This window comes from Brachybacterium endophyticum (assembly GCF_003130585.1).
Taxonomy (GTDB): Bacteria; Actinomycetota; Actinomycetes; order Actinomycetales; family Dermabacteraceae; genus Brachybacterium; species Brachybacterium endophyticum.
Genome location: NZ_QFKX01000002.1, coordinates 115343 through 172332, shown reverse-complemented (window position 1 = coordinate 172332; position 56990 = coordinate 115343). Strand labels below are relative to the sequence as shown.

Sequence of the window (56990 nt, the reverse complement as noted above, 5' to 3'; positions counted from 1 at the left end):
AGGACGAGCAATTGAGCACCGTCAGCACCGAGGAGGTCGGCGTCCGGCCGCTCCCTCCCGTGACCACCCCACCCGCCATCGCCGTCGACCGGCTCAGCATCGGATATGCGGGCCGAGGGCGCGTGGCCCGCACGATCGACGACGTCTCGTTCACCGCGCCGGCCGGCCGAACGACCGCCCTGGTGGGCGAATCGGGGTCGGGGAAGACCACCATCGCCTCGGCCATCAGCGGACTGCTGGCCGAGAACGCCCGCTGGCTCGGTGGCAGCGCCGCGTTGCACGGAACCGACGTCTCAGGGCTGAGCGCGCGGGCCTGGCAGGCCTTGCACGGTCGGATCCTGGGCTACGTCCCGCAGGATCCGCTCGGCTCTCTCGACCCGCTCCAGACCGTGGGCGCGCACATCACGGAGTCCGTTCGTCAGGCGCAGGCCCTCTCCACCCAGGACGCCCGCCGCCGTGCGCGGGACCTGCTGGAGACGGTGCACGTGGCCGACGTGGACCGCAAGCTCCGCTCCCACCCTCACGAGCTCTCCGGCGGCCAGCTGCAGCGGGTGCTGATCGCGGGCGCCCTGGCCGGGAACCCGAGCGTGCTGATCGCGGACGAGCCCACCTCGGCTCTCGATGCGACCGTGCAGAAGCGGGTTCTCGACCTCCTCGAGGAGCTGCGGGAGGAGCTCGACCTGTCGGTCCTGCTCATCACCCACGACCTGTCCCTCGCCGCCGAGCGCAGCGACCATGTCGTGGTGCTGCGCGGAGGTGTCGTGGTCGAGCAGGGTGAGTCCGATCGGGTGATCGCGGCCCCGTCCTCGCCCTACACGCGGGAGCTGTTCCGCGACGTCCCGTCGCTCACGCCCGAGAGGTACGCGGCGAGCCGTGAGCAGCTGCGCGCCCACCGCGATGCCGTCGAGGACCGCTCTCCCGCGATCGCGGTCTCGGGACTCACGAAGTCCTTCGGCGGTCCCTCCCCCGCGCTGGAGGGCGTGGATCTGAGCGTCCGTCGCGGGGAGATCCACGCACTAGTCGGCGAATCCGGGTCGGGCAAGACCACGTTGGCGAGGATCATCGCCGGACTCACCTCCTTCGACGCCGGCACCGTCCGGGTCGGCGACGCCGAGCGTCCGCGGACGCCTCACGTCGTGAACCCCGATCCCGGCGCCCTGCAGCTGGTGTACCAGAACCCCCTGGCGGCGCTCGACCCGCGACTGAGACTCGTCGATCTGGTCGCCGAGCCGCTGCGGATCCGGGGGACGGCGAAGGCCGCGGCGCGTGCGAGCGCGACCGACGTGCTGCAGCGCGTGCGGATCCCGGAGAGCCTGTCCTCGCGCCGCATCGGCAGACTCTCCGGCGGTCAGCGCCAGCGGGTCGCGATCGCGCGCGCCCTGGTGCTCTCCCCCGGCGTGCTCGTGCTGGACGAGCCGACCTCGGCGCTCGATGTGACGGTCCAGGCCCAGATCGTCGATCTCCTCTTCGAGCTGCGCGCGGAGAACCCGGACCTCACGCTCGTGGTCATCTCACACGACCTCGGACTGGTCCGGCAGATCGCCGACTCGGCCACCGTCCTGCAGCGCGGTCAGGTGGTCGATCACGGCCGGATCGAGGACATCTTCGGGGACGCGACGTCGGAGTACACGAAGCGCCTGATCGCGGCGATCCCGTCACCTCCGCAGGTGCTGGTCTGAGCACCTGCACCGCCGCCGTCACAGCACGGAGGCGAGGAATCCCTGCAGACGCTCGGACGTCGGGTGGTCGATGACCTGGTCCGGGGTGCCCTGCTCGAGGATCTGCCCGTCGTCCATGAAGACGACCTTGTCGGCGACCTCGCGCGCGAAGCCCATCTCGTGGGTGACCACGACCATCGTCATGCCGCCCTCGGCGAGCTCCTTGAGCACCGTGAGCACCTCGGCGACCAGCTCGGGGTCCAGCGCCGAGGTGGGCTCGTCGAACAGCATCAGCTCGGGCTCCATGGCCAGGGCGCGGGCGATCGCCACCCGCTGCTGCTGGCCGCCGGAGAGCTCGGAGGGGTAGTGCTCGGCGCGGTCGCCCAGACCCACCCGTTGGAGCAGCGCGAGGGCCTCCTCCCGTGCCTGCTCCTTGGAGCGACCCAGCACGTGCACGGGCGCCTCCATGACGTTCTGCAGAGCCGTCATGTGCGGGAACAGGTCGAAGCGCTGGAAGACCATGCCGATCCGCGCCCGCTGACGGGCGATCCGCTTCGGGGAGAGCTTCTGCCAGCGCCCGTCGGGCAGTGGCTCCTCCTCGTACCCCTGGGTGACACCGGCGATGCGCACCCGGCCGGCCGTGGGCTCCTCGAGCTGGTTGATGCAGCGCAGCAGCGTGGACTTGCCGGAGCCCGAGGGGCCGATCAGCACGGCGACCTCCCCCGCTTCGACCGTCAGGTCGCAGTCCTTGAGGACGTGCAGGTCGCCGAAGGCCTTGTGGACGCCCTGCAGCTCGATGAGGGCGGGGGCGTCGGCCCGGTGGGTGTTGGTCCCGGAGCTGCTCCGGTCCGCCGTCCGATCCACCGTCTCGTCCTGGGGGCTCTGGCTCATCACTGCTCCACCTCCGGCAGGGAGTTCTTGGGGGTCGTCGCGGAGCGGTTCACGGCCGCCTGGCGGGCGCGGCGCCCGCGCTTGGCGGGGCCGGCGCCGCCGGGGCGGTCGTCGAAGCCGCGGCCGAAGTAGCGCTCGAGGTAGTACTGGCCCACCATCAGCACGCTGGTGATCGCGAGGTACCACAGGGCCGCGACGATCAGCAGCGGGATCGGCGCGTACAGCTTGTTGGCGATCGCGTTGGTCGCGAAGGTGAGGTCCAGGGTGAAGGGCACCGCGAGGACCAGCGAGGTGGTCTTGAGCATCCCGATGGTCTCGTTGCCCAGCGGCGGCACGATTACGCGCATGGCCTGCGGGATGATGATCCGCCGCAGGATCTGGCCATTGCCCATGCCCAGCGCCTTCGAGGCCTCGCTCTGCCCCTTGTCCACGGAGTTCAGTCCCGAGCGGATGATCTCGGCGAGGTAGGCGCCCTCGTTCAGGGCGAGGCCGACAACGGCCGCCCAGAACGCCGGGAAGTAGTCACGGGTGGAGAAGGAGAACCACTCCGGGCCGAACGGGATGCCGAGCGCGATCTTCGGGACGATCACCGTGAACAGCCCCCAGAACACCAGCTGGGTGTACACCGGGGTGCCGCGGAAGACGAAGATGTAGGCCCAGGAGACGCCGCGCAGCACGGGGTTCTCGCTGCGGCGCATGATCGCCGCGGTCAGGGCGATGACAGTGCCGAGAATCATCGCCAGCACGGTGATCAGCAGCGTCCACCCCACGCCCTGGACGACCTTGACGTCGAGGATGTACTCGGCGACCGTCGGCCAGTCGAAGACGGGGTTGGTGACCAGGAAGTTCGCGAGCGCCAGCACGAGCAGCACCACGATGACGGCGCTGATCCAGGTGCCCGGCCGCGGGCTGCGCTTGGCGCGGATGCGACCGGGGATCGGGTCGGCGCCGCGACGGGCGGGCGCGAGGGCGGGGTCGCTGCTGGCTGTGCTCACTGCGGGTCCACTTCCGAGGTCTTGATCATGCCGGAGGCGTTGCCCCAGGCATCGAGGATGTCGTGGAGGTCGCCGGAATCGATGAGGTGCTGGACGGCGCCCTGGAGGGCCCGGGCCAGCTCGGGCTGGTCCTTGGAGACCACGATGCCGTTGAGCGCGGAGTCCTCGATGGCCCCGATCTGCTCGAGGGTGCCGTGGGACTTCTCCACGGCGTAGGCGACCACCGGGGAATCGCCGATCAGCACGTCGGCCTTGCCGCCCGCGGCGGCGGTCGCGGCGTCGGCGTTGCCCACGTAGGGCTGGTCGATGACGCCCTTGCCTCCGTCCTTGCGGCAGGCCGCATCGCGCTCGGCCACGACGTCGTCCATGTAGGTGCCGACCTGGTGGGCCACGCGGGTGCCGCACAGGTCGGGCGGGGTGATGCCGTAGGGGTTGCCCTTCTTGACGGCGTAGGCCATGCCGGCGGAGAAGTAGGAGACCATCGAGACCTGCTTCAGACGGTCCGGATCGATGGTGAAGCTCGAGATCCCGACGTCGTACTTGGAGCCGATCGAGGGGATGATCTGCGCGAACACGGCGGATTCGGTGTGGGTGTCCAGTCCCAGCACCTTGCCGACGGCCGCCAGGATGTCCATGTCGTAGCCGACGGCCTCGCCGCCGGATCCCACGAACTCCCCCGGCGCGTAGTTCAGGGCCGCGCCGTTGACGAGCGTGCCCCGCTCGCGGATCTCCGCCGGCACCAGGTCCGCGAGATCGTCCTGCTTCCGGATGCCCGAGAGGTCGATCGTGGGGATCGCGTTGCTCTGCGCATCCAACCTCTCCGAGGCGTGGGTGCAGCCGCCCAGCGCGGGCGCCGCGAGGGCGGCACCGAGGGCGACCGGCAGCGAGCGCAGCACGGTGCGCCGACGGGGGCGGGACGGGATCACGGATGGAAGTTTATGCACGGCTATGCATGACAACAAATCGGTGTGGTGCGGGTCCCACGACCGCCGCACGGCCCCTCACATCCCCGGAACGATGCCGCCGGTGGAGGTGGACACGGGCTCACCCTGCTCCTCCTCGGCATCGGGATCCGCCACCGCCCCCTCGAACTGGGAGCGGTAGAGGCGGGCGTAGGCACCGCCCTGCTCGAGGAGCTGATCATGGGTGCCCTGCTCGACGATGTCCCCGGCTTCCATCACCAGGATCAGATCCGCGTCGCGGATGGTGGAGAGGCGGTGGGCGATCACGAAGGAGGTGCGACCCGAGCGCAGACGGTTCATCGCGTTCTGCACGAGCACCTCGGTGCGGGTGTCCACGCTCGAGGTGGCCTCGTCCAGGATCAGCAGGCTGGGCCGCGCCAGGAACGCGCGGGCGATGGTCAGCAGCTGCTTCTCCCCCGCGCTCACGTTCGAGGCGTCGGAGTCCAGCACCGTCTCGTACCCCTCGGGCAGGTGGCCCACGAAGTCGTCGACGTGGGTGGCCTTCGCGGCCTCGATGACCTCCTCGTCGCTCGCGTCCAGCCGGCCGTAGCGGATGTTCTCCATGATCGTGCCGTTGAACAGCCAGGTGTCCTGCAGGACCATGCCGGTGCGTTCGCGCAGCTGGGTGCGGGTGAGGTCGCGGATGTCGACGCCGTCGATCGTGATCCGGCCGCCGTCGATCTCGTAGAAGCGCATCACCAGGTTCACCAGCGTGGTCTTGCCCGCGCCCGTCGGCCCGACGATCGCGACCGTGTGCCCGGGCTCGGCGACCAGGGAGAGGTCGCGGATGAGCTCGCGCTCGGGCGTGTAGGAGAAGCGCACGTGATCGAACTCGACGCGTCCCTCCCGGATCCGCGAGGCGGCGTCCAGGGAGGTCGGATCGGGCCGACCCTCGGCGTCGCGGGCGGAGTCGGGCTCCTGCTCCTCGGCGTCCAGCAGCTCGAAGACCCGCTCGGCGCTGGCCACGCCGGACTGCAGCATGGTGGCCATCGAGGCCACCTGGCTGAGCGGCTGGGTGAACTGGCGGGAGTACTGGATGAACGCCTGCACGCTGCCCAGCGACATGTCCCCGCCGATCACCTTCAGGCCGCCGACGATCGCGATCGCGACGTAGGTGAGGTTCCCGGCGAACATCATCAGCGGGCCGATCAGCGAGGAGACGAACTGGGCGCCGAAGGACGCCTTGTACATCTCGTCGTTGCGCGCCTCGAAGCTGCGCGAGACCTCGCGGCGACGTCCGAAGACGTTCACCAGCTCGTGGCCGCTGAAGGCCTCCTCGACCTCGGCGTTGACCTTGCCGGTGGCATCCCACTGCTGCTGGAACAGCTTCTGGGAGCGCTTGCCCACCAGCCCCGTGATGAGCGCGGCGAGCGGGATCACGCACAGCGCGATGAGGGTGAGCTGCCAGGACAACGTCAGCATCATGACGATCACGCCGAGGACCATCAGCAGCGCGTTGACCAGCCCGGTCAGCGTGTTGATGAGGGTGTTCTGGATGTTGTCGATGTCGTTGGTGACCCGCGAGAGGATCTCGCCGCGGCGCTGACGGTCGAAGTAGGCCAGCGGCAGCCGGTGCAGCTTCTCCTCGACCTCCCGGCGCAGGCGGTAGACCATCCGGAAGATGATGCGGTTCAGCATCACGCCCTGCAGCCACTGGAACAGGCTGGAGACGACGTAGATGCCGACGACGAACCACAGCACCTCGTGCAGGGCGGAGAAGTCGATGCCCTGGCCGGGGGTGAGGTCCATGCCCGAGAGCAGATCGGCGTAGGTGTCCTCGCCGCGGGCGCGCAATCCCTCGATGATCTGGGCCTTGCTGGCGCCGGCCGGCAGCTGCTTGGAGATCGCGCCGGAGAACACGATGTCGGTGGCCCGCCCCAGGATCTTCGGGCCGACGACGGCGAGGCCGACGCCGATCACGCCGAGCAGGATCCCGAGGATCGCGTAGATCTTCTCGGGGCCGATGGTGCGGATCAGGCGCAGCGCCGAGGGCCAGAAGTTCTTGGCGCTCTGGCCGGGGCGCAGGCCGCGCTCGGCATCCTTCTCCGCGCTGATCTCGGCGGCCTCGCCGGCCTCGTCGCCCACTGCGGCAGCGGGGGTCTTCGCACGCGTCGTCGAGTCCGGCTCCGTCGAATCGGGCTCCGTCGAGCCCGGCTCCGTCGAGCCCGGCTCCGTCGAGTCCGGCTTCGTCATGTCGTCGGCGTTCATGCGACCACCTCCTCTGCGCCCTGGGAGCGGACAATCTCCTGATAGGTCTCGTTGCTCTCGAGCAGCTCGGCGTGGGTTCCGGAGCCGACGACCTTCCCGTGCTCGAGCACGAGGATCAGGTCGGCCGAGGTGATGGTGGTGACGCGCTGAGCGACGATCAGCACGAGCGCATCGCGGGTCTCGGGGGCCAGCGCCGCACGCAGTCGCGCGTCGGTGGTGAGGTCGAGGGCGCTGAACGAGTCGTCGAACAGATAGATCTCCGGCCGGGCCACGAGCGCGCGGGCAATGCACAGGCGCTGGCGCTGGCCGCCGGAGACGTTCGTGCCGCCCTGGGCGATCGGTGAGTCCAGCCCCTCGGGCATGGCGGCGACGAAGTCGCGGCCCTGGGCGACGGTGAGGGCGTGCCAGAGCTCCTCGTCGGTCGCGTCGGGCCGCCCGAACCGCAGGTTCGTCGCGACGGTGCCGGAGAACAGGTAGGGCCGCTGGGGCACCAGGCCGATGCGGTCCCACAGCACCTGCGGATCCAGCTCGCGCACGTCGACCCCGTCGACCCGGACGCTGCCCGAGCTCGCGTCCATCAGGCGCGGGACGAGGCTGAGCAGGGTGGTCTTGCCCGAGCCGGTGCCGCCGATGATCGCGACGGTCTGCCCGGCGCGGGCGGTGAAGTCGATGTCGGAGAGCACCGGGGTCTCGGCGCCGGGGTAGGTGAAGGAGACGTGCTCGACGCTGAGGTCGCCGCGTCCCGTGACCTCGGTGATGCCGTGCTCGGGGACGGTCACGGAGGTCTGGGTGGTCAGGACGGCGTCGATGCGTTCGGCCGAGACCATGGCGCGCGGGATCATCATCGTCATGAAGGTCGCCATCATCACCGCGATCAGGATCTGGATCAGGTAGGCGATGAACGCGGTGATCGAGCCGACCTGCATGGTCCCGGACTCCACGCGCGGGGCGGCGAACCACAGCACCAGCACGCTCGAGACCTGCAGCAGGAACATGATGATCGGGTTGATCAGGATCATCAGCAGGCCCACGCGGCGGTTGGTGTCCGTCAGCAGAGCGTTGGCGTCCTCGTAGCGCTCGCGCTCGAAGTCCTCGCGGGTGAAGGCGCGCAGCACGCGGATGCCGGTGATCTGCTCGCGTAGCACCTGGTTGATGGTGTCGATGCGCTCCTGCATGACCCGGAACAGGGGCGCGGCGCGGGCGATCAGGAGGCCCACGGAGACCAGCATCAGCGGCACCATCACCGCGATCAGCCAGGCCAGGCCCGCCTCCTCGCGCAGCGCGAGGACGATGCCGCCGATGCCCGTGATCGGCGCCTGCACGAGGAACTGCAGCGAGAAGAACGTGAGCATCTGGACCTGCTGCACGTCGTTCGTGGAGCGGGTGATCAGGGAGGCCGGCCCGAACTCGTTGACCTCATGGGCCGAGTAGGTCGCGACCTGGTCGAACACGCGGCTGCGCAGATCGCGGCCGACGCTCATGGAGGCGCGCGCGGCCTGATGGTTCGCGATCACCACCGCGAGGATGTTCCCGAAGGTCACGACCAGCATCCAGGCGCCCAGACGCCAGATGGTCGGGATGTCACCCTGGGCGACGCCGTCGTCGATGATGTCGGCGTTCAGGGTGGGGAGGTAGAGGTTGGCCAGCACTCCGAGCAGCTGGAAGATCACCACGACGATGATCGAGATCCAGTACCGGCGGGCGGCCGAGAGGACGAGGCGCAGCAGAGTCACAGGGGTCCTTCGGCGGGATCGAGGCGATCCGGTGCGCGGACTGCCCCGGACTGCGCCCAGTAGCCTACGGAGGAAAGACCGCGGGGTCCATCGAATTGGGCGGATTCGTCCGACGTCCGACCGGTTCTGCGCCGACCACGCACCGGCCGCGCATCGGCCGCACTCGGTCGAGCCCAGGCACGTTGTCGCGCGTCCAGGCGGCCCCTCTACGCTGGCACGGTGAAGCGACGTACCCAGCAGATCATCATCGCCGTGGTGGCACTCGCCCTGGTGATCCCCTTCGGCGCCGTGGGCCTCTCGCAGGTGTTCGGCAAGAGCAACGGCAAGGACGCCCCCTCGGCCTCGGCGAGCCCGACCGCCGAGCAGGACACGCGACCGGCCGTGGACCCGTCCTCGCAGCCCGACCCCTCCCCCACCTCCGGGCCGAAGCTCCCGAAGGACGCGCTGACGGACCAGTCGGAGGACGGGGCCACGAAGGTCGGCACGTACCTGCTGGACTCCTACGGCTACATGATGGCCACGGGCGACGTGAAGGGCTGGGGCGAGGTCGTCGACTCCAACTGCGAGGTGTGCACGACGTTCCTCAGCAATGCCACGCAGCTGCACGAGCAGGGCGGATACCAGTCCGGCGGGGAGTTCACCGTGAAGTCGGCGTCCTTCGACGGCGCCGGTGACCCGCCCACCAGCGGCACGCTGAGCGTGGAGGTCACGCAGAAGGACGCCCAGATCGTCGACGACCCCAAGAAGCAGGCGCAGGAGGTCGACGGCTTCAGCGGCGAGATGCAGATGAAGCTGAACTGGGACGGCTCGCAGTGGAAGGTCGGCGACATGTCGATCACCGGGGCCGACGGCGCGAGCGGCGGCGGGACCGGCGGCACCGGCGGCTGAGTCGGCGGCCGCGCCGGCGGCAGGTGGACGAGCTTCCGGAGAGAGGAAGCCTCAGCGGAAGCCGGGCAGCTGCCGGGCAGCGTCCTCACGCTTGCCGGTGAGCTCGCGGACCGTGACCGAGCCGGTCGCACGGGCGAGCTCGGTCGCACCAGAGCCCTTCACGGCGCGCGCGATCTGCTCGGTGACCTGGTCCGGAGCCGTGGATCCCGTCCCCGCGAACCAGACCCAACGTCCATCGATCGAGCGCGGCGGGGGGTCCTGGAGAGGGGCGAGGACGGCGCGGTGTCGGCGTGCCTCCTTCGGGGAGGGCCCCACGAAGTGGATCCCTCGCCGGGTCCACGCCGAGCGTCGGACCGTCGACTGCGGGAAGCCTCCCGTCGCGGTCTCGGCGGCGTAGCGCCGGACCCCTCGAGCGGGGCGATGCTGCCCGGGACGATCTGGTCGTAGCGCACCACGTAGGGACGCACGCCGGGGGCGACGCTGCCGACCAGGAGGCCCCGTTCGCACACCACGAGCCGCTCCCCGCTGATGTACAGCAGGATCAGCGCGAAGATGATCGCGAACGCTGCGGCCGGGGCGAGTGCGAGCACCGCGGTTTCCGCCGGGTTGATCAGGGTGAGGCCCGTGAACACCGCCCACACCAGGACGAACCGGCCGATCACGAGCGGTCCCGGCCGATCGGAGTGCACGGCGACGATGCCGCCGACCTCGTCGCGGTGGCGGCGTGCGGCCGAGCGGGCGCTCATGCCTCGGGCCCGGAGGGCTCGGGGGCCTCGACGTTCGGCGCAGTCGCGGCGACGAACAGGTCGGTGCGATAGGGCAATGGGACGATGCTCCCGCGCTCGTGCTCGAGGTGCTCGTGGAGGTACCAGTCGAGATTCGAGAGCACCTTCTCGCGCCGTTCGGGCGCTGCGGTGATCACGTAGCTGCGGGTGCGCGCGAGATCGATGAGCTCCTGGGTGGTGCGAGGGTCCTCCCAGCGATGGACGACGCGTTCGCGCTGATGGAAGAGACCGCCGAGCGGTGGCGTGAAGTCGTCACGGTAGACGTCGCCCGCGTGCATGATCCGTGAGTAGCGGTGCACCCAGGGGATCTGCACGTCCAAGGAGTTCCAGATCAGCGCGAGCAGACCTCCGGGGCGCAGGATTCGCGCGATCTCGTGGCAGGCCGCTTCGGTGTCGAACCAGTGCCAGGCCTGCGCGACGGTGACCAGGTCGGCGGAGTCGTCGGGCAGGCCGGTGTCCTCTGCCGAGGCGACGCGGGTGTGGAAGGAGCCGCTCGACGACGTCGCTGTCCCTTCCGCTGCCGCTCGCGCCGCGTCGAGCATCGAGGAGCTCGGGTCGACCGCGGTCACGCCGAGCCCGCGCGCCACCAGCTCCACCGAGAGCTTGCCCGTGCCTGCGCCGAGGTCCACGACATCGCGCGCGCCATCGGGCAGCTGCTCGACCAGGCCGTCGATCACGGGCGCGGGGTACCCGGGGCGCAGCCTGTCGTAGTCGGCCCCCTGCCCCTGGAACGCCGCGGCGAGCGCGCGCTGCTGATCGACCGAGCGGAAGCGCGGGGTGTCGCGTGAGGAGACCGGTGGAATGGCTCCGGGTGACGAGGCAGCAGGATCGGGCATGGACTCATGATCCCAGAGGCCGCGGGGACGGGAGGGCCGGTTCCCCGTGGAGACGGCGGAGGGCGGCGTGCGTGACCGACGCGGGTGAGCAGGCCAGCGCCATCGCCTCCTGACCGGTAGCGACCCGGCGCACTCGGCGACTCAGCGCTGCACGAAGTGCACCGTGGTCGCGATCGCGAAGATCAGCGTGGAGGCGAAGCCGCACACCAGCTCGAGCATGACACCGATGCCGAAGGCCTTGATCGCCACCCAGCTGGACTGCCAGGCGAGCTTGAGATCGCGGCGGCGGTACCACTCGGAGCCGTAGAGGCCGATGACGAAGCCGATCGGCAGCCCCAGGAACGGGATCACGAAGATGCCGACGATGCCCGCGAGCACGCCCACCACGATCGGCCAGGTGGGGACCTCGTGCTGTTTGAGCCGCCGGCCCGTCATCACGTAGCTGCAGATCATCCCCACGATGCAGAGCACGGCGATGAGAGCGAAGGCGAGCCAGGTCCATCCGCCCAGCACGATCGCCCACACCAGCGAGGCGATCAGGATCGTGATCGAACCGGGCAGGATCGGCAGCACGATGCCCGTGAGCCCCGCGGCGTAGGCGATGGCCACCACCACCGTGACGATGATCTGCACTGTCAGGGAATCCACGGGACCTCCGGGGCGTGAGCGGTGGGACGGGCGGATCGCCGGGGCGGGCAGCGCCCGGGCAGCGACGTCAGGGCAGGCGAGCTCAGGGCAGGCGGACGACCTGCCCGGCCCAGGAGAAGCCGCCGCCGAAGCCGACCAGCAGAGCGGTCGCGCCGGCGGGGATGCGCCCGGCCTCGCGCAGGCGGGAGATCGCGAGCGGGATCGTCGCGGCCGAGGTGTTGCCCGAGGTGATGATGTCGTCGGCCACGACCGCGTCCTCGCGCAGGTCCAGGGAGGCAGCGAGCGGCTCGATCATCCGCAGGTTCGCCTGGTGGGGCACGAACACGTCGATGTCGGCCATGGTGAGACCGGCGGCCTCGACGGTGCGAGCGCACAGCTTGGGTGCCTCGCGCAGCGCCCAGCCGAGGACCTGTCGACCCTGCTGGGAGAAGCAGCCGCTGGGCGGGCCGATGGTGACGGCGTCGGCGAGGTCGGTGACGGTCCCCCACTGCACGGGCGAGATCGTCGGCTCGTCGTTCGGCACCAGCACCATCGCTCCGGCGCCGTCGGCGGTCAGGACGCAGGTCGTGCGGTCGCTGTAGTCGGTGACGGCGGAGAGCTTCTCGGCGCCGATCACGAGCGTGGTGGCGGAGGCGCCGGCGCAGATCGACATGTCGGCGACCGCGAGCGCGTGCTCGAAGCCCGAGCACGCGGCGGAGACGTCGAAGGCCGCAGGATTGTTCAGCCCCAGCAGCTGCGCGGTGCGCCCCGCGGCGCTCGGCGAGCGCTCCTCGTTCGAGCAGGTCGCGACGATCACCTGGGTGATCTCGGAGGCGTCGACGCCGGCGTCGGCGATCGCGGCGCGACCGGCCTCGGCGGCGAGGTCCGCGACGTCCTGGTCCTCGGCGGCGATGTGGCGCTCCTCGATGCCCGTGCGCTGTCGGATCCACTCGTCACTGGTCTCGACCAACTGCTCGAGGTCGTGGTTCGTCATGATCCGCTCGGGCCGGTAATGACCGGTGCCGATGATCCGGGAACCTGCCGGGGGCGTGCTGGGCATGGGAGTCCTTCCTGCGGTGGCGCGTATCGGGAATCCGCGCGTCCGAGGAGTCTAGAACTCCGGGCCGGGCGGAGGCGGGCCGAAGCGTGCACGCGCCGGACACGTCACGCCGGAGGGGCACGGCGGGCGGGGCGGCGCAGGGCGGGGCAGGGCCGGGCGGGGCCGGGCCGGGCCGGGCCGGGCCGGGCGAGCCAAGACGCGCTCTATAGGAGCGTTCCGAGCCAAAACCGGTCGGATTTGGCTCGGAACTCTCCTATAGACGGCTGTGGGTGCCAGCCCACCTGGCCGACGGCCACCCGGCCGAGGCCTACCCGGACGACCGACGCCCGCTCACCCGTCACCCCCGCACGCGGGAGATGCCGAGCGACTGGCCCTCGTCGGCCACGGAGGCGCTGCCGCTGTAGTCGGCGGCGTCGGTGGTCGCCGAGGTGACGTTCGCACCGAGGTCCAGGACGAGGCCGCTGTAACGGTTGACCAGGTGGTAGCTGCCGGTGCGATCGCCGGTGGCAGCATCGGTGTCGCGCACGACCCACCACTGCTGGCCGACGGATGCATCGTGGCGCTTGCCGTGCCTCTCCCCCGCCGCCTCGGTGGCGCGGACCTTCGTGCCCCAGGCGCGCTGGGCGGTCTTGGTGGAGTCGACGCCCAGCAGCTTCCCGCTGCGGGTGTTGGTCACCGTGTAGGCGCCGTCGCCGGTGGACGCGATCTTCCACGACGCTCCGGCATCCGTGCGCTCCGCGGTGCCCACGACCTTGGCCTTGCCCTTCTTGGGCTGACCCAGCGCCGTGTGCCGACCGGTGGAGATCGTGTACGAGGCCTTGGTCGAGAACAGGTTCTGCGCCTCGGTCGCTGCCTCGTTCTCACTGTCGATGCTGACGTCGAAGTACTGGCCGTCGGAGTCGTCGGCGCACGCGATCGAGCAGTAGGAGCGGAAGTCCTTGCCGACGATGTTCCCGCTGGTCAGGGAATTCGAGTCGACGAGCCAGCGGTACCACGACTCCCAGTCCTGCTCGTCGCCGGTGCCGATCAGGTGCCACTTCTGGCTGCTGAGGTCATCGGTGGCGTAGTACTCCTGCGGGCCGGGCCGGGTCGCTCCCTCGGGCTGGCCGATGTACTGGCCGAGCTGCGCGTCGTAACTGATGTTCATGACGAACACCGGCGAGGTGCCGGGCAGGTCACCGGCCTTCACCTGCTCGTCGGTGTTGCCCGGGGTGGCCGGGTCGTAGTCGTCCTCGGGTGCGGTGTATCCGGAGGAGTCCTTCTCGGTGACGGGGGTCAGGTTCGACTCCTTCCCACCCAGGCCCTTCTGGGAGAACGAGCCGTCGTAGAACTTGGTCCACGATCCCGGTTCCATCTTCTTCGAGATGGGGGCCCGGGCGACGTGGGAGAGGTTCACGTTCGACCCTCCCTTGCCCTGCTTCCCGATCACGCGGGAACCGTAGTAGACGTAGAAGTACCCGGACGCGGTGTCGACGAACAGGCGCGGGTCGCCGTCGCCGTAGTTGTAGGTGTCCTCGGGGAACTGCTCGTCGTCACCGCGCTCGGTGGAGTACGGCGAGGTGATGATGTGGTCCTTGATGTCCCAGGTGTGCCCGGAATCGGTCGAGACCGCGTAGTCCAGCGAGTCGTAGTGCAGGCCGTCACCGAAGGGACGACCGGTGAACTCGTTGTGCACGATGCCGATCCAGTTCCCGGAATCGGGATCGACCCACACACCCACCAGGTCGCAGAAGTTCTTCTGGCTGTAGCTGCCCGTGGGGTCCTCACTGGCCTCGGCGCCTGTCGGGCTCTCGTCGCAACGCACGGTGGTGTCGTCGTTGCGATGATCCGGGTTCTCGGGGTCCGCCGCGACGTTCAATTCCTTGTCGGCCGTCATGTCGCTGATGTCGGTGCCCTGGAAGAAGGACCATTTGCGGGGGTCGTCCTTCGCATACAGCGCGTGGGCGGACTGGGCGTGGAAGTTCCCGTCGGGGTCCAGGAACATCGCTGCCGGGGTGTCGTCGGGGTAGGGGTAGTCGTGCACGTCGCCGACGTCGATGCTGACGTCCGACGAGTCGGTGGCCACGGGCTTCCCGGCCGGCAGGACGCTCGGAGCCTGCGCTGCCGTGGCGAGGGCGGGCGAGGCGATCACGAGTCCGGCAACCGTGGCGGACAGGATCGACCTCGCAAGAGATCTGCTGATCATGGGGCTGTTCCTGGGGATCGGGAGGTCACCGGAGCACAGAGCCGTGACCCCGGTCACCGAAGGACGCTACCGCGCACACGCTCATTCGTGAATGGTTTTGCAGCAATCGGGCACGAACGCGCACCCGATGCTCCGATGCTCCGATGCTCCGATGCTCCGATGCTCCGATGCTCCGATGCTCGACCATCGGGCGCTCCGAGGCGCCGCTGACCCTCGACGCCGTGCCGGGCCCCGTCAGGCGGTCACGGTCGCGTGGGAGCGACCGTCGGACCCGCGGCGCACGTGGATCTGCTCGGAGACCTGCGACTTCAGGTCGCCGACGTGGCTGACGATGCCGATCGTGCGTCCGTGCTGGGCGAGGTGCCCGATCTCGGAGACCACGGCCTCGAGGGTCTCGGGGTCCAGGGACCCGAAGCCCTCGTCGATGAACAGCGTCTCCATGCGCACTCCCCCGGCCTCGCCGGTGACGATGTCGGCCAGTCCCAGCGCCAGCGCGAGGGAGACGAAGAAGGTCTCCCCACCCGACAGCGTCTCCGGCACGCGCGCCTGGTCGGTGCGACGGTCCAGCACCAGCAGGTCCAGTCCGGTCTTGCGGGCGCCGCGGGCACCGGAGTCGCGCAGCAGCTCGAGGTCGGTGCCGGAGAAGCGGGCCAGACGGGCGTTCGCGGCAGCGACGACGTCCTCGAAGCGGCGCATCAGGACGTAGGTCGACAGCGGCACGCGGCGTCCGTCGGCGGAGTTCGCGGTCGCGAGGTCGGCGACGCGCACCACGACGCCGGCGCGCTCGCTCACGCCGCGGACCTCACGCATCGCACCCTGCAGGGCGGTGCGCGCCTGGCCCACCCGCTCGGCGACGGCCGAGGCGCGCGCGGCGAGGGTCGCAGCCTCGCGCGCGCTCTGCTGGGCGGCGGTGAGCTGCTCCCGGGCGGCGCGGGCTGCGGCCTCGGCGCTCTCGCGGGCCTCGTCGCTCTCCTCCGCATCGGCGATGCCCTCCTCGGCGAGGCCGTCGGCCAGGCGGGACTCCTCGATCGCCCGCTGCTCGAGGGTGCGGGAGAGCGCACGGCGACGCTCGTCGGGCAGGACGCTCTCGCGCACGGCCACGTCGGTGGCGAGTCCTTCGAGGTCGCCGTCAGGTCCGGCGGCATCAGCGGCGGTCCCGACGGCAACGCTGTCGCCCCCGACGGCGCCGGTCACGGAGCCGTCCTGCCCGTGAGCCGTCGATTCCCGCAGCTGAGCGTCCGCCCGTCGGCGCGCCTGCTCGGTCTCCTCGGCGAGCTCGCTCGCGCGCGCCGCCTGGTCGGTGGCGCTGCGCAGGGCTTCCCGCAGCGCGGTCGCGGCGCGGGCGCGGGTGACGTGGTGCTGCCGGCGTTCGGCGATGGACGCGGACTCGCCCCGGGCCTCGGCGACGCGTGCGCGGTCGGTATCGAGGGCGGCCGACGCCTCCTTCGCGGTGGTGCGCTCGCGTTCGAGCGCGAGGGCGTCCGCGGCCCGGCGTTCGGTGAGAGCGGCGGTGTCCTCGTCGTGGCGGGCGATCGCCTGCTCGAGCCGCTGGACCTCGTCCTGGGCCTCGGCGGCGCTCCGGGTCGCCGTCCTCGCCTCCTCGACGGCGGTGGTCGCCGCGGGGACCTCGAGGTCGCCCGCCTGCTCCCGCAGCGTCTGCAGCTCGCTCTCGTGCAGGGCTCGCTTCTGCGCGGCGTCGGAGTGGGCGGATTCGGCGGTCTTCCGGTCCTTCTCGGCGGCCTCGACCTGCTCGGCGTCCACGGCGTCCTTCGTGGCGGTGGCACGGTGCGGGTGGTCGGTCGATCCGCACACCGGGCAGGGATCGCCGGCCGGCAGATCGTGGGCGAGCTCGGCGGCGATCCCGGCGAACCGGCGTCGACGCAGGTCGCTCTCGGTCTCGGCGGCGAGCTGGGCGGCCGTGAGCGTCTGCGTCTCGGTGGTCCTCGCCGTCTCCAGCGCGCTCTGCTGGGCCTCGACCTTGCGAGCGGCCTGGAGGCGCTGCTCGGCGGCGCGCTCGGCGAGGCGGGCGTCGGCGAGCGCTGCGGCACGGGTGCGGGCGTCGTCGCGGGAGGCGGTGAGCTCCTGCTTCGCGCCGGGCCGGGTGTCAATCTGCTCGTCGAGCCGGGCGAGGGCCTGCGCCGCCTCGGTGATCCGCCGCTCGCGGGAGGCGAGCTCCTCGCTGCGTGCGCCGAGCGCTCCCTCGAGGGTCAAGAGGTCCTCGAGGGAGCCCGCGGCGCCCGTGGCTTCGTCGGAGGCCGCGGCGAGCGCACCGGGAGCATCCTCGGTGCCCAGCAGGTCGGCGATCTCGGGATGGTCGCGACGGGTCTCGGTGGTGCGCTCGGTCAGCGCGTTCTCGAGGGAGTGGGAGCGAGTGGCGGCCTCGTCGCGTCGCCGCAGCAGGTCGGCGACGGGTCGTGCGGCCTCGTCCCGTGCGAGCTGCCGACGGGCAGCACCGATCTCCCGGGAGCCGGCGTCGAGGCGGGCGCGCAGGGTGTCGAGCTCGCGACGGCGATCGATGCGCCGCAGAGTCGCGGTGGCCTCCTCGGCCTGCGCCTGCGCGGCGGCCTCGGACGCGGTGGCGGCCTCGCGGTCCTGAGCCGCCCGCTCGGAAGCCTCGGCGGCACTGGCGTGATGCTGGCCAGCAGCCTCGTCGAGGTCCTCGAGTCGCAGGGCATCCGCATGCCCCTCGAGCGTGGCGAGGTCCTCGCCCTCGATGACCCTGGCCTCCACGAGCCGGGCCAGGGAGCGGTTCAGGGTGCCGCGGGCCGCCTCGACCTCGCGCCGGGCCTGCTTGCGCATCTCCTCGAGCTGCTTCTCGACGTCCTGGAAGACCTCGGTGCCGAACACGCGCTGGAGGACCTGCTGGCGTTCACCGGACCCGGCGCGCAGGAACCGCGCGAACTCGTTCTGGGGCAGCAGCACCGTCTGCGTGAACTGCTCGCGGGTCAGCCCCACGGCCTGCTGGATCTCGCGACCCACCTCGTCGAGACGGGTCGCGATCGGCTCGGCGGCGCCGGCGGCGGCCGTGCCCTCGTTCGTCGCCCCGCTCGCGCCCTCGGCCATCTCGGCGATCACGACGGGCAGCAGCTCGGGCGAACCGATCCGCCACAGCAGCGCCTTGGCCTGCTGCTTCGTGGTGCCGCTGCCGCGTTTCTTGGCCCGCGCGTACTCGGGTTCGCGGCGCACCCGGTAGATGCCCGATCCGGTCTCGAAGGCCAGGTCGATGACGCTCGCGGTGGTCGGCGAGGCGAACTGGGAGCGGATCCGCTCGCCGCTCGCGCTGCTGCCGGCCACGTTCCCATAGAGCGCGAAGACGATCGCGTCGAGGATGGTGGACTTGCCCGAGCCCGTCGGCCCTTCGAGCAGGAACATCCCGCTCGCGCCGAGCGCGGTGAAGTCGATGTCGACATCGCCGCCGAAGGGCCCGATCCCGCGCAGGTGCAGGTGGTGGAGCTTCACGAGGCCTCCTGCCGGCGGGTGCGCACGCTCGTGTAGGCCTCGTCCATGACCTCGTGCTCGGCGGTCGTGGGGTCGCCGCCGGTGACATAGCCCAGGAAGTCGTCCATGACCTCGAGGGGGTCTGCCTCGCGGCGCACCTCGGGTGCGAGGTCGCTGCCGCTGCGGCCGACGGGTTCGTAGGAGGTCAGCAGCAGGTGCGGATAGGCAGCGTGCAGCTGCTCCTGCAGGTGGGCGGGCCGGGCGGTGTCGGTGACGATCGCCTTGAGGTAGTCCTCGCTGTGCTCGGGGGCCTGCGCGAGGATCTCCTCGAGGGTGCCGCGCAGCTCGGTCAGACGCCTCGGAACGGGGGTCTCGATGCGCTCGACCTGCACGTCGCCCTCGGCGGCGAGGTCCACGAGCAGCACGGACTTGCGGTGGCCCTTCTCGGAGAAGGAGAAGGCCAGCGGGGAGCCGGAGTACCAGGCGGGTCCGCCCACCGTGGCCGAGAGGTCCTGGCAGCCGTGGAGGTGGCCGAGTGCGAGGTAGTCGATCCCGCCCAGCACGCCGGTGGGCACCGAGTCGACACCACCCACGGAGAGGTCGCGCTCCGAGTCGCTGGAGTCGCCGCCGCTGACGAAGGTGTGGGCGAGCACGACGGTGCGCGCGCCCGGGTGCTGGGCGGCGCGCTCGCGCACGCGGTCCAGGGCCGCGCGGGTCACCGCCTCGTGGCTGCGGGCGAGGGGCTCCTCCCCCTCCTTCTTCAGTTTGTGACGGGCGAGGTCGGGCTCGAGGTAGGGCAGTCCGAAGAACAGCACCTCGCCGTGGGAGTCCTCGACGACGACCGGGTGATCCAGCGCCGGCATGTCGGTGAGCAGGTGGACGCCCGCACGCATCAGCTCGCGGCCGAAGCCCAGGCGGTCCGCCGAATCGTGGTTACCGGGGGTGAGGACCACGGTCGCCGTCTCGGCGAGACGCGCGAGGGTGCGCCCGAGCAGCTTCACCGAGTCGGTGGGCGGCACGGCGCGGTCGTACACGTCGCCGGGGATGACGACCACGTCCACCTCGCGCTCCCGCACCAGGTCCACGAGCCAGTCGTGGAAGGCGACCTGGTGATGGTGCAGGTCCTCGCCGTGCAGGGTGCGCCCCAGGTGCCAGTCCGAGGTGTGCAGGATCTTCATGCCGACGACCCTATGTGTGGACGCCGACATCCGTGCGCTCGAGAGCACCGGAGCGGAGGACACGGGCGCCGACAGGGCCGGACCGCAAGCGGCGCACGGTCTTGATCGGTGGGGTGTGCTCCTCGCCGATCGACAGGTGCGCGCGCTCCCGTGGCCGTAGGCTGGAGGAAGCCGACGCCCCACGGCGCGCGACGCCGCGGAAGGAGACGAGATGGTCGACCTCGACGCCCTGTCCCGGAACCATCTGGAGGCCGCCCGACGGGACGAGCGAGGGCGCAGCGCCGAGCTCGTCGTCCACGACGGCGAGCTGCGCCAGAGCGTGATCGCGCTGGTGCGCGGGGCCTGCCTGTCGGCGCACAACTCCCCACCCGCGGCGAGCATCCAGGTCCTGAGCGGCCGCCTCCGCGTCGAGCTCGACGGCGAGGTGCAGGGCGAGGTCGGCGCCGGAGAGCTCTGGGCACTCACCCACGAGCGTCACGCCGTCCTCGCCCTGGAGGACACGGCGTTCCTGCTGACCACGGTCACCGGGGTCGACCAGCGCTCCTACGCCTGACCGGGACCCGATCGGGTGGACCCGGAGCCGCTGGTCAGCCCGCCCGATAGCTCGACTCGTCGAGCCCTGACATGGTCGGGTCGTGGTCGAGGTGCCCGACTGCGTCCATCGAGCTCATCCAGTGGTAGAAGTTGTCCCCGCGCTCGCGCAGACGCTCGTAGAGATCAGCGAGCATACCGCGGCGGGGCTGCTCGAGCAGCGGGTCCTCGAAACGATTGGTGAGCTCGTCGGGGTCCTCGACCAGGTCGTAGAACTCGTTGCGGGACTCGGGGTTGACCACCAGTTTGTACCGGGAACCGCGCAGCATCCGCTGGGCGATCGGGAAGTGGTGGCCGTGGAACTCGCACAGCACCTTCTCGTCCCACTGCGGATGCTCACCACGCACGATCGGCAACAGGGACCGCGAGTCGATGGCAGGGTCCGTCGGTCGGCCGGCGAGGTCCAGGAAGGTCGCGGGCAGGTCCAGCAGGCTCACGAACTCCCCCCGCACCTGGGACGGGCAGCCGGGAACGCGCAGGATCCCACCGGTGCGGTAGATGTCGTCGTACATCGCCGGTCCCTTGTCGTGCAGGCGGTGGGCACCCGTGAACTCCCCGTGGTCGGAGCTGAAGGCGACGGCGGTGGTGTCCGTGAGTCCGAGCTCGTCGAGCGCGGCGAGGATCCGCCCGAACTCCCGGTCGATCATCGTCACGTACCCCCAGTACACGGCGATGAGCTTGCGGGACTCCTCCTCCGTGAGGGTGTCGAAGGCCCAGTGGCGCGAGTAGTTCTGCTGCACGGGCGGCTTGTCGGCGAAGTCCTCGGCCACTGATCGGGGCAGCTCGACGTCGGCCGGGTCGTACAGGTCGAAGTACTCGTCGGGCACCACGTAGGGCAGGTGCGGGCCCGAGAAGCTCGAGACCACGAAGAACGGGGTCTCGCCGCTGCTGGCACCCTCGGCGTACCGCGTGAGCATCTCGATGGTGCGATCGGCCAGGTAGTGCTCGAAGGTCGCCTCGACGGGCTGCTGCAGTCGCGCGGCCATGAGGTTGCCGACCTCGCCGTTGGGGAAAGTGCCGCGGATCCGGTCGCTGATCGAGTACGGCGGGTGCCCGCGCTCGGCGAGCCAGGTGAGGTAGTCCGGGTGGTCCACGGCGTTGTGCCAGCCGGGATGGTGCTCGGCCTCGAAGCCGAAGTCGGCGGCGGTGCGCTCCTCCCCCACGTGCCACTTGCCGACGAGGCCGCACTCGTACCCGTGAGCCCGAAGGTCCTCGGGCACGGTCCACTGGTCCTCGGGCAGATCTTCGATGTAGCCGACGTTGCGCTCATGGTTTGCCAGCAGCTTGTGGCGGAAGGGGGCGGCCCCGGTGAACAGGGACGCCCGCGCTGGCGTGCAGATCGCCGTGGGCGTGAACCAGTTCTCGAAGCGGGTGCCGCTCGCAGCGAGCGCATCGAGGTTCGGCGTGCGACAGATCGGGCTGCCGTAGCAGCCCAGGGTGTCGACGCGATGCTGGTCGGTCATCAGCATGAGGATGCTGCGGCGGGGCGCGTCGGTCATGGGCGGGTGCCTTTCGGGGTGGTGTCGGCGAACTGGTCCATCTGCTCGAGCTCGAGGTTCTTGGTCTCGGGGACGCATCGCAGCACGAACAGGATCGAGGCGAGGGCCACGACTGCGTAGAGGGCGTAGGTGGTGCCGATCGACCAGGCGGCCAGGACCGGGAAGGTGAGGGTGACGGCGAAGTTCGAGGCCCATTCGACGCCGCCGGCGACGGAGGTCGCCGCGCCGCGCATGCGGTTGGGGAACATCTCCCCGATCAGCACCCACATGATCGGACCCCAGGTGCCCGCGTAGGCGAACACGTACAGGCACAGGGCGACCAGGGCGAGCGTCGCGCCGATGGGAGAGGAGGCGAGGTCCGGGGCCGTACCGCCGCCGGGCTGGGGCACGCGGTCCGCACTCAGCATGACCACGGCCGTCACCACGAGCGCAGCGAACATCGAGATCGAGCCCCACAGCAGCAGCGGACGCCTGCCCACCCGGTCCACCAGCAGCATGCCGGTGACGATGGCGGCGATCTTCACGGCGGTGAGCACGAGGGTCTGCTGCAGGGAGTCCTGCTCGTCGAAGCCGATGGTCGAGAAGATCGTGGTGGCGTAGTAGAAGATCGCGTTGATGCCCACCAGCTGCTGCAGCGCGGCCAGGCCGATACCGACCCAGACGATGCGCTGCAGTCGTGAGCTGCCGGGGACGAGCAGCGCCCGGAAGCCACCGCTGCGGTGCACGGTGAGGGATCGGGTGATCTCCTCGACGCGCTGGTCGACGGCGTCCTCCCCGATCGTGCGGACCAGCACGGCCCGCGCCTCGGTGACGCGACCGCGGGCGATCAGGAAGCGCGGGGACTCGGGGACCAGCAGCGACGCCACGAGGTAGACGACACCGCCGACGGCGACCGAGAGGAACGCCCACTGCCACACCTCGAGCTGCACGCCCGCCAGGCCCAGCCGCGAGGTCGACAGCGGGGCGTCACCGGTGGCGGGCGGAGCAGCCGCGAGCATCGCATCGCCCAGCAGGCCGCAGACGAACAGTCCGATGATCAGCAGGAACTGACGCAGAGAGACGAGCATGCCACGCATGGAAGCGGGCGAGGTCTCGGAGACGTAGGCCGGGGCGATCGTCATCGCCGCCCCCATGGCCATGCCGGAGAAGACCCTCCAGACCAGGAACAGGGTCATCGAGTCGCCGACGAAGGCGGTGCCGACGGAGGAGATGATGAACAGGACCGCGGCCACGATCATGATGGCGCGTCGGCCGATGCGGTCCGAGAGGCGTCCGGCGAGGAACGCGCCGAGCACGGCGGTGAGCACCCCGAAGGCGACAGCGAAGCCGAGCAGACCGGTGCTCGCGCCGGTGTGGAAGGCGAGCGCGTTCTTGACGACGTTCAGCGCCATCGCATCCCAGCCGAACATGAGGCCGGAGATCGAGGCGGCCAGCGCCGCCCCGAGTGCCCGGCGTCGAGCCGCGCGGGGTACGGGCGATGTGCCGCCGGAGTGACGCGCAGGCGATGCTGCTGAGGATGCCGGGCCCACGACGGTGTGGTCGGGTCGTGTCATGCGAACAGGTCCTTTCCTGGCCGACGGGGATGGAGCACGACGAGTGCGGCGCCGGTCGCGCCGGCGAAGGCGTCCAGGCGCCCGCGGTCGAGGGGGATGACGGGGAAGCGCTCCCCCACACTCTCGGCGACGAGCGGACGGATCGTTTCCAGGAGCGCGTCGTCGGCATCGACGAGGTCTCCGGTGAGGATCACCTCGTCGGGATCGACGATGGTGGTGGCGAGCACGAGCGCCCGCGCGATCCCGTGGGCGACGCGCTCGAGGACACCCCGCAGCTGCGGGGGACGCGCCTCGAGCACGGCGCGCAGTTCGGCCGGGGAACGCAGGACGATGCCGTGGCTGCGCAGTGCGGAGAGCACCGCCGGGGTGGAGGCGACCGTCTCGAGGCAGCCGGAGCGTCCGCAGCGGCAGGTCATGCCGGGCATCTCGACCGGCAGATGTCCGATCTCGCCCGCCATGCCGTCGGCCCCGAGATCGAGGGCTCCATCACGCACGATGGCTCCGCCCACGCCCTGATAGCAGCGCACGTGAAGGGTGGTGCGGCCGTTGTCCCCGGCAGCCAGGTGCTCGGCGAAGGCCGCGAAGCGCGTGGTGTTGTCGACGTGGACCGGGGCGGCGAAGCGGGCTTGCAGCGTCTCGACGAGTCCGCTCCACGGTGCGCGCTCGGGCCGCGTGAGCGCAGCGGGACCGGAGATCCCCAGACCGATTCCCCGCAGGGCGGGCGTCGCCGAAGAGAGGTCGAGTTCGCCGAGAAGTCGCTCGACGAGCTCGTGGCGACGCCGCGCCCCCGGACTTCCCTCGTGCTCGGCCTGCCGGCTCGCGAGCACCTCGCCGAAAGTGTTGAGGGCGACCACGCGCGCGGCTCCGTGCGCGAGGTCGATGCCGAGGGCTCGCAGGGCAGCACGATCGACGGCGACCTGTTCGGTCGGTCGTCCGCGACCGTCCCGTTCGTCGTGGCCGACGACCTTCACTGCGCCCTCGTCGACCAGCCGTGTGACCACGGCGGAGATGGTCGAGCGGCTCAGGCCCGTGACCTCGGCCAGACCGGCACGCGTGATGGCCCCGCCGCCGCGGAAGACTTCGATGACCTCGGCCTCGCGCGGATGGGCGGGAGTCGGCAGCGACCCCGTCGTGGACATGGGCCCCACGCTAGAGGCAGCGATTTCCTCCATCTCGCGGGTGCAGAAGTCCTGTCGCGATGAGACGCGGATCACAGGGAGCGCCCGTGTGCCCCGATGTGTCCTCCCATGTCCTCGCCCTTGGTCGCGCTCCGACGGCGGCGGTACGAATGCACGACACCGTCCGCTGCCGAGGAGTTCACATGACCGCCCAGCGCATCCGCTTCAACGCCTTCGACATGACCTGCGTCATGCACCAGTCGCCCGGGCTGTGGGCACGCCCCGAGGACCAGTCCACCCGTTACAAGGACGTCGAGTACTGGGTGGAGCTCGCGAAGCTCCTGGAGAGCGCGAAGTTCGACGGCCTGTTCATCGCCGACGTGCTGGGCATCTACGACACCTACCAGGGCTCCCACGAGGCGGCCGTGCGACGCGCCATGCAGGTGCCCGTGCACGATCCGCTGATGCAGGTCTCGGCGATGGCCGCCGCGACCGAGCACCTCGCGTTCGGGATCACCGTCTCCACGACCTACGAGCAGCCGTACTCGCTCGCCCGGCGGTTCAGCTCCCTCGATCACCTCACCAAGGGCCGCATCGCCTGGAACATCGTCACGTCCTACCTCGACAGCGCCGCCCGGAACCTCGGCCTGGACCGCCAGATGTCCCACGACGAGCGCTACGACCTCGCCCAGGAGGTCATCGAGGTCTGCTACAAGCTCTGGGAGGGCTCGTGGGAGGACGACGCCGTCGTCGAGGACCGCACGAACCAGGTCTACGCCGACCCGGACAAGGTGCACCCGATCGAGCACGAGGGCACCTACTTCTCCGTGCCCGGCATCCACCTCGCCGAGCCCTCGCCCCAGCGCACCCCGGTGATCTGGCAGGCCGGCTCCTCGACCAAGGGCCGGGCGTTCGCCGCCCGCAACGCCGAGGCCGTGTTCACGGTGGCCCCGACCACCACGGTCCTGCGCCGCTACGTCGATGACATCCGGACCATCGCCGCCGAGGCCGGCCGGGACCCGCGCAGCGTCAAGATCTTCACCGAGGTCGCCACGGTGGTCGCACCCACGGACGAGGAGGCGCAGGCCAAGTACGAGGAGCTGCTGAGCTGGGCCGACTACGAGGGCGCCCTGGCCTTCTACGCGGGCATCACCGGTATCGACCTCTCGACACTGGACCCGGACACGCCGCTGGAATACGTGGAGACGGACTCCGCGCGCTTCGCCCTGGAGATCTTCTCCTCGGCCGACCCGACCCGCACCTGGACCCCGCGAGAGGTCTCGCGGTTCGTCTCCATCGGCGCCATGGGCCCGGTGATCGTCGGCTCGCCGACGACGGTCGCGGACGAGCTCGAGCGGTGGGTCGAGGACGCCGACATCGACGGCTTCAACCTCGCCTACGTCACCACCCCGGGCACGTTCGAGGACTTCATCGAGTACGTGATCCCGGAGCTGCAGGCCCGCGGCCGCTACTGGGAGGACTACGACGAGTCCGAGACCCTCCGCGAGCGCATCTACGAGCCCGGTCAGAAGCGCGTTCGCGAGGACCATCCCGCCGCCGTGCACCGTCGGGCGCTGCAGGAGAAGGTCGCCCAGCGAGACCGGGCCGCGGAGCCCACGGGACCCGCGGAACCGGCGCGGGTCTGAGGCCGACAGGGGCCGAGGTCCGCCGGGTCGGGCCCGAGAGCCCGACCCCTGCGCCGGTTCTCCAGGTCGTCAGCCGGCCTCTGCTTCGCCGGCGGACTCGAGCTCGTCGGCGGGGATGTGCCGGCGGGACGAGGCGACGATCCCGATCCAGCACAGCGCTCCCAGACCGACGATCACGGCGAGCACGAGCGTGACGTCGAGGAGGTGGGCGAGGGCGGCGATCACCGCGGGGGCGAGGAAGCCGGCGTACGCCGCGGCATAGAAGACGCCCGTGAGGCCCGCCAGGTCGCGGGCGCCGGCGATGCGCTGCACCTCGAGCAGCGAGGAGACCAGGGCGGTGCCGATCCCGATACCGATGATGACGTTGGCGCCGAGGCCGATAGCCACCGACTGCGTCCGGATCGCCACGGCCACGATCGCGATGCCCAGCACCATCATCGCGACGGCCACGAGCAGGCCGCGGGCGGATTCCAGGGAGTGCACGCGCTGGGCGAGGGGCTGGATCAGGCTGGAGACGCCGAGGGCGATGACGGTGGCGGCGGTCGCGCACACCAGCCCCCAGCGGCCCGTCGCGCCGCCCAGCTGCGTGGGCAGGAAGCCGTAGCCGATCGCGGCGGAACCGAAGATCCAGGGCGCGGCCGGCAGCACCACACGGGTGAAGCGCTTGTGGCCGGCACTGGGCACCGCGAGCTGACGCCACCACGGGCCCGAGAGTCCGCCGGGGACCCGGCCCTCGGGGGTCCGCGCGACGATCACGAGGAACGGCGCGGTCACGGCCAGGTGCAGGACGAAGGGCACGATCTCGGGCAGCGGACCCCACTGGGCGATCAGCCCGGCCAGGAGCGCTCCGACGGCGGAGCCCGTGGTGAAGGCCAGGGAGGCACGTCGGGCCCCGGAGTCCGCGGCGGCACCGGGGTCGAACCGCCCCTGGGACAGCTCCTTGATCCACGCGTTGCCCACGGCCATCGCGATGCCCACGGAGATTCCCGAGAAGAGCCTGCCCGCGGCCAGGAACGGCGCGCCGAGCGGGCCGAGGGCCAGCAGCACGCTGCCGGTGAGCGCGGCGAGCACGCCGGCGAACAGGAGGGGGCGTCGGCCGTGGCGGTCGGAGAGGGACCCGGCGATCAGCAGCGCGGGGGCGAGGCCCAGCACGTAGACGCCGAGGAAGATGTTCACGAGCACCGAGGAGTAGTGGTCGCGCTGCTCGTACATCAGCAGCAGCGGGCTGAACTGGTTGCCCGCCCACGAGCACACGAACACTGCTCCCCAGGCGGCGAGCCACGGCTTCACGCGGGAGGTGTGCGCGCGGTGCCGGCCGTGCCGCGAGCGGTCGGGGGTCTGCTCCGCGGCGTGCGGCGCGAGCTCCGGCGTGGCCGGTGTCTCCACCGCGGTGGCGGTCTCGGTCGGGGCGCTCACAGGGCACCCCGGTGCGAGGCGACGTGCTCGTGCAGGGTGCGCGCGTAACGGTCGCTGTCGCCCTCGGCGAGGGCCGCGGCGAGCTGTCGGTGGTGCTCGAGCGAGGCCCGCAGCTGCTCCGGGCGCACCCGCATCAGCTGGTGGCGCAGGCGCTGCTGACGGTCGCGGAGCCTCGCCGTGAACATGATGGCGATGGCGTTGCCAGACGCCTCGATCACGGTGGCATGGAACCGGGAGTCGGCGTCGATGAACGCGGCGACGTCGTCGGCCTCGATCGCGGCCCCCTGCTGGGCCAGGAGCTCCTCGAGGGCGGACGCGATGCCGTCGGCCGTCCCCTCGGCGACGACCCGGGCCGCGGCGGCACCCTCGATCGCCTCGCGCATCTCGAGCACATCGGTGGCCTCGTGCGGGGACATGGGGCGCACGACGGCGCCGCGGCGACTCTCGAGGGTCAGCAGACCTTCGGCGGCCAGCCGCAGGAATGCCTCGTGCATGGGGGTACGGGACAGCTCCAGCTCGCGGCACAGTGCGTTCTCGCTGACGCTATCGCCGCCGGCCAGGTCGCCGCGGATGATCGCGGTCTTGACGTGCTCGTAGGCGCGTTCCGCCGCGGGGTGCGCGGGGGATGCACTCGACGTGTTCTGGAAGGTCACCGTTCGAGAGTAGACCCTTGCATGCAAGCTTGCACGCAAGGGTTTCCCCGGGGTGACCGAGGGGACATCGACGAGATGCGGAGGCCGCACCGCACGCGTAACCTGGGTCACATGAACTCCGATGCGCCCTCCACCGCCCCCTCGCCCTCCGAGACCTCGCTCTCCACCGCCCGCAACCGCGACCCCGACCTCGAGGTCGACGTGATCGTGATCGGCGCGGGCCCCGTCGGCGAGAACGTGGCCCAGTACGCGATCGAGAGCACCGGGCTGAGCGCCGCGATCGTCGAGGGAGAGCTGCTGGGCGGCGAGTGCTCGTACTGGGCGTGCATCCCGTCCAAGGCGCTGCTACGGCCGATCGACGTGCAGGCCACCGCGGCGAACCTGCCGGGGGTCTCGACGCCGCGGGTCGAGGTCGACGAGCTCCTTGCGCGGCGTGACACCTGGGTCTCCGAGTACGACGACTCCGGCCAGGCGCAATGGGCCGAGGGGGCCGGGATCCACGTGGTGCGCGGGCACGGGCGCCTCGGCGGCGAGCGCACGGTGATCGTCGCGCGGGCCGACGGGGCGGATCGCGAGCAGGTCCTGCGGGCGCGTCTCGCGGTGGTGATCGCGACGGGCAGCGAGGCGGTCATCCCCGACGTCTTCGCGCAGCTCGCTCCCTGGACCTCGCGGGACGCGACCGGGGTGCGGGAGGTACCGAGCTCCCTGCTGATCATCGGCGGAGGCGTGGTCGCGTCCGAGGCGGCGACCTGGATGCGGGCGCTCGGGTCCGAGGTGACGATGCTGGTGCGGGGCGAGAGCCTGTTGCGCGGTGTCGAGCCGGAGGCAGCGCGGTTCGTGCAGAAGGACCTCGAGAATGCCGGGGTCCGGGTGGTGACCGGCGCCGAGGTCCGCGAGGCGAAGCGCCCGGATGCCAAGGCGACGGGAACGGGTCGCGTGCACGGCGGATCCGTCCAGGTCAGCTCGTCGGCAGGCGATTTCACGGCCGCCGAGGTGCTGGTGGCGACGGGGCGCAGACCGCGGTTGGACGACGTGGGCCTGGAGCCCCTGGGGCTCTCGGCCGACGACGTCTCCGGCGGCGCCCTTCCCGATTGGCTGCACGCGGTCGGGGATGCGAGCGGCGAGGCGCCGCTGACCCACTGGGGCAAGTACCGGGCGCGCGTGATCGGTGAGGAGATCCGCGATGCGGCGCTCGCCGACACGGAGCCGACCCCTCCCCCGGCCCCTGCGGCCGACGGTCGCGCCGTCCCGCAGGTCGTGTTCACCGATCCGCAGGTCGCGAGCGTGGGGCTCACCGAGGCGCAGGCGCAGGACGCGGGCTTCGAGACCGAGGTCGCCCAGGTCCCCTACAACGGTGCGGCGGGCAGCTCCCTGCTGCGCGACGACGCCGACGGGATCGCCAAGATCGTCGTCGACGCGCGCACGCACCACCTGCTGGGGGCGACGTTCGCCGGCCCGGATGCCGCCGAGGTGGTCCACGCGGCGACCGTGGCGATCGTCGGCGAGATCCCGACCGAGGTGCTGCGCCATGCGGTGCCGAGCTTCCCCACGGTCGCCGAGCTCTGGCTGCGACTGCTCGAGGAGCTGCCGCGGGAGTTCCGGCGGGCGGGCGAGGTGCGAGGGTGAGCGCGGAGCGCGAGCACCACCACACCCGCCCCGCCGGAGGGCCTCCCCACCTCGCCGAGACCATCACCCTGCACCCGCTCACCCCGGACGATGCAGCTGCGATCGTCGCCGCCGAGGACGAGTCCACGATCCGGTTCCTCAGCGGAGGGCGGAGCACCGTCGACGGCACCCGTGCGTACATCGAACGACTCGACCGTGAAGCCGCCGCGGGGAAGAGGAAGCGAACATTCGGCATCTGGGTCGAGGGCTCACTTGTGGGGACGATCGACTACGACCCCGACGTCACCGACGGGCTCGACCCCGGCGACGTGAACATCGCCTACGGGGTGGCGTCCCGGATGCGCGGACGCGGCATCGCGGTGCGCGCCGTCGAGCTGGTCTGCGCAATCATCCGAGAGCGCGGAGTGGGAGACCGTGCCGCCATCCGCACCGCCGACGACAACCCGGCGTCACAGAAGGTCGCAAGCAGAGCAGGCTTCCAGCACCTCCGGACGTTCGAGAGCGCGACCGACGTCGATGGCCTCGGCGCCCCGCTCATGATGCAGGCCTATGTGCGGGACCTCCGAAGAGACCTCGGCGGGCGCCACGGCAGGGTCTCGCAGACAGAGCGGTGACGTGCCACTGACCTCAGGCCTCGGGGATCGGCCGACCGAAGGCCTCGAGGGTCATCGTGGACGGCTCGGGGCCTCCGCGGGTGCCGGTCTCGAGGTCGTCGATGCGGCCGAGCTCCTCGTCGCTGAGCTCGACCCCGAACAGATCGAAGTTCTCGGCGATACGGGCAGGTCGCACGGACTTCGGGATCACCTGGCGGCCCTCCTGGATGTGCCAGCGCAGGATCACCTGGGCAGGGGTCTTCCCGTGCGCGTCGGCGATCTCGGTGATCACCGGATCCTCGAGGGGGCTGCGCTTCTCGGTGCCGTAGGCGAAGACGCCTCCGATCGGGGACCAGGCCTGGGCGAGGATGCCGCGCTCGGCGCCCTTGGCGATCACCTCGCGCTGCTGGAAGTACGGGTGCATCTCGATCTGGTTGACACTCGGCGCGACGTCGGTGGCCTCGGCGAGGCGATCGAGATCCTCGACCATGAAGTTGCTGACGCCGATCGCCCGCACCTTCCCGTCGGCCAGCAGCTTCTCCAGCGCCTTGTAGGCGCCGATCGTCCGCTCGAAGTCGGTGGTCAGCGGCTGGTGCAGGATCAGCAGGTCCAGGTGGTCCAACCCGAGCTTGCCGGTCGCCTTCTCGAAGGCGTGGAGGGTCTCGTCGTAGCCGTAGTCGGAGATCCAGATCTTGGTCTCGACGAAGACGTCCCCACGCTCGAGGCCGGAGTCGGCGATCGCCTCCCCCACCCCGCGCTCGTTGCCGTAGGCGGCCGCGGTGTCGATGTGGCGGTAGCCGGTGCGCAGCGCCTCGGTGACCGCTTCCTTCGTCTCGTCGGGCGGGGTCTGGTAGACGCCGAATCCGACGACCGGGATCGTGACGCCGTTGTTCAGGGTGATGTCCGGTGTGCTCATGCGGCCACGGTAGACCTGCGGTCGCGCGGACCGACAGGTACTGGGAGGGCGAGGTTCCGCGAAGCGTGTGCCTGCGTCCGCATGCACCTCTACTCTCACCCCATGACCTTCATCAACGCGGGCACCCTGGGCACCGTTCCCGACCGGCGCGACGAGGTCGTCGCACTCCTGACCCGGCGTGACGAGCGCCTGCGGGACCTCGGCTGCCTCGCCTACGAGGTCGGCACGAACGACGAGGACCCCGACACCGTCTACGTCATGGAGGTCTGGCAGAGCGCCGAGGCCCACCAGGCATCCCTCCAGGACACCTCGGTCGCGTCCGCGATCCAGGAGGCGCGGCCTCTGCTGAACGGCGAGTTCGGAGGCTTCCGCTTCGAGGTGTCGGGATCACCTCTGCGCGGGTCGGACGACGGGAGCACATGGTGACCGGCTATGCCGCCCTGCTGCGCGCGGTCAACGTGGGCGGCACCGGAAAACTGCCGATGGTCGAACTGCGCCGGATGTGCACCGAGCTCGGTTTCCGGGACGTGCGCACCTACATCGCGAGCGGCAACGTCGTCCTGACCGCGGACGCCGACACGGCCGACGTACGCCACGCCCTCGAATCGCGCCTCGCGGAGTACGCGGGGCGGCCGGTCGGGGTCGTGGTGCTCACGCGGGACCAGATGCGCCGCGTGCTCCCCGCCAACCCCTTCCCCGAAGCTCCCGGGAACCGCACCGCCGTCATCTTCCTGGGCGAACCTGCACCCGAGGATGCCCTGGAGCACGCTCGGAACATCGCTGACGAGCAGATGGTGCTCGGCGAGCAGGAGATCTACGTTCTCTACCCATCGGGCATGGGCACCTCACGCCTGCGGATCCCCGCCGCCGAGAACGGGACCGCGCGCAACATCAACACGGTCGCGAAGCTCGTCGGGATGCTCGACGAGCTCGACGGGCTCGACGCGACCTCCGCAGCCGACTGAGCAGGCCGCGGAACCGCCGCGGGGCGAGGGTCTGAACGGGACGAATAGCGCATCATCTGCAGCATTTCGCAGATGATGCGCTATTCGTCCCGTCGCGGCCCGGCTACCGGGCAGCGACCGCGATGCGAGGGCCGGCGAGCTCGACGCGAGGCGTGGGCGCCCCCTCAGCGAGCGAGCGCCGACTCCGACCCCGCTGACTCCGGCTCCGAACCGACCCCGGCCGTCTCCTCGCGCCGTGCGGCGATCTCGCCGCCGCGCAGGCGTCCGGCCACCAGGTAGACCGCGAGTCCCACGAGGGTGATGACCGAGCCGGCCCACAGCGGGGAGGTGAAGCCCAGTCCGGCGGCGAGGGCGAGGCCGCCGATCCAGGCGCCGAAGGCGTTGCCCAGGTTGAACGCGGCGATGTTGGCGCCCGAGGCGAGGCTCGGACCGTCGGTCGCGTGGTTCATGATCCGCATCTGCAGACCGGGCACGGTCGCGAACCCGAACCCGCCCATCAGCACCAGGGCGATCACGGTCGCGATCTGCGAGGCGGCGGTGAGGGCGAAGACCGCGAGCACCACGGTGAGCACGGACAGGATCACCGTCAGGGTGGCGAACAGGTGGCGGTCGGCGAAGCGTCCGCCCAGCAGGTTGCCGCCGAACAGGCCGACGCCGAACAGCACGAGCAGCCACGGCACCGCGCCGGCACTGAAGCCGCTGACACCGGTGAGGGTGAAGGCGATGTAAGTGAAGGCGCCGAACATGCCGCCGTAGCCGAGGATGGTGACCAGGATCGACAGCCAGACCTGCTTGCTGCGGAAGATCCGGAACTCTGCCAGCACGCTGCCGCTGCGCTCGGGCGCAGGAGTCGAGGGGACGAGTGCGGCGATGCCGGCGAAGGCGATCACGCCGATCACGGTGATGGCCCAGAAGGTGGAACGCCACCCGGCGGCCTGACCGAGGAAGGTCCCCAGCGGGACGCCCGCGACGTTCGCGATCGTCAGGCCCGCGAACATGATCGAGATGGCCTGACCGCGGCGACCGGGATCCACGAGGTCGGCGGCGACGACCGCGCCGATGCCGAAGAAGGCTCCGTGGCACAGGGCGGCGACGATCCGTCCCAGCATCATCAGGGAGTAGGTGCCGGCGAGGGCCGAGAGCATGTTCCCGGCGATGAACAGGACGAGCAGGCTCAGCAGGGCCTTCTTGCGGTCGACCTTGCCCAGCAGGGTGGTCAGGAGGATGCCGCCGATGGCGACCGACAGGGCGTACCCCGAGATCAGGTAGCCGGCGACGGTCTCGGAGACGCCGAAGTCCGCGGCCACATCGGGCAGCAGCCCCATGATGACGAACTCGGTGAGCCCGATGCCGAAGCCGCCGAGGGCCAGGGCGAAGAGTGCTGCGGGCATGAGTGCTTCTCTTTCAGCAGAGGGTGTCGGGACGACCGCACGCCCCGCGTCACAGCCCCCAAGGAGCCTCAGATACCCAGCGCGTGCAATCATTGCGTGCGCAATGAGAAGAGATAGTTGCACACGCGCGCTTTCCGCGCAAGCTGGTAGACTTGGGGACGTGATGAGGCACGCGACGGCAGCACCGTCGCGGCAGGAGGAGGAGGAGACATGGGTATCGCGGACGACGCGGTCGAGATCCGTGCGCGCGGCTGGCGCACGCTCGCAGCACTGCACGGACTGATCGAGACCGAGCTCGAGCGCGCCCTGCAGGCGGAGCACGGGATCTCCGTCGTCGAGTTCACCGTGCTGGACGCCCTCAGCCGCCAGGACGGCTGGCACATGCGCATGCAGCAGCTCGCCCGGGCCGCCGCGCTCTCCAGCAGCGCGACGACACGCCTGGTCACACGCCTGGAGGACCGCGGCCTGCTCACGCGCGTGCTCTGCCAAGACGACCGCCGCGGCATCTACACCGAGCCGACGCCCGAGGGGCGAGCCCTGCTGCGCACGGCACGTCCCACCCACGACCTCGTCCTCGAGCAGACGCTCGAGCAGGCGGCGCAGCGACCCGAGCTCGCCCACCTCGTGGAGGCGCTCCATGGCCTGCCCGAGGAACGGATCGAGGGGCGGGCCGACGAGCAGCCCGAGGAACGGGTCGACGAACGGGTCTGACCCGCCATCGGCGTGCGTCGCCCGCTTCCTTCGCGCAGGTCCTGCGTCTACGCCTCGGCGACCAGGCCCTTCTCCACCATGAAGTCGAAGGCGACGTCCGCGGGTAGCTCCCCACCCTCGTCGACCCGGAGGTTCAGCGAGCGCAGCGCGGAATCGGTGAGCACCGGCGAGACCTTCTCGAAGACGTCCTTCAGACCCGGGTACTTCTTCAGCACCTTGGTGCCCAGCACCGGCGCCACGTTGTAGGCCGGGAAGTAGCCGCGGTCGTCCTCGAGGATCGACAGGTCGAGGCTCTGGATGCGGCCGTCGGTCGTGAAGACCTCACCGAAGTTGCAGGTCCCGCTGTCGGTCGCGGTGTAGACGGCGCCGGTGTCGTACAGGCTGATGTTCTTCGCGGGGACGCCGTCGTCCTCGCCGCGCGGGATCCCGTACTCCTTCAGCAGCGGGACCAGGCCGTCGGCCCGGGAGTTGAACTCGGACTCCACGCAGATGGTGCGGTCCTTCACCGGGAGGTCCGCGATCTGGCTGAGCTTGGTGATGCCGCCGAGCTTCTCGACGGCCTCGCTGCGCACGGCGAGGGCGTAGGTGTTGTTCAGCGGGGCGGGCGGCAGCCAGGTCAGGCCGTTGGCGAGGTCCGCGTCACGCACGGCCGTCCACTGCTTCTTCTTGTCGGGGATGCCCTTGGTCTCCCCCATGTACGTCAGCCACGCCGTCCCGGTGTACTCCCAGGTCATGTCCGCGCCGCCGGAGGTCATCAGCTCGCGCACCGGCACGCTGCCGGGCACGTTGGTGAGGTCGGTGACCTCGAACCCGGCGGCCTGCGCGGCCAGCACGCCGATCTTGCCCAGGATCAGCTGCTCGGTGAAGTTCTTGCCGGTCACCGTGAGCCGTGCCCCCTGGGGCAGGTCCTTGATCGGCTGGATCCCGGCGGGGGCCACCTTGGGGGTGTAGGCGGTCGCTGGGCGCAGCCCGCAGCCCGCGAGCGGCAGCAGGGAGAGTGCGGCGAGGGCGCCGAAACCGCGGCGGCCGATGCGGCGCGAGCCCAGGGAACGGGGATCGGACATGGTCACAGTCCCTTCGGTCGGGCGACGTGCTCGACGACGCGGCCCACCCAGTCCACGATCAGCGCGAGCACGGCGATCAGCAGCGCTCCCGAGATCAGGACGGAGAACAGGTAGAGGTTGACCCCGGTGGTGATCAGCAGGCCCAGCCCGCCGCCGCTGACGAAGGCGGCGAGTGAGGCTGTGCCCACGAGCAGCACGAGCGCGGTGCGGATCCCGGAGAGCATCACCGGCACCGCGAGGGGGAGCTCGACGCGCAGCAGCACCGACGCCGCGGTCATGCCCATCCCCCGCCCGGCCTCGACCAGACGCTGGTCCACGCCGCGGATGCCGATCATGGTGTTGCGCAGGACCGGCAGGATCGCGTACAGCACGAGCGCGATGATCGAGGCGCGGAAGCCGTCGGGGACCAGCATGAACAGCAGCACGATCAGCCCGACGGCGGGCGCGGCCTGGCCGAAGTTCGCGATCGCCAGGACGGGCTCCGCGATCTTCCGGAACGGCCCACGGGTGAGCAGGATCCCGAGCGGGATGGCGATCACCAGCACGATCACCGTGGCGACGATCGTCAGCGCGAGGTGCTGGCCGGTCAGCTCCAGGATCGTGGAGAGGTTCAGGGTGTTGCGCTCGGTGGGGCTGAGCGGCGCGTTCGCGACCCAGATCCCGAAGCCGAAGAGGATCGCGAGCAGCACCAGGATCTGGATGCCGAGCGCGCGCCACCCGCGCACGGACTCGGTGGTCGTGCCGGTGCCGGATGCGGTCGTGGCCTCAGTCATCGCTCACCGGTCCCACTGCGGCGTCGCCCGGGTTCGCGGGCCGCTGCTCGTCGGAGGCGGCGGGGACCGCTGCGACCGCGCCGGTGTTGGTGCCCACGGGCGCGTCGTCGGAGCGCTCGGCGGCGGCCTCGCGGGCGCTGCTGATCGCGTCCATGATCGTCTCGACGTCCACGACGCCCTCGAAGACGCCGCTGCGCCCGGTCACCAGCGTCGCGCCCGCACTGGAGACGAGCATGGTGTCCAGGGCGTCGTTGAGGGTCGCTCCCGAGCCGACGAGCGGCATCGCGGGATCCAGCTGGGCGGGCAGCCGCGTCATCCGCGACAGGGCCCGACGGGAGGGCCAGGCGATCGGGCGTCCGCGCTCGTCCACGACGACCACATGATCGTGGCCTGCGGCTTCGGCGCGGCGCAGCGCCTCGGCCGCATTCGCTCCGGCCTTCGCCACGACCGCGTCGGCCGCCTCGACCTCGCGCACGCGGCGCAGGCCCAGCTGCTTGAGGGCGGCACCGGAGCCGATGAAGTTCTCGACGAACTCGTCGGCCGGCTCGGCGAGGATCCGCTCGGGGGTGTCGTACTGGACGATCTGCGCGCCCTCGCGGAAGACGACGATCCAGTCGCCCAGCTTGACCGCCTCGTCGAAGTCGTGGGTCACGATCACCATGGTCTTGTGGACCTCGTGCTGGATGCGGATGAGCTCGTCCTGCAGGCGCTGGCGGGTGATCGGGTCGACCGCGCCGAAGGGCTCGTCCATGAGCAGCACGGGCGGGTCGGCGGCGAGCGCACGGGCCACGCCCACGCGCTGCTGCTGTCCGCCCGAGAGCTCCTTGGGGTAGCGCGAGCGGTAGACGTCGGGGTCCAGGCCCACGAGGTCCAGCAGCTCCTCGACGCGGGCGGCGATGCGCGCCTTGTCCCAGCGCAGCATCTTGGGCACCAGGGCGATGTTCTGGGCGACGGTCATGTGCGGGAAGAGGCCACCGGCCTGGATGACGTAGCCGATGCGGCGGCGCAGCTCGTCGCCGTCGATCGAGGTGACGTCCTCGCCGCCGAGGACGATGCGCCCCTCGGTCGGCTCGATCAGCCGGTTGATCATCTTCAGGGTCGTGGTCTTGCCGCAGCCCGAGGGGCCGACGAGCATCACGACCTGGCCGTCGGGGATCTCGAGGGTCACGCCGTTCACGGCCGGTCGCTTCTGGCCGGGGTAGCGCTTGGTGACGTTGTCCAACCAGATCGAGCGGCCCGTGGTCTCGCGATCGGTCTGCTCGTCCGCGGTCTGCGCGTCGGCGGGCTGCGAACCCGTGGTCTGCGAGCCGGGCGCCTGCTCGTCGGCGGTCTCGGTGCGGGGGTCGATGTCAGCCACGGATGCCCTTCGAAGTCGTGAGTCTGCCGATGCCCAGCAGCAGGAGGTCGAGGATCAGGGCGAGCAGGATGACGCCGACCGTGCCGGTCACGACCGATTCGATCGCCCCCGACCCGCCCAGGCGGGAGAGCCCTTGGAAGATGAAGCCGCCCAGTCCCGGTCCCAGCACGTAGGCGGCGACGGCGGCCACGCCCATCACCATCTGGGCGGAGATGCGCACCCCGCTGAGGATCACCGGCCAGGCGAGCGGCAGCTCGACCCGCAGGAAGATCCCCAGCCGGCTCATGCCGAGCCCGCGGGCGGACTCGATGAGGGCCGGGTCGACGCCGGCGAGGCCCACGATGGCGTTGCGCAGGATCGGCAGGGCCGCGAAGAAGACGACGACCACGACCGCGGGGGTCACCCCGAAGCCGAACGGCGCGACCATCAGGCCGATCAGGGCGAAGGAGGGGATGGTCAGGCCGATGGCGCTGACAGCGTTGGCCACGCCGCGCAGGGTCTGCGAACGGTGGACGAGAGCGGCCAGGAGCACCGCGATGACGGTGGCGAGGATCAGCGACTGGGCGACGAGACTGAGATGCTGCAGAGCGGCGAAGAGGATCTCGCTGGAGCGCGAGCGCACGAATTCGCCGAGTTCCACAGAATCGCCTTCGCTCTCATTCGGGGGACGCCATCGGGTGATGGGCGGACGGACCGCCGTGAGGTGTCGTTCCCGTCGGCGAGGCCGTGTCGACCGTAGGGCGAGGCGCAGCGAATCTCAAGCGCACGGGCTTCCGTGGGCCGTCGGAGAGGTCCATCGGAGCGGTCGAGCCGATGCCATGAGTTCGCGTTTCGTGCGGGGAGGAAGGAATTCCGGAGGGTCGACGGAGTTCTCGGTCACGATCGCGTAACTCCTCCCGCCGACAGCCCCGGAGAGTTCTCCTCAGTCGCCTTCCGCGTCCCCTTCCCGCCCGGGGATCGCGGCGATCAGCTCACGGGTGTACGGCGTCCGCGGAGCGGAGAAGACGTCGCTCGTGCGCCCCCGTTCGAGGACCTCGCCCCGACGCATCACCAGCACGTCCCGGCAGACCTGCTGCAGGACGCCGAGGTCGTGCGTGATGAACACGAGCGCGAGATGGCGCTCGCGCTGGAGCCTCGCGAGCAGCGCGAGGATCTGCGCCTGCACGGTCACGTCGAGCGCCGAGACGGCCTCGTCGCACACCAGCACCTGCGGCTCGACGCTCAGGGCGCGGGCGATCGCCACGCGCTGCAGCTGCCCTCCCGAGAGCTCGTCGGGTCGCCGTGCGGCGAGCGAAGGGTCCAGGCCGACGTCCGTGAACAGGCTGTGGAGCAGCTCGGGGCGGCCAGCCCGCGAGCGCGGGGTGAGCGCGCGGACGGGTTCGAGGACCGACCACCCGACGGTGCGCGCGGGGTCGAAGGAGGAGTGGGGGTTCTGGAAGACGGGCTGGACGACCCGCCGGATGGCACGGTCCCCGCGGGAGACGGGCCGCCCGGAGACCTTCACCTCCCCCGTGTCGGGACTCGTCAGCCCCAGCAGGATGCGCGCGAGAGTGGTCTTCCCGGACCCGGACTCCCCCGCGATGCCGACGCTGTCGCCGGGCCGGACCTGGAGGTCCGTCGGACGCAGGGCGTGGACGGGATCGCGGCGGCCGCCGAAGCTCTTGGCGGCGCCTTCGATGTGCACGAGCGGTGGCGCGCCCGCCTCGGGGACCGGCGGGTGGATGGCCTCCAGGGTGCGCGAACGCCCGGGGATCGCCTCGACGAGGGCCCGCGTGTAGGGATGCTCGGGAGAGCTGAGGAGACGGCGGCTCGGCCCCTCGTCGACCACGCTCCCCCGTCGCAGCGCGAGGGTGCGGTCTGTGCGGTCGGCGGCGATCGCGAGGTCGTGGGTGATCAGCAGGAGCGCGGTGCCGTGCGAGGCGGTGAGCTCGCCGATCCGGTCGAGGATCCCGCGCTGGACCGTCACGTCCAGGGCGCTGGTCGGCTCGTCGGCGATGATCAGACGGGGCTCGGTGACGATCGCGGCGGCGATCAGGACACGCTGTCGCTGGCCGCCGGAGAGCTCGTGCGGTCTCCGGCCCGCGAGGGCCTCGGCGTCCTGGAGCCCCGCGTCCCGCAGCGCCTGCAGGGCGCGATCGCGATGATCGCGCGGATCCCCGATGCGGTGCACGCGCAGGGGCTCGACCACCTGGTCGAGGACTCTTCTCAGCGGGTCGAGGGAGCCACCCGGATCCTGCGGGACGTACCCCACGTCGCGCCCGCGCAGGCGTCGCGCCGCTCGATCCCCCACGGCGAGCAGGTCCTCGCCGCCCAGTCGCACGGAGCCCGCGACCCTGGCGCGCTGTCCCAGGAGCCCGAGGACGGCGCGCGCGATGCTCGACTTGCCCGACCCCGATTCGCCCACGAGCGCGACGGACTCGCGCTCGGCGATCGTGAGGGAGACGCCCCCGACGGCGCTCGCGATCCGCCCGCGTCGCGTGTACTGCACGCTCAGGTCGCGGAGGTCCAGGACTTGCTCGGCGCCGGACCCGGAGGGCGGGACGCCGTGCGCCTCCCGCGCGGCGGGCTCGCCGCTCACCCGATGGGCCCGTCGACGGACGTGCTCTGCCGTGTCGCTGCTCATCGGACCTCCCGGGTGCCGATCCCGCGGCTGATCCTGTTGACGCTGAGCACGGTCAGCGCGGCCACGAGAGAGGGGAAGAGCGTCCACCACCAGGCGCTCGCGATGTAGGTGCGGCCCTCGTTGATCTGGGATCCCCATTCGGGCTGCGGGGGAACGGCCCCGAACCCGAGGAAGCTCAGGGAGGCGACGGCGAGGATCGCGCCGCCCAGGTCGATGCCGGCGACCACGGCGATGGCGCCGGAGGCATTGGGGACCACGTGGGTCAGGATCGCGACCGGGCGACGGGTGCCGCTCGTGGTCGCCGCATCCATGTACGGCAGGCCGATGATGCGCAGGGTCTCCGCGCGGGCGATGCGGACCATGCCCGGGATCCCGGAGATCCCGACGGCGATCGCGACCTTGTCGACGCCGAAGCCGAGGGCGGAGATGATCGCCAGCGAGAGCAGCAGCCCGGGGATCGAGACCAGCACCTCGACGGCACGGGAGATCACCGCATCGAGGATGCCGCCGGCGTATCCGGCGATCATGCCCAGCAGACCTCCGCAGACGAGGGAGATCAGCACGGCGACGAGACCCGCGAGCAGGGACGACCGGGCACCGTGGACCACCCGGCTGTAGACGTCGCGGCCGTTGAGATCGGTGCCGAACCAGAACCTGCCGCTCGGCGGCGCGAGGGAGGGGCCGACGGCACGGACGGGATCGGTGGGGGCGAAGAGATCCGGCACCAGGACCCAGCCCACGAGCAGCAGCAGGAAGACCGACGCCGCGGCGATGCCCGGGTGCGAGGCCACCGCCCGGGGCAGTCCGCGCAGGGAGGCGCGGACCGGGGTGCGGCTCGGATCCGTGCCCGGGGCCGTGCCGGCAGCCGTGCCGACGGCGCCGACGGGGTCGCGCAGGACACTCATCGCCGACCTCCCCGTGCGGCCGGGGAGACCACCCGGGGGTCGATGAGCGGGTAGCTCAGATCGACCACCAGGGTGACCAGGACGTACAGGCCGCCGGTGAGGACGATCAGGGCCTGGATCAGCGGGAAGTCGCGCGCGGTGACGGCCTCGACGTAGAGGTTGCCGATCCCGGGCCGGCCGAAGATCGTCTCGATGATCGCCGCCCCGGAGACCACGCCGCCCACCAGCATCCCGATGATCGTGTAGACGGGAAGGCTCGCGTTGCGCAGCACGTGCGAGAGGACCACCTGGGCGTTCCCCAGTCCGCGCGCACGGGCGACCTCGACGTACCCCTCGGCGGAGACCTCGCGGATGCTGCGGGAGAACACCTGACCGAGGGTGCCCGCACCGAGCAGCGCGATGGTGAGCGACGGCAGAACGATCGAGCCGGGTCCGTCGGCCCCGAAGGCGGGGAACCACCCCAGGCGGAACGAGAAGATCTGCAGCAGCAGGATCGCCATCACGAAGGAGGGCACGGCGATCCCCACCACGGTCACCGCCTGGAAGGTCGAGCGCGCCCAGGCGGTGGGCAGGAGCACGCTGCCCAGGGCGAAGGCGACGCCCAGGAGGACGAGCAGGACCAGGCTCACCAGGCCCAGCTCGAGCGTCGACCCCAGGCTGTCGCCGATCACGGTCGCGACCGCCTGACGCTGACGGGAGTAGGCGGTCCCCCAGTCGAGCGTGAGCACCCTCCTGAGGTACCCCAGGTACTGCAGGACCAGCGGCTGGTCCAGGCCCATCTCGTCGCGGATCTGCGCGAGCTGCGAGGCGTCGGCGGCACCGGCGTCCCCCTGCCCGTTGCCCATGACGATCAGGCGGGCCGGATCGCCGGGCGTGAGCTGGACGATGACGAAGGAGAGGGTGATGGCGCCCCAGAGCACCACGACGGCCTGGCCGAGGCGTCGGAGGACGTATCGCAGCATCGCTCAGCTCGCCGGCGCGAAGTCGGCGAAGGCCGGCTTGTTCTCGGCGTCCAGCCGGATCCCGCGGATGGACTTCGAGTCCGCGCTGACGGAGATCGCGTCCACCAGCGGGAAGGAGTACCCGCCCTCCAGCAGGAGGCGCTGGGCCTTCTCGGAGGCGGCCGCGCGCTCGTCGGCGTCCGTCGTGCTCTGGAGCGCGAGCAGGGCGTCGTCGATCTCGTGGATCGGGTGCCCGTAGAAGAACGACTGGTTCTCGTAGAACGAGCTGTAGACGACGCGCAGCACATCGGGATCGGCGCGCCCCTGGGTCCACGTGGACAGGTCGTACTTCGCGTCGTAGAGGCCGCTCTCGCTGGCCTGCGCCTCGGTCACGGGCTTCAGCTCGAACTCGATCCCGACCTTCTTCCACTGCGTCTGCAGCAGCTGGAAGAGCTGCTCGTAGACCGTGTTGCCGCTGGTGTACTGGATGGAGAGGCTCAGCCGGTCGCCCGCATCGTTGGTGCGGATGCCGTCCTCGCCAACCGTGCTCCACCCGGCGTCCTCGAGGATCTTCTCGGCCTTCTCCGGGTCGTGCTCGAGGAACTCCGACAGGTCCGCGGAACCGGGGGTGGAGGCCGTCAGCAGACCGGTCGCCGGCTCGACCTCCCCCTGGTAGATCCGCTTCGCGATCTCGGCCCGGTCCGTGGCCGGGTTGATCGCCCGGCGCACGGCCTCGTGCTCGAGGAGCGGCCGGTAGACGAGGGGGATCAGCGGGAAGGAGATCCCGCGGGTGGGGTTCTTCGACACCTCGAGCTGACCACCCTCGACGGCGGGAAGGGTCGAGGTGTCCAGCAGGAACGCGAAGTCGACCTGGCCCGAGGAGACCGCGCCCGCGAGGGTGGTGGGATCGGGGATGAAGGAGATCGCGATGCTCTCGTACGCGGCGGCCTTCTTGTTGTCGTACACCGAGGAGCCCCAGGCGTAGTCGTCCCGGCGCTTGAGGGTGATGGTCTTGCCGGGGGTGTAGTCCTCGAGCGTGTACGCGCCGCTGCCGATGACCTTCCCGGCGGCGACCTCCTTCGGATCCAGCTCCAGGGTCGCGTCGGCCAGGATGCTCAGGGTCTGGGTGGTCGCCGCCTGCAGGAACTGGGCGTTGGGCCCGTCGAAGCTGACCTTCGCCGTGTGCTCGTCGACGACCTCCGTTCCCTTGTACCCGCGCAGGTGGCTGGCGCCGATGTAGGCCAGGGCGCCGAGGTCCACGACCCGGTCGAAGTTCTTCTTCACGGAGGTCGCCGTGAACGCGGTGCCGTCGGAGAAGGTGACGCCGTCGCGCAGGTGGAAGGTGAACTGCGAGCTGTCGGCGTTGACCTCCCAGGACTCCGCGAGCCAGGGCACGATCTTCCCGGACCCGGGGTCCTGGTCGACGAGGGTGTCGGCGATCTGCCGGGCCACCGCCCGCGAGACGGTGTAGGGCGGCTGGTGGGGGTCGTAGTTCTCGCTGTCCTCGGGGAACCCCACCTTCAGCACCGAGGTGTCGGCCGATCCGGAGCCACCTGCCGAGGATCCGCTGCACGCGGCCAGGAGCGGCGCCGAGACGGCGGTCAGGGCGGCGAGCCCCGCGAGGGAACGGCGGGTGATGCGGGAGGAGGGGGACACGGGAACCACCTGGGGTGCGGAGGGGCGGACGGAGACGGCCACGAGCATCACGAGCGTCGTGAGCACGCCAGACACTATTAGTGGTTATGAGACCCCTTTGGTCAACTTATATGAACGATTAGCCGCTGGTACCGTCGGCCCGTGCACCCCTCCGACATCCGCCACCTGCACTCGCTGTCCACCCCTGCTCTCGCCGGCGACGGCAGCTTCGCGATCGTCGCCGCATCCCGGCCCGACGAGGCTGCGGATCGCAGCGTCGGCCAGCTCTGGCGGATCGAGCTCGATGACCAGCAGACGGGCGGGGACGCACGGCCCGCTGCATCCACGGAGGCGCCACGACGTCGCCTCACCCGTGGCATCGCCGAGTCCTCCCCCGCTCTCTCGGCCGACGGGACCGTGCTCGCCTTCCTGCGCCCGGACGCGCACGGCCACCCGCAGGTGCACCTGATGGATCCTCGCGGCGGCGAGCCTCTGCAGGTGACGGAGGCACCGCTGGGCGTGGGCGATTTCGTGCTCTCCGCCGAGGGTGCACGCCTGGCGTTCCTGGCCCGCGTCCCCGAGGTCGGCCGCTACGGCACCGTCGAGGGCATCTCCCCGGCGGCGGAGCCGGCCCGACGCATCGACAGCGTGCGCTGGCAGGCCAACGGCGTGGGGTGGACGAACGACCGCCCGCGCCAGGTGTTCGTGCTCGACCTCCCGACGCTGGACGTCGAGCCCGTCTACCCGCAGGTCGCCTCCCCGGACCACCGGGAGGGTTCCGGTCCGCGGGCCGGAACCCTCACTCCGACGACGGCGCGGCAGCTCACGGCCGGACCTGACGAGCACACCGCGATCGCCCTCAGCGCTGACGGCTCCCAGGTGTTCGCGGTGCGGGACCGCCTCGAGGATTCCGTCCGGGACCTGCGCACCGTGTTGGTCGGCCTGCGGGCCGACGGCGAGGGCACGACCTCGGAGACGGTCCTGCTGGAGGAGGCCGACAGGTTCACGATCGACCAGCTCACCGCCCTGCCCGACGGCCTGCTGGCGCTCCTCGCCCACAGGCCCGTGAACGGCCGCGACGCGATCGCCCCGGACCGGGCGCTGTGGGTCCTCGATCCCGGACCGGGACAGGATGCGCCGGGACGCGACGAGCGCGGCTCCGGCCCCCGGACACCCCCGCGCCGTCTCACCGACCCCGACCAGCTGGAGCTCACGGTCGCCGGTCCGCTGGTCGCCGTGGGCGATCAGGTGCTGGTCCACGAGCTCACGCGCGGGCGCATCCACCTCCACCTGGTCGGGCCGGACGGCACGGTCCGCGAGGTCCTCGGCGGTGATCTCGAGGCGCACGGCGCCGCGATCGCCCGTCCGCATCGCCCGACGCCGGACGTCGCAGACCAGGGTGGGCCCTCGGAGCAGGGCACGTCGGCCCCGACGGACCCCCTGGTGGTCCTCGCCGCGGTCTCCACGCCGCAGAGCGCAGGAGAGCTCGTGCAGGTGCGCCTCGCGCATCCCGCGGACCGGCCCTCGCAGCCGCGCTTCCTCACCGACCTCGGGAAGCAGCTGCGCGCCACGGGACTGGTCGTCCCCCGCGAGCTGGACGTCCCGACGCGCGACGGCAGCCAGGTGCACGGCTGGCTCGCCGTCCCCGAGGGCGAGGGTCCGTTCCCCGTGATCCTGATGATCCACGGCGGCCCCTTCGCCCACTACGGGGTCTCGGTGTTCGACGAGGTGCAGATCCTCGCCGCCGCCGGCTACGCCGTCGCCTACTGCAACCCGCGCGGCTCGGCCGGGTACGGGCGCGCCCACGGCCGCGCGATCCGTCACCGGATGGGGACGGACGACCACCACGACGTCCTGGACTTCCTCGAGGGCGCGATCGCCGCGGACGTAGAGCACGACGCTGTGCAGGACCGCGCGCGTCTCGACGGATCGCGACTGGGCATCATGGGCGGCTCCTACGGCGGTTTCCTCACGGCCTGGACGATCGCCCACGACCACCGCTTCGCCGCGGCGATCGTCGAGCGCGGCTTCCTGGACCCGGTGAGCTTCCAGGGCACCAGCGACATCGGCTCCTACTTCGGCGACGAGTACGTGGGCACAGACCCGGCGGCGATCGCCCGGCAGAGCCCCTTCGCGCACGTCGGCTCGGTGCTCACACCGACCCTCGTCATCCACTCCGAGCAGGACCTGCGCTGCCCCCTCGAACAGGGCACGCGCTACTACTCCGCGCTGCGGCGCCAGGGCGTGCCGTCCTCGCTGCTCGTCTTCCCCGGGGAGGACCACGAGCTCACTCGATCGGGCCGGCCCCGGCACCGACTGCAGCGCTTCGACGCGGTGCTGGACTGGTGGGAGAGGGCCTTCAGCGCCCCTTCGTGAGCGCCGTCCACGCGAGCGTCGCCAGCAGCAGCGCCTGGTCCTGGAGGACCGAGTCGTCGAACTGCGCGGACGGCGAGTGGTTGGAGGCGGGAGGATCCTGCGGGTCGTACCCCGCGGCCGCGCCGACGAAGCCGTAGGCGCCCGGGACAGCCTCGAGCACGCGGGAGAAGTCCTCGGAGCCGGTGCGCGGGTGCTCGAGCTGCTCGACCCTGCCCGCGCCGAAAAGCCCTGTGGCCACGTCCGTGAGCTCCTGCGCCCAGCCGGCGTCGTTGACGGTGGCGGGCATGATCTCCCGGAACTCCGCCGCCACCTCGAGACCGTGGGCGCGGCCGATCTGAGCCGCCAGCTCGGGCAGCTCACGCGACGCCCGGCGGACGCTCTCGGCACTGAAGGTGCGCACCCCCGCCCGCAGCACGGCCTGCTCGGGGATCACGTTCGGCGCGCTGCCGGCGTGGATCTCGCCCACGGTCACCACCACCGGGTCGAAGACGCTGAAGCGGCGGGTGACCTCCGTCTGCAACGCGAGCACGATCTCCGCGGCGGCGGGCACCGGGTCCAGCGCCTGGTGCGGGCGCGAGCCGTGACCGCCCGTGCCGATCACCGTGACGTCGAGGATCGAGTACGCCGCCATCAGGGCCCCGGCCCGTGTGCCGATCACGCCGGAGGGCGAGTCGGCGCCCACGTGGACCGCGAAGGCGCTCGTCGGCCGCTCCCCTGCTGCCTCCAGCAGACCCTCGGCGAGCATGGTCCCCGCGCCGTCGTATCCCTCCTCGCCGGGCTGGAACATGAGGATCACGCTGCCGGGCAGCTCCGCGCGCCGTGCGGCCAGCAGCCGGGCGGCGCCGATCAGCCCGGCGACGTGCAGGTCGTGACCGCAGGCGTGCATCGCCCCGTTGGTCGAGGCGAAGGGCAGGCCGGTCGCCTCGAGGATCGGCAGCGCGTCCATGTCACCGCGCAGCAGGGTCACCGGGCCGGGCAGGCCCCCGCGCAGCACCGCGACGACCGAGCTGATCCCGTCGCCCGTGATGATCTCGAGGTGGCGGTCCTCCAGACCGAGCGCCGCGAGCTCCTCGAGCACCCGGGCCTGCGTCCACGGCAGCTGCACCCCGACCTCGGGGTGGGCGTGCAGGTCGCGGCGCAGGGACTGCAGGTCGGCGAGGAAGCCGCCGGGGATGGCGAACGGGTGGAGCGGCGCGGAGGTGGATCGGGACATGCGGTCTCCTTCATCGGGCGGACGTCCTGCGGTCAGTCTGCCGCGCGACCCCGGGCCGGTCACGCCACGTGAACGCGTCCGTCGGCCCCGGTCGCACCGGGTGCTGCTGCCGCGAGGCGGGCGGCCCTCGCCCGCTGCCGACCGGGGCCGGCTCGGAGGTTCCGGTGCGAGACGTCGCCCGTGGTGCCACACTGGTGCCCACCAGGAGGTGATCGCCTTCTCTTTCGACCCCTCGTATGTGCACCGGCACCTCGCGAGTGCACTAGCATCGTCCCGGCCCTCGATACCGTCGTGGAGGTTCGCCTTCCGGGACGCGGTCGTCGCCCCGGCCCCCGGAGCGACCTCCCCGCCGATACCCCCGCGCCCTGACACGACCCAGGCGTGCCCCTCGCTGCCGACACGTCTCCATCCCGCTCTTCGAGGAGAAAGATGTTCGAGTTCCCCTTCGGCCGTCGCCGGACCGTTCCCGCGAAGGACGGCGCGGACTGGCCGCACGTCATCATAATCGGCGGGGGATTCGCCGGTGCGAACGCCGTCCTGGGCCTTCGCGACACGCGTGTGCGGGTCACCCTGATCGACCGCAACGTCTACAAGACCTTCCAGCCGCTGCTGTACCAGGTGGCCACGGCGGGTCTGAACCCGGGCGACGTCACCATGTTCCTGCGCGGTCTCTCCCTGAACGTGCCGAACATGCGCTACCGCCAGGGCGAGGTCGTGGAGGTGGACCCCGACGAGAAGGTCGTCAAGCTCGACAGCGGCGCCGACAGCCCCGAGAACCTCTCCTACGACTACCTGATCCTCGCCAACGGCGCGACGACCACGTACTTCGGCACCCCGGGCGCCGAGGAGCACGCGATGCCGATGTACACGCGCTCGCAGGCGATCGCGATCCGGGACCGCGTCTTCTCCGAGCTCGAGCGCACCAGCCGCATCGAGGACACCGACCGCGTGCACGTCTCGATCGTCGGCGGCGGGCCGACGGGCGTCGAGATCGCCGGTGCGCTCGCGGACTTCCGCATGCAGGAACTGGACATCCTCTATCCCGAGATGGACCCGGGCACCCTCCAGATCACCCTGCTGCAGCGCGGCGGGGAGCTCATCAAGGAGTTCCGTGAGGAGTTCCGTGAGTACGCGGCCCAGGAGCTCGAGGCCCGCGGCGTCGAGCTGCGGCTCGGCCACGGCGTGAAGTCCGTGGGCTACGACTTCGTCGAGCTCGACGACGGCTCGATCCTCGAGTCCGACATCACCGTGTGGGCGGCCGGTGTCGCGGTCGCCGAGACCGTCAACAACTGGGGTCTCCCGCAGGACAAGCGCGGCCGCCTCGAGGTCGATGAGAACCTGCAGGTCAAGGGCTTCCCCGGCGTGTACGCGGCGGGCGACGTCGCGGGCGGCGAGCACGGCCTCCCCCAGCTCGCCCAGCCCGCCATCCAGGCCGGCCGCGCCGCCGCCCGGATGGTCGACGCCGACGTCTCGGGCCGCGCCAAGAAGCCCTTCCACTACACCGATCTGGGCACCATGGCCACGATCGGCCGACGCGCCGCGATCACCGAACTGCCCGATCTGCCGATGTGCGGCTCGATCGGTCTGTCGGGGACCGTCGGCTGGTTCGCCTGGCTGGGCGTGCACGTGACCAAGCTGCTGGGGCACCGCAACCAGCGTGCGGTCTCGATGAACCTGCTGAGCCTGTACGCGGGCACCCGCAACACCCACCAGCCCAACCCCGTGGTGGGCGAGGTCGACTCGATCACCGCTGCCGAGGTCTTCGACGCCGAGAAGCCCAACCGGCGCTTCGGCCCCGACAAGCGCGGCTGATCTCCCCGGCGCCCCAGGGCGTGAACGACGGAGCCCGGCTCCACGGCGTGCACCGTGGAGCCGGGCTCCGTCGTTCCGGCCGGACCTGCGCGAGGGGCCGGTGTGCGGGATCAGGCGGGCGGGGCCGCGCGGAACCCTGTGGCGTTCTGCTCCGTGGTGCCACGAATGCCGCCCCGGTTGGCGCCCGAGGCGGCCCGGTCCTGCAGGCCCCGCAGGGTGACGGCCGTCGCGACGGCGGCCTTGGCGGCCTCGGCGCCCTTGTCCTCGACCGAGCCGGGCAGTCCTGCACGATCCAGGGCCTGTTCCTCGGTGTCGCAGGTCAGCAGACCGAAGCCGACGGGGACGCCGGTGCGCAGGGTGACGTCGGTCAGGCCCTGGGTGGCGGCCTGGCACACGTACTCGAAGTGCGGCGTGCCGCCGCGGATCACGGTCCCGAGCGCCACCACGGCGTCGGCCGAGGCGGCGGCGTGCAGCGCGGCGAGCGGGAGCTCGAAGGACCCGGGGATGCGGACCAGGTCGACCGTGCCGACGCCGGCCTCCCGGAGCGCTCGGGTGGCGCCGTCGATGAGCCCGTTCATGATCCGCTCGTGCCAGCTCGCGGCGACGATCACGACGCGCAGCTCGCTGCCGTCGATCGTCAGCGTGGGTGCTCCTTCTCCGCTCATGACTGAGGTGTCCTTCCTGTGGTGGTGGATGCCGAGGTGGGGTCGGTGGTGGTGGTGGGGATGTCGATCTCGGTCGGTGCCTCGAGGGGCTCGTCGACGGGGATGAGGTGGCCCATCATGACGGCCTTGGTGCGCAGGTACTGGTCGTTCTCGGGCGTGCGTCCCACCAGCAGACGGGTCGTGCGCACCACCTCGATCCCGCTCTCGAGCAGCGCATCGGCCTTGCGCGGGTTGTTGGTCAGCAAGTCCACGTGCCACAGGCCCAGCTCCTGCAGGATCGCGGCGGCCGCGCCGTACTCGCGCAGATCGGCCTCCCAGCCGCGCTCGATGTTCGCCGTGAGGGTGTCGAAGCCGTGGTCCTGGAGATCGTAGGCGGCGATCTTCTCCAGCAGGCCGATGCCGCGCCCCTCGTGACCGCGCAGGTAGACGATCGCCCCGCCGCTCTCGGCGACGCGACGCAGGGCCTCCTCCAGCTGCGGCCCGCACTCGCAGCGGTTCGACCCGAAGGCTTCCCCGGTCAGGCACTCGGAGTGGATGCGCACCAGCGCGGGAGCGGTGGCCTGCTCCGAGGATGTCGAGCCCTCCGAGGCGGGCCGCTCGGCGACCAGGGCGACGTGGTCGGCCCCGGTGCGGCGATCCCGGTAGCCGTGGATCGTGAACAGGCCGTGGCGCGTGGGCAGGCGAGCGCTGCCGGTGTGCTCGACCCGCACGTCGGCCGCCGGGACCGATGTGACCACGTCCGCGGGGCCCGGGGCGCTCGCGGCGTCCCGGGTGCCCTCGGCGGGCCCGGGGGCGGCAGCGTTCCTGACCTCCGCTGTCGCGTCGGCCCGGTCCGTCCCCTCCCCCGCGAGCTCGCGGGCGAGCTGGTCGATCGTGAGCAGGAGCAGGCCCTCTGTCCGGGCGAGCTCGCGCGCTTCGTCCAGTCGCATCACCTCACCGTCGTCGCGGACCAGCTCACCGATCACGCCGACGGGCGCGAGTCCGGCCGTGCGGCAGAGGTCGACGGCGGCCTCGGTGTGACCGGGGCGCTGGGCGACGCCGCCGTCGACGGCGCGCAGCGGCAGGATGTGGCCGGGACGGATCAGGTCCGTCGGCGCCGCGTCCGGCTCGGCGAGGGCGCGCAGTGTGGTCGCGCGATCCGAGGCGGAGATGCCGGTGGTGACGCCCTGGGCCGCGTCGACGCTCACCGTGTAGGCGGTGCGCAGCGTGTCCTGCGTGCGCGGCACCATCAGCGGGAGGTCGAGCCGGTCGGCGAGCTCCCCGGGCATCGGGGCGCACAGGTACCCGGAGGTGCGGCGCACCATCCAGCCCACCCAGCGCGGGGTCGCGAGCTGCGCGGAGAGGATCGCGTCGACCTCGTTCTCACGGTCCTCGGAGTCGGCGACGAGCACCGGACGGCCTTCGCGCAGGGCCGTCAGGACGTTTTCCAGCAGGACGCTCATCGGGCGTTCGCCCCGCCCTCGTGCAGGCGGGCGACGTAGCGGGCGAGCACGTCGACCTCGATGTTCACCGTGTCCCCGGTGGCCAGGCGCCCGAGGGTGGTGGCCTCGAGCGTCGCCGGGATCAGGGAGACACCGAAGGACTCGGCCTCGGCCGAGGTCACCGTGAGGGAGACGCCCTCGACGGTGATCGAGCCCTTGGAGGCGATCAGCGGAGCGAGCTCGGGATCGATCGTGAACTCGAGGTCGGACCAGCGCCCGCCGTCGTGGCGCGAGCGCACCGTGGCGATCCCGTCGACGTGCCCCTGGACGATGTGGCCGCCCAGGCGCGCGTCGGCCCGCAGGGCGCGCTCGAGGTTCACCGGGGAGCCGGGAGCGAGCCCGCCCAGGGCGGTGCGCTCGAGGGTCTCGGGCACGGCGTCGACGGCGAAGCGTCCGTCGTGATCGAGCTCGACGACGGTGAGGCAGACGCCGGAGACGGCGATCGAGTCGCCGAGGTGGGCGTCGGAGGCGACGAGCGGGCCGCGCAGCTGCAGGCGCGCCTCCCCGCCGGGCTGGGGTGTGAGGGACTCGAGGGTTCCGATCTCCTCGACGATGCCGGTGAACATGGGACTCCTTCCGGGAGCAGGGCTGGTGAGCGGGCGATGTGCCGGTGATGGCGGTGAACTGGTCGGTGGGCTTTTCCGACGGGTCACGGCGAGGCGGGGTCGGCAGGCGGGGCGTGCTGCCGACGGGCGGTGAGCAGCACGTCCCCCCCGAGGCGCAGCACGTCGGTGGTGCGCCAGCGCGGCGCGTCGGCGAGCGTGGTGACGCCGAGGTCACCGAGGGCGAGAGTCCCCGCCCCCAGCTGCAGAGGGGCGAGGTAGGCGTGGATCTCGTCGACGAGGCCCGCGCGCAGGAAGGCGGTCGCGAGCCGGGGTCCGCCCTCGAGCACCGCGTGGCGGATGCCGCGCTCGCGCAGGGCGGCGACGACCTCCTCGGGCTCGTGCGTCCTCACCTGGAGGACGTGGTCGTCGCGGCGCACCGCGGCGGTCTCGGGCACGGGGCTGTGGCCGACGACCACCCGCCACGGCTGAGGGGCTGTGCGACCGCGGGGGCGGGCGCTGAGGGAGGGGTCGTCCGCGAGCACGGTCCCGGTGCCCACGATGATCGCGTCGGTGCGTGCGCGCACCTCGTGGGCGTGCTCGCGGGCCTGCTCGCCGGTGATCCAGCGGCTGGTGCCGTCGGCCGCGGCGACGCGTCCGTCGAGGCTGGTCGCGGTCTTCAGCACGATGTGCACGTCCGCTGCCGTCGCTCCCACCCGATCGAGCCAGGGAGCGAGCAGCCGGCGTGACTCGCCCTCCCGGACCCCGGCCACGACCTCGATGCCGGCGTCGACGAGGGTCTGCGCGCCGCCCGCGGAGGCGTCACCGGGATCGGGCAGCGCGAAGACGACCCGGCGGATGCCGGCGTCGATCAGCGCGCGGGAGCAGGGGCCGGTGCGTCCGGTGTGGTCGCACGGCTCGAGGGTGACGACAGCGGTCGCCCCGCCCGGGTCGTTCCCGCGGGAGCGCGCATCCTCGAGGGCGGCGACCTCGGCGTGGGCGGTGCCGGCGCCGCGGTGGTGGCCGGCGCCGATCTCGGTCCCCTCCGCATCCAGGAGGACGCATCCCACCTGCGGGTTCGGATCGTCGCCCGGGCCCTGGGCGGCGAGCTCGAGGGCGCGCTGCATGGCGGAGAGCTCGGCGGGACGGGCGCTGAGGGCGCGCGCGTCGTCGGCGCTGGGCGGTGGCGGGTGGTGCCCGTGCACGGTGGCCTCCGGATCGACGGCGGTCCGGGGTGATGGCACGGCGACACGAGCGTCATCGGGGCGGACGACGGCGAGCCGGCGTCACGCACAGCGACGCCACATCTCCTCCCATCCGGACTATTACCGTCGGTCCTGGATTTCCACCAGATCAACCGGCTCGTCGAGGAGCCGGGTCGCGGACTGTCACCGCCGGTTCAGACTTTCACTGACCCCGGAGAATGTGGTTCATTCGCCGACGAGCCTAGCAGCGGCTCCGCGCCGGTGCAGGTTCGAGTCGTCACATGTCACGAGCGCTCGCCACGAGGGGACCTCACGCCGGGAAGCCCAGCCGCATCCCGCGCAGGCGGTACCCGGCCACGAGGTCCTCCCAGCTCACCTCGGGAGCTCGCAGCAGCGTCGGCGACGCCTCGAACAGCCGCCCCAGCAGCACCGCCGTCTCCGTGATCGCCAGGTGCTCACCGGGGCAGCGATGCGCACCGGCGCCGAAGCTCAGCCCGGCGGCGCCGGCCCCGCGCGGCAGCTCGCGGTGGGGACACAGGGAGAGGGGGTCCTCCCCGACCACCTCGGGATCCGCGTTCGCCTCCCGGATGCACAGGTCGAGCAGATCGCCCGGCACGACGCCCATCGCGCCCGCCGGGCCGTCCTCGACGTCGAAGGGCTCGTGCGCCCTGCGGTAGAGGTGGCCGACGACGGGCTCCAGGCGGATGATCTCGCGCAGGATCGCCCCTCGCTCCTCGTCCCCGCCGGCGCGGAAGCGCTCGCGCAGGTCGTCGTCCTCGAGCAGGTGCCAGCAGGCCATCACGATGAACTCGCGCGTGGTGATCATGCCCGCGGTCGCGTAGGTGACGCACTCGACGAGGACGTCGCTGCGGGTGTAGCCCTGCTCGAGCAGGTGGGTGATGACGTCGTCACGGCCCTCACGGCGCCGACGGCGGATCGCGGGGAGCACGTCGCGTAGGTGGAAGGCCGCCAGTGGGCCCAGGCCGCGCAGGGCGGCCGTCGCCCACTGCCGCGGCGTGCGCCCCCAGTGCGCCCGGGTCAGGTCGAAGGGCGGCTGGCGCATGAAGCGCACCAGTCGCCGGGACATGGCCTCCAGCGGCGCCTCGGTGAGGCCGACGATCTCCCGGGTCACCGCGACCGAGTAGAGCAGGGCGAGATCGTCGAGGTCGCAGCCGCCGTCGCGGACCGCCTCGCCCACCAGACGCTCCGCGAGGCGGCGCATCGTCGGCCCGCTGCGCTCCGCGACCTGCTGCGGGGCGAAGAACCGGCCGACCTTCCGACGCTGGTCATCGTGCCCGGGACCGTCCGACAGCAGGATCGGGTGGTGCCGGAGCCACCCGCGCGGGATCGCCTCGGAGGTGAAGCCCGCCTGCGTGGTCTCCTCCCGGCGGCGCAGCACCTCCCGGGCTCCGTGGTAGGAGCGGATCCGCCAGGCGCGCGGCGCCCGGTGCCCGCGCACCGCCCGCGCCCCCTCGAGCTCGGTGTGCACCGGGCATCCCTGTTCGTGCGGACGGACCGCGCGCCGACTGCCTCCGGGGCCACCGCCGCCCCTGCTGTCCTCGCTGTCCTCGCTGTCCTCGTTCTCGCCGGTGTGGTCGGGCGCAGTCATCGCGAGCGGTTCTCGAGCTCGTCGATCAGAGCCCGCAGGACCCGTGCGACGGGCCCGGGCACACGGTGACCGCAGTCCTCGAGGACGTCGCGGGCGGACTCCACCTCGCGGTCGATCAGCATCTGCTGGTGCTCCCGCGCACCGCAGTCGAGCAGCAGGGTGCGCACACGCTCGCCGCGCTCCTCGACGGTGCTGTCCTGCTCGAGGGCGGCCGCGATCCGGGGCCAGGCCTCCGTCCGGCGGGCGTACTCGGTGATCGCGGTCTGCTTGCCCTCGCGCAGGTCCGACCAGGGATCCTTCCCGTGGTCGAGGGCGGAGCCGAACGCCGAGAGGGCGTCGTCCTGGAGCTGGAAGGCGATGCCGAGGTGGCGCCCGGCCTCGGCGAGGGCGCGCTGCACCTCCGCGGGGGCGCCGGCGAGCACGCTCGCCATGCGCAGGGGCAGCTCGAGGGTGTAGGTCGCGGTCTTCGTCCGGGTCATCTCGTCGATGACGTCCTCGGCAGGTTCGATGACGCCATCGCTCAGCGAGACGTCGAGGAACTCGCCGACGGCGGAATCGACCACGGCGTCCTCGAGTACCTCCATCAGCTCGCGGTGCGCCGGGCGCGGCAGGTCGACGCGGGCGAAGATCTGGTGGGCCAGGGCCAGCATCTGGTCACCGACCAGCACCGCGCTGCTGCGCGCCCAGTGGGCCCGTCGCGCCCGCGCGGGGTCCTGCGCGACCCGGTGGTCGTCCTCGCTGTCCGTCCCGCGGGACGTCACCACGGATCCCTGCTGGTCCGGCACGGCAGGGGCGGGCGCGAGGTCATCCCCGTCGAGGAGGGCGCCGACCAGGTTGGGACGGCCACGGCGGGTGAGGTCGTTGTCGATCACGTCGTCGTGCAGCAGGAACGCGTAGTGCAGGACCTCGATCGCGGCGGCGAGTCGCAGCACCTCGGAGCGTTCGGCGACGGGGGCGTCATCACCGGACCCCTCGGGCGTCGCCGCCTCCGCGGCGGCGCGCAAGCCGTCGAAGACCTCGACCAGGAGCAGGGGCCTGACCAGCTTGCCGCCGCGCAGATGATCGGCGGCGAGCGCCCACAGCTCCCTGACCTCGGCGCCATGGCGCGTCGCGCGGTGCATCCCGTGCTCCATCAGACGCGCGATCGCATGGTCCACCTCGGATCGCACGGCCTCGTGGTTCCCGGTGGTGATGAGGTCCAGCACTCGTGCTCCCTCCCTGCACGCACGCAGCGTGCCGAGCCGACGGACCGGAGGATCTCAGGATCCTCCGGGCTGTCCAGAATGTCATCTTCCCGGGGAAGATTCCAGCCGTGGAAGGAGAGTTACCCGTAGGGTGGCCGGCATGAGCGGAACTCCGGGAGACGACGCGCGCCCCGCCTGGCGCGTGCACGACCTCTCGGCGAGCGACCCCGACGGCGAGCTCAGCGGCAGCGCCGACCTCGACGGCGCGACGGAGCGCGAGATCGACGAGCTGATGGCGGCCCTGGTGGCGCTCCGCGAGGCGGAGACCGAGCTCTCCGATGCCTCCCGCCGGTACATGGATCTGGGGACGACCGACATGCGTGCCCTGCACTTCCTCATCGCGGCCGCCCACAAGGGGGAGATCGCGACCCCCGGGGCGCTCGGTCAGCACCTCGGGATCTCCTCGGGCTCCACGACGAAGCTGCTGGACAGGCTCGTCCGGGCCGGGCACGTCTCGCGCGCCCCTCATCCCGAGGACCGCCGCGCGGTGACGATCCTCGTGACGCCCTCCACCCGTTCCGCGGCGATGGAATCGATCGGCCGGCAGCACGCGGGCCGGGTCCGCGCGGCGGTGCGGCTCACCTCGGCCGAGCGGCACGTGGCCACCCGCTTCCTCCAGGACATGGCCCAGGAGATCTCCCCGGCGGGCCAGGACTGGGCCGGCCGCCCGCGTCCGACCTCCGGACCCCAGGACGCCGAGGGGGACGCCGATGCACGGTGAGTACCTGATCGTGCTGGGCCTGTGCCTGCTGATCACGCTGCCGCTGGAGTTCGTGATCGGCGCCCGCGTCTACCGTCGTCCGCGCCGACTGCTGGCGGCCCTCGCCCCCACCGTGCTGGTGTTCCTGGCCTGGGACTACGTGGGCATCCATCGCGGGCACTGGTGGTACGCCCCCGAGAAGATCTCGGGCATCACGCTGCCCGGGGGGATGCCGCTCGAGGAGCTGCTGTTCTTCCTGGTGATCCCGATCTGCGGGCTGCTCACCCTCGAGGCCGTCCAAACCCTCCTGGCCGGGCGGCGTCGCAGTCGAGGAGGCCCGGATGCCTGAGTACACGATCCTGGTGGTGGTCTCGCTGGTCGCCGTCGTGCTGCTCGAGCTGGCATGGCTGCGCACCGGCATCTTCCGGCGTCTCTCCTACTGGCTGTCGATGCTGATCGTGCTGGGCTTCCAGATCCCCGTCGACGGCTGGCTGACCAAGCTCTCGGACCCGATCGTCCTCTACGACGACGCCATGACGACCGGCATCCGCTTCCCCTGGGACATCCCCGTCGAGGACTTCGGCTTCGGCGCCGCGATGATCACCCTGACCATGATCCTGTGGCTGCACGCCGCGACGACGGACCGCGAGGACAGGAGACCCCCGGAGTGACCACGAAGAGGACGCTGAGCGACCTGTTCACGGCCGGTGCGCACCGCTACGA

Annotated in this window: 49 protein-coding genes, 1 pseudogene and 1 riboswitch (2 of these 51 running past the window's edge); of the genes and pseudogenes, 16 read left to right on the top strand and 34 right to left on the bottom strand. The window is 71.4% G+C overall.

Features of this window, described 5'->3' with window-relative positions:
• On the top strand, positions 1-15 hold the final stretch of the coding sequence (locus DEO23_RS05185; RefSeq protein WP_109274963.1) for an ABC transporter permease. Its footprint begins 858 nt before the window's first position; only the last 15 of its 873 coding nucleotides appear in the window; its start codon lies beyond the left edge, outside the window; its stop codon occupies positions 13-15.
• Positions 12-1679 (top strand): ABC transporter ATP-binding protein, encoded by a 1668-nt coding sequence (locus DEO23_RS05180; RefSeq protein ID WP_205678875.1) that lies wholly within the window; start codon positions 12-14, stop codon positions 1677-1679. Before DEO23_RS05185 ends, DEO23_RS05180 begins: the two co-directional genes overlap by 4 nt.
• A gap of 18 nt (positions 1680-1697) precedes the next feature.
• Here DEO23_RS05180 and DEO23_RS05175 read toward each other — a convergent pair whose 3' ends face one another.
• The 5 genes from DEO23_RS05175 to DEO23_RS05155 form a co-directional block, all read right to left on the bottom strand.
• On the bottom strand, positions 1698-2549 hold the full coding sequence (locus DEO23_RS05175) for an amino acid ABC transporter ATP-binding protein (protein ID WP_109274962.1): 852 nt from the start codon (positions 2547-2549) through the stop codon (positions 1698-1700).
• Positions 2549-3544, bottom strand: coding sequence for an amino acid ABC transporter permease (locus DEO23_RS05170; RefSeq protein ID WP_165831733.1), 996 nt, complete (start codon positions 3542-3544; stop codon positions 2549-2551). The genes DEO23_RS05175 and DEO23_RS05170 overlap by 1 nt, the downstream gene beginning before the upstream one ends.
• Positions 3541-4470 (bottom strand): transporter substrate-binding domain-containing protein, encoded by a 930-nt coding sequence (locus DEO23_RS05165; RefSeq protein WP_109274961.1) that lies wholly within the window; start codon positions 4468-4470, stop codon positions 3541-3543. The genes DEO23_RS05170 and DEO23_RS05165 overlap by 4 nt, the downstream gene beginning before the upstream one ends.
• Positions 4471-4545: 75 nt before the next feature.
• Positions 4546-6714 carry an ABC transporter ATP-binding protein gene (locus tag DEO23_RS05160; protein WP_240613226.1) on the bottom strand — a complete coding sequence of 723 codons (2169 nt, stop codon included), beginning with the start codon at positions 6712-6714 and terminating at the stop codon, positions 4546-4548.
• The gene (locus DEO23_RS05155) at positions 6711-8447 is read right to left on the bottom strand and encodes an ABC transporter ATP-binding protein (RefSeq protein ID WP_109274960.1); all 1737 of its coding nucleotides are present in this window, start codon (positions 8445-8447) and stop codon (positions 6711-6713) included. The genes DEO23_RS05160 and DEO23_RS05155 overlap by 4 nt, the downstream gene beginning before the upstream one ends.
• Positions 8448-8666: 219 nt before the next feature.
• Here DEO23_RS05155 and DEO23_RS05150 point away from each other — a divergent pair, with 219 nt between their 5' ends.
• On the top strand, positions 8667-9335 hold the full coding sequence (locus tag DEO23_RS05150; protein ID WP_109274959.1) for a DUF6318 family protein: 669 nt from the start codon (positions 8667-8669) through the stop codon (positions 9333-9335).
• Between the two features lie 51 nt (positions 9336-9386).
• Here the strand turns inward: DEO23_RS05150 and DEO23_RS05145 are convergent, their stop codons facing one another.
• The 7 genes from DEO23_RS05145 to DEO23_RS05115 all read right to left on the bottom strand — a co-directional run bounded on the left by DEO23_RS05145 (position 9387) and on the right by DEO23_RS05115 (position 19444).
• Positions 9387-9650 (bottom strand): hypothetical protein, encoded by a 264-nt coding sequence (locus tag DEO23_RS05145; RefSeq protein WP_109274958.1) that lies wholly within the window; start codon positions 9648-9650, stop codon positions 9387-9389.
• A 427-nt stretch (positions 9651-10077) separates the two neighbouring features.
• A complete protein-coding gene (locus DEO23_RS05140; RefSeq protein WP_109274957.1) occupies positions 10078-10956 on the bottom strand; it encodes a class I SAM-dependent methyltransferase in 879 nt (292 codons plus the stop codon).
• Between the two features lie 141 nt (positions 10957-11097).
• Positions 11098-11604, bottom strand: coding sequence for a DUF456 domain-containing protein (locus tag DEO23_RS05135; RefSeq protein ID WP_109274956.1), 507 nt, complete (start codon positions 11602-11604; stop codon positions 11098-11100).
• Positions 11605-11686: 82 nt separating this feature from the next.
• Positions 11687-12643 carry a beta-ketoacyl-ACP synthase III gene (locus DEO23_RS05130; protein WP_109274955.1) on the bottom strand — a complete coding sequence of 319 codons (957 nt, stop codon included), beginning with the start codon at positions 12641-12643 and terminating at the stop codon, positions 11687-11689.
• Between the two features lie 337 nt (positions 12644-12980).
• The gene (locus tag DEO23_RS05125; protein ID WP_109274954.1) at positions 12981-14828 is read right to left on the bottom strand and encodes an RICIN domain-containing protein; all 1848 of its coding nucleotides are present in this window, start codon (positions 14826-14828) and stop codon (positions 12981-12983) included.
• 234 nt (positions 14829-15062) lie between these two features.
• Positions 15063-18287, bottom strand: coding sequence for an AAA family ATPase (locus DEO23_RS05120; RefSeq protein WP_109274953.1), 3225 nt, complete (start codon positions 18285-18287; stop codon positions 15063-15065).
• On the bottom strand, positions 18284-19444 hold the full coding sequence (locus tag DEO23_RS05115; RefSeq protein WP_109274952.1) for an exonuclease SbcCD subunit D: 1161 nt from the start codon (positions 19442-19444) through the stop codon (positions 18284-18286). The genes DEO23_RS05120 and DEO23_RS05115 overlap by 4 nt, the downstream gene beginning before the upstream one ends.
• 211 nt (positions 19445-19655) lie before the next feature.
• Here DEO23_RS05115 and DEO23_RS05110 point away from each other — a divergent pair, with 211 nt between their 5' ends.
• Positions 19656-19997, top strand: a complete 342-nt coding sequence (locus DEO23_RS05110; protein WP_109274951.1) for a cupin domain-containing protein — start codon at positions 19656-19658, stop codon at positions 19995-19997.
• A 34-nt stretch (positions 19998-20031) separates the two neighbouring features.
• Here the strand turns inward: DEO23_RS05110 and DEO23_RS05105 are convergent, their stop codons facing one another.
• The 3 genes from DEO23_RS05105 to DEO23_RS05095 are packed head-to-tail and all read right to left on the bottom strand — an operon-like array spanning position 20032 to position 24226.
• Complete coding sequence (locus DEO23_RS05105) at positions 20032-21534, bottom strand: sulfatase family protein (RefSeq protein WP_165831732.1); 1503 nt, start codon at positions 21532-21534, stop codon at positions 20032-20034.
• Positions 21531-23087 carry a sugar porter family MFS transporter gene (locus DEO23_RS05100; protein ID WP_109274950.1) on the bottom strand — a complete coding sequence of 519 codons (1557 nt, stop codon included), beginning with the start codon at positions 23085-23087 and terminating at the stop codon, positions 21531-21533. The genes DEO23_RS05105 and DEO23_RS05100 overlap by 4 nt, the downstream gene beginning before the upstream one ends.
• Entirely contained in the window at positions 23084-24226 is a 1143-nt protein-coding gene (locus DEO23_RS05095; protein ID WP_165831731.1) for an ROK family transcriptional regulator, read from the bottom strand. Before DEO23_RS05095 ends, DEO23_RS05100 begins: the two co-directional genes overlap by 4 nt.
• Before the next feature lie 182 nt (positions 24227-24408).
• On the opposite strand from DEO23_RS05095, the gene DEO23_RS05090 reads away from it, so the two are divergent.
• On the top strand, positions 24409-25851 hold the full coding sequence (locus DEO23_RS05090; RefSeq protein ID WP_165831730.1) for an LLM class flavin-dependent oxidoreductase: 1443 nt from the start codon (positions 24409-24411) through the stop codon (positions 25849-25851).
• 69 nt (positions 25852-25920) lie between these two features.
• On the opposite strand, the gene DEO23_RS05085 is transcribed toward DEO23_RS05090, so the two are convergent.
• Complete coding sequence (locus DEO23_RS05085; protein WP_205678873.1) at positions 25921-27267, bottom strand: MFS transporter; 1347 nt, start codon at positions 27265-27267, stop codon at positions 25921-25923.
• Positions 27264-27920 carry a GntR family transcriptional regulator gene (locus tag DEO23_RS05080; protein ID WP_109274948.1) on the bottom strand — a complete coding sequence of 219 codons (657 nt, stop codon included), beginning with the start codon at positions 27918-27920 and terminating at the stop codon, positions 27264-27266. The genes DEO23_RS05085 and DEO23_RS05080 overlap by 4 nt, the downstream gene beginning before the upstream one ends.
• Before the next feature lie 111 nt (positions 27921-28031).
• Between DEO23_RS05080 and DEO23_RS05075 the strand changes: the two genes are divergently transcribed.
• Together DEO23_RS05075 and DEO23_RS05070 are read left to right on the top strand one after the other, a co-directional pair.
• Positions 28032-29546, top strand: coding sequence for a dihydrolipoyl dehydrogenase family protein (locus DEO23_RS05075; RefSeq protein WP_109274947.1), 1515 nt, complete (start codon positions 28032-28034; stop codon positions 29544-29546).
• Positions 29543-30160, top strand: a complete 618-nt coding sequence (locus DEO23_RS05070; RefSeq protein WP_165831729.1) for a GNAT family N-acetyltransferase — start codon at positions 29543-29545, stop codon at positions 30158-30160. The genes DEO23_RS05075 and DEO23_RS05070 overlap by 4 nt, the downstream gene beginning before the upstream one ends.
• Before the next feature lie 13 nt (positions 30161-30173).
• Here DEO23_RS05070 and DEO23_RS05065 read toward each other — a convergent pair whose 3' ends face one another.
• Positions 30174-31055, bottom strand: a complete 882-nt coding sequence (locus DEO23_RS05065) for an aldo/keto reductase (RefSeq protein WP_109274945.1) — start codon at positions 31053-31055, stop codon at positions 30174-30176.
• 102 nt (positions 31056-31157) lie between these two features.
• On the opposite strand from DEO23_RS05065, the gene DEO23_RS05060 reads away from it, so the two are divergent.
• Complete coding sequence (locus tag DEO23_RS05060) at positions 31158-31481, top strand: putative quinol monooxygenase (RefSeq protein ID WP_109275590.1); 324 nt, start codon at positions 31158-31160, stop codon at positions 31479-31481.
• The gene (locus tag DEO23_RS05055; protein ID WP_240613225.1) at positions 31475-32020 is read left to right on the top strand and encodes a DUF1697 domain-containing protein; all 546 of its coding nucleotides are present in this window, start codon (positions 31475-31477) and stop codon (positions 32018-32020) included. The genes DEO23_RS05060 and DEO23_RS05055 overlap by 7 nt, the downstream gene beginning before the upstream one ends.
• Positions 32021-32184: 164 nt before the next feature.
• Here the strand turns inward: DEO23_RS05055 and DEO23_RS05050 are convergent, their stop codons facing one another.
• Positions 32185-33411, bottom strand: coding sequence for an MFS transporter (locus tag DEO23_RS05050; RefSeq protein WP_109274944.1), 1227 nt, complete (start codon positions 33409-33411; stop codon positions 32185-32187).
• A gap of 210 nt (positions 33412-33621) precedes the next feature.
• Between DEO23_RS05050 and DEO23_RS05045 the strand changes: the two genes are divergently transcribed.
• Positions 33622-34122 (top strand): MarR family winged helix-turn-helix transcriptional regulator, encoded by a 501-nt coding sequence (locus DEO23_RS05045; RefSeq protein ID WP_109274943.1) that lies wholly within the window; start codon positions 33622-33624, stop codon positions 34120-34122.
• Between the two features lie 47 nt (positions 34123-34169).
• Here DEO23_RS05045 and DEO23_RS05040 read toward each other — a convergent pair whose 3' ends face one another.
• From DEO23_RS05040 to DEO23_RS05005, 8 genes are all read right to left on the bottom strand, one after another.
• Entirely contained in the window at positions 34170-35186 is a 1017-nt protein-coding gene (locus DEO23_RS05040; RefSeq protein WP_109274942.1) for a glycine betaine ABC transporter substrate-binding protein, read from the bottom strand.
• A gap of 2 nt (positions 35187-35188) precedes the next feature.
• Positions 35189-35959 (bottom strand): ABC transporter permease, encoded by a 771-nt coding sequence (locus DEO23_RS05035; RefSeq protein WP_109274941.1) that lies wholly within the window; start codon positions 35957-35959, stop codon positions 35189-35191.
• Positions 35952-37187 (bottom strand): ABC transporter ATP-binding protein, encoded by a 1236-nt coding sequence (locus DEO23_RS05030; RefSeq protein WP_205678903.1) that lies wholly within the window; start codon positions 37185-37187, stop codon positions 35952-35954. The genes DEO23_RS05035 and DEO23_RS05030 overlap by 8 nt, the downstream gene beginning before the upstream one ends.
• Positions 37188-37308: 121 nt before the next feature.
• Positions 37309-37956 carry an ABC transporter permease gene (locus DEO23_RS05025; protein WP_109274940.1) on the bottom strand — a complete coding sequence of 216 codons (648 nt, stop codon included), beginning with the start codon at positions 37954-37956 and terminating at the stop codon, positions 37309-37311.
• A 282-nt stretch (positions 37957-38238) separates the two neighbouring features.
• A complete protein-coding gene (gene nikE, locus DEO23_RS05020) occupies positions 38239-39939 on the bottom strand; it encodes a nickel ABC transporter ATP-binding protein NikE (RefSeq protein WP_109274939.1) in 1701 nt (566 codons plus the stop codon).
• Complete coding sequence (locus DEO23_RS05015) at positions 39936-40844, bottom strand: ABC transporter permease (protein WP_109274938.1); 909 nt, start codon at positions 40842-40844, stop codon at positions 39936-39938. Before DEO23_RS05015 ends, nikE begins: the two co-directional genes overlap by 4 nt.
• A complete protein-coding gene (locus DEO23_RS05010) occupies positions 40841-41806 on the bottom strand; it encodes an ABC transporter permease (protein ID WP_109274937.1) in 966 nt (321 codons plus the stop codon). Before DEO23_RS05010 ends, DEO23_RS05015 begins: the two co-directional genes overlap by 4 nt.
• Before the next feature lie 3 nt (positions 41807-41809).
• Positions 41810-43507, bottom strand: a complete 1698-nt coding sequence (locus DEO23_RS05005) for an ABC transporter substrate-binding protein (protein WP_133249838.1) — start codon at positions 43505-43507, stop codon at positions 41810-41812.
• Between the two features lie 75 nt (positions 43508-43582).
• Between DEO23_RS05005 and DEO23_RS05000 the strand changes: the two genes are divergently transcribed.
• A complete protein-coding gene (locus DEO23_RS05000; RefSeq protein WP_109274935.1) occupies positions 43583-45796 on the top strand; it encodes a S9 family peptidase in 2214 nt (737 codons plus the stop codon).
• On the opposite strand, the gene DEO23_RS04995 is transcribed toward DEO23_RS05000, so the two are convergent.
• Positions 45780-47009, bottom strand: coding sequence for a M20 metallopeptidase family protein (locus tag DEO23_RS04995; protein WP_109274934.1), 1230 nt, complete (start codon positions 47007-47009; stop codon positions 45780-45782). The two genes, DEO23_RS05000 and DEO23_RS04995, sit on opposite strands and share 17 nt — an antisense overlap.
• A 429-nt stretch (positions 47010-47438) precedes the next feature.
• On the opposite strand from DEO23_RS04995, the gene DEO23_RS04990 reads away from it, so the two are divergent.
• Complete coding sequence (locus DEO23_RS04990) at positions 47439-48821, top strand: NAD(P)/FAD-dependent oxidoreductase (RefSeq protein WP_109274933.1); 1383 nt, start codon at positions 47439-47441, stop codon at positions 48819-48821.
• A 209-nt stretch (positions 48822-49030) separates the two neighbouring features.
• Here DEO23_RS04990 and ribH read toward each other — a convergent pair.
• The 6 genes and pseudogenes from ribH to DEO23_RS04960 form a co-directional block, all read right to left on the bottom strand.
• Positions 49031-49486: pseudogene (gene ribH, locus DEO23_RS04985) on the bottom strand (6,7-dimethyl-8-ribityllumazine synthase); the annotation flags it as partial.
• On the bottom strand, positions 49483-50928 hold the full coding sequence (gene ribB / locus DEO23_RS04980) for a 3,4-dihydroxy-2-butanone-4-phosphate synthase (protein ID WP_109274931.1): 1446 nt from the start codon (positions 50926-50928) through the stop codon (positions 49483-49485). The gene ribB and the pseudogene ribH, both read right to left, overlap by 4 nt.
• Positions 50925-51533, bottom strand: coding sequence for a riboflavin synthase (locus DEO23_RS04975; RefSeq protein ID WP_109274930.1), 609 nt, complete (start codon positions 51531-51533; stop codon positions 50925-50927). Before DEO23_RS04975 ends, ribB begins: the two co-directional genes overlap by 4 nt.
• An 83-nt stretch (positions 51534-51616) precedes the next feature.
• Positions 51617-52753: a bifunctional diaminohydroxyphosphoribosylaminopyrimidine deaminase/5-amino-6-(5-phosphoribosylamino)uracil reductase RibD gene (gene ribD / locus DEO23_RS04970; RefSeq protein ID WP_240613224.1), complete on the bottom strand. Its 1137-nt coding sequence runs from the start codon at positions 52751-52753 to the stop codon at positions 51617-51619.
• A 57-nt stretch (positions 52754-52810) separates the two neighbouring features.
• Positions 52811-52938, bottom strand: a riboswitch (FMN riboswitch).
• Between the two features lie 86 nt (positions 52939-53024).
• Positions 53025-54323, bottom strand: coding sequence for a cytochrome P450 (locus DEO23_RS04965; RefSeq protein WP_109274929.1), 1299 nt, complete (start codon positions 54321-54323; stop codon positions 53025-53027).
• Positions 54320-55528, bottom strand: coding sequence for a polyprenyl synthetase family protein (locus tag DEO23_RS04960; RefSeq protein ID WP_109274928.1), 1209 nt, complete (start codon positions 55526-55528; stop codon positions 54320-54322). The genes DEO23_RS04965 and DEO23_RS04960 overlap by 4 nt, the downstream gene beginning before the upstream one ends.
• 139 nt (positions 55529-55667) lie before the next feature.
• On the opposite strand from DEO23_RS04960, the gene DEO23_RS04955 reads away from it, so the two are divergent.
• The 4 genes in view from DEO23_RS04955 to DEO23_RS04940 are tightly spaced (each overlapping or abutting the next) and all read left to right on the top strand, a layout consistent with a single transcriptional unit that may run on beyond the window.
• Positions 55668-56288, top strand: a complete 621-nt coding sequence (locus tag DEO23_RS04955) for a MarR family winged helix-turn-helix transcriptional regulator (RefSeq protein ID WP_109275586.1) — start codon at positions 55668-55670, stop codon at positions 56286-56288.
• Positions 56278-56616, top strand: a complete 339-nt coding sequence (locus tag DEO23_RS04950) for a lycopene cyclase domain-containing protein (protein ID WP_109274927.1) — start codon at positions 56278-56280, stop codon at positions 56614-56616. Before DEO23_RS04955 ends, DEO23_RS04950 begins: the two co-directional genes overlap by 11 nt.
• Positions 56609-56938 carry a lycopene cyclase domain-containing protein gene (locus tag DEO23_RS04945; protein WP_109274926.1) on the top strand — a complete coding sequence of 110 codons (330 nt, stop codon included), beginning with the start codon at positions 56609-56611 and terminating at the stop codon, positions 56936-56938. Before DEO23_RS04950 ends, DEO23_RS04945 begins: the two co-directional genes overlap by 8 nt.
• A protein-coding gene (locus DEO23_RS04940; RefSeq protein ID WP_205678871.1) for a class I SAM-dependent methyltransferase crosses the window boundary here: on the top strand, positions 56935-56990 show its beginning. 661 nt of this gene lie beyond the right edge of the window; the window shows 56 of its 717 coding nt (coding positions 1-56); it begins with the start codon at positions 56935-56937; its stop codon lies off the right edge, out of view. The genes DEO23_RS04945 and DEO23_RS04940 overlap by 4 nt, the downstream gene beginning before the upstream one ends.

Excerpts from the sequence above, each read along its gene's own strand:
- DEO23_RS05130 (WP_109274955.1), bottom strand. The coding sequence starts at position 12,643 with ATGCCCAGCACGCCCCCGGCAGGTTCCCGGATCATCGGCACCGGTCAT.
- DEO23_RS05040 (WP_109274942.1), bottom strand. The coding sequence starts at position 35,186 with ATGTCCGATCCCCGTTCCCTGGGCTCGCGCCGCATCGGCCGCCGCGGT.
- DEO23_RS05090 (WP_165831730.1), top strand. The coding sequence starts at position 24,409 with ATGACCGCCCAGCGCATCCGCTTCAACGCCTTCGACATGACCTGCGTC.
- DEO23_RS04975 (WP_109274930.1), bottom strand. The coding sequence starts at position 51,533 with ATGTTCACCGGCATCGTCGAGGAGATCGGAACCCTCGAGTCCCTCACA.
- DEO23_RS05115 (WP_109274952.1), bottom strand. The coding sequence starts at position 19,444 with ATGAAGATCCTGCACACCTCGGACTGGCACCTGGGGCGCACCCTGCAC.
- DEO23_RS05050 (WP_109274944.1), bottom strand. The coding sequence starts at position 33,411 with ATGCCCGCAGCACTCTTCGCCCTGGCCCTCGGCGGCTTCGGCATCGGG.
- DEO23_RS04955 (WP_109275586.1), top strand. The coding sequence starts at position 55,668 with ATGAGCGGAACTCCGGGAGACGACGCGCGCCCCGCCTGGCGCGTGCAC.
- DEO23_RS05055 (WP_240613225.1), top strand. The coding sequence starts at position 31,475 with ATGGTGACCGGCTATGCCGCCCTGCTGCGCGCGGTCAACGTGGGCGGC.
- DEO23_RS05160 (WP_240613226.1), bottom strand. The coding sequence starts at position 6,714 with ATGAACGCCGACGACATGACGAAGCCGGACTCGACGGAGCCGGGCTCG.
- DEO23_RS05175 (WP_109274962.1), bottom strand. The coding sequence starts at position 2,549 with ATGAGCCAGAGCCCCCAGGACGAGACGGTGGATCGGACGGCGGACCGG.
- DEO23_RS05035 (WP_109274941.1), bottom strand. The coding sequence starts at position 35,959 with ATGACTGAGGCCACGACCGCATCCGGCACCGGCACGACCACCGAGTCC.
- DEO23_RS04990 (WP_109274933.1), top strand. The coding sequence starts at position 47,439 with ATGTTCGAGTTCCCCTTCGGCCGTCGCCGGACCGTTCCCGCGAAGGAC.
- DEO23_RS04950 (WP_109274927.1), top strand. The coding sequence starts at position 56,278 with ATGCACGGTGAGTACCTGATCGTGCTGGGCCTGTGCCTGCTGATCACG.
- DEO23_RS05140 (WP_109274957.1), bottom strand. The coding sequence starts at position 10,956 with ATGCCCGATCCTGCTGCCTCGTCACCCGGAGCCATTCCACCGGTCTCC.
- DEO23_RS05075 (WP_109274947.1), top strand. The coding sequence starts at position 28,032 with ATGAACTCCGATGCGCCCTCCACCGCCCCCTCGCCCTCCGAGACCTCG.
- DEO23_RS05060 (WP_109275590.1), top strand. The coding sequence starts at position 31,158 with ATGACCTTCATCAACGCGGGCACCCTGGGCACCGTTCCCGACCGGCGC.
- DEO23_RS05125 (WP_109274954.1), bottom strand. The coding sequence starts at position 14,828 with ATGATCAGCAGATCTCTTGCGAGGTCGATCCTGTCCGCCACGGTTGCC.
- DEO23_RS05105 (WP_165831732.1), bottom strand. The coding sequence starts at position 21,534 with ATGACCGACGCGCCCCGCCGCAGCATCCTCATGCTGATGACCGACCAG.
- DEO23_RS04995 (WP_109274934.1), bottom strand. The coding sequence starts at position 47,009 with ATGTCCCGATCCACCTCCGCGCCGCTCCACCCGTTCGCCATCCCCGGC.
- DEO23_RS05010 (WP_109274937.1), bottom strand. The coding sequence starts at position 41,806 with ATGCTGCGATACGTCCTCCGACGCCTCGGCCAGGCCGTCGTGGTGCTC.
- ribB (WP_109274931.1), bottom strand. The coding sequence starts at position 50,928 with ATGAGCGTCCTGCTGGAAAACGTCCTGACGGCCCTGCGCGAAGGCCGT.
- DEO23_RS05065 (WP_109274945.1), bottom strand. The coding sequence starts at position 31,055 with ATGAGCACACCGGACATCACCCTGAACAACGGCGTCACGATCCCGGTC.
- DEO23_RS05045 (WP_109274943.1), top strand. The coding sequence starts at position 33,622 with ATGGGTATCGCGGACGACGCGGTCGAGATCCGTGCGCGCGGCTGGCGC.
- nikE (WP_109274939.1), bottom strand. The coding sequence starts at position 39,939 with ATGAGCAGCGACACGGCAGAGCACGTCCGTCGACGGGCCCATCGGGTG.
- DEO23_RS04965 (WP_109274929.1), bottom strand. The coding sequence starts at position 54,323 with ATGACTGCGCCCGACCACACCGGCGAGAACGAGGACAGCGAGGACAGC.
- DEO23_RS05110 (WP_109274951.1), top strand. The coding sequence starts at position 19,656 with ATGGTCGACCTCGACGCCCTGTCCCGGAACCATCTGGAGGCCGCCCGA.
- DEO23_RS05100 (WP_109274950.1), bottom strand. The coding sequence starts at position 23,087 with ATGACACGACCCGACCACACCGTCGTGGGCCCGGCATCCTCAGCAGCA.
- DEO23_RS05095 (WP_165831731.1), bottom strand. The coding sequence starts at position 24,226 with ATGTCCACGACGGGGTCGCTGCCGACTCCCGCCCATCCGCGCGAGGCC.
- DEO23_RS04945 (WP_109274926.1), top strand. The coding sequence starts at position 56,609 with ATGCCTGAGTACACGATCCTGGTGGTGGTCTCGCTGGTCGCCGTCGTG.
- DEO23_RS05015 (WP_109274938.1), bottom strand. The coding sequence starts at position 40,844 with ATGAGTGTCCTGCGCGACCCCGTCGGCGCCGTCGGCACGGCTGCCGGC.